The sequence below is a fragment of the Facivitalis istanbulensis genome, assembly GCF_040560405.1.
In the GTDB taxonomy this organism is placed as follows: Bacteria; Pseudomonadota; Alphaproteobacteria; order Sphingomonadales; family Sphingomonadaceae; genus Sphingomonas; species Sphingomonas istanbulensis.
This window is the reverse complement of the sequence record NZ_JAVSCQ010000026.1, coordinates 1-54072: the sequence shown is the minus strand read 5'-3', so window position 1 is coordinate 54072 and position 54072 is coordinate 1. Positions and strand designations below refer to the sequence as shown.

The 54072-nt window shown below is 67.6% G+C and carries 50 protein-coding genes, 1 tRNA gene and 1 riboswitch; of the genes, 25 read left to right on the top strand and 26 right to left on the bottom strand.

The window, feature by feature from the left end; translation table 11 throughout:
- Positions 1–356 precede the first annotated feature (356 nt).
- The 5 genes from RN629_RS14115 to lptG all read left to right on the top strand — a co-directional run bounded on the left by RN629_RS14115 (position 357) and on the right by lptG (position 4452).
- Positions 357–1241, top strand: a complete 885-nt coding sequence (locus RN629_RS14115) for a GGDEF domain-containing protein (protein WP_407035784.1) — start codon at positions 357–359, stop codon at positions 1239–1241.
- A 30-nt stretch (positions 1242–1271) separates the two neighbouring features.
- The gene (locus RN629_RS14110; RefSeq protein WP_407035783.1) at positions 1272–1640 is read left to right on the top strand and encodes a hypothetical protein; all 369 of its coding nucleotides are present in this window, start codon (positions 1272–1274) and stop codon (positions 1638–1640) included.
- Between the two features lie 110 nt (positions 1641–1750).
- Positions 1751–2110: a response regulator gene (locus tag RN629_RS14105; protein ID WP_407035782.1), complete on the top strand. Its 360-nt coding sequence runs from the start codon at positions 1751–1753 to the stop codon at positions 2108–2110.
- A gap of 48 nt (positions 2111–2158) precedes the next feature.
- Positions 2159–3358 carry an LPS export ABC transporter permease LptF gene (gene lptF / locus RN629_RS14100; RefSeq protein ID WP_407035781.1) on the top strand — a complete coding sequence of 400 codons (1200 nt, stop codon included), beginning with the start codon at positions 2159–2161 and terminating at the stop codon, positions 3356–3358.
- On the top strand, positions 3355–4452 hold the full coding sequence (gene lptG / locus RN629_RS14095; protein WP_407035780.1) for an LPS export ABC transporter permease LptG: 1098 nt from the start codon (positions 3355–3357) through the stop codon (positions 4450–4452). The genes lptF and lptG overlap by 4 nt, the downstream gene beginning before the upstream one ends.
- A gap of 191 nt (positions 4453–4643) precedes the next feature.
- Here the strand turns inward: lptG and clpX are convergent, their stop codons facing one another.
- The 3 genes from clpX to RN629_RS14080 form a co-directional block, all read right to left on the bottom strand.
- A complete protein-coding gene (gene clpX, locus RN629_RS14090; RefSeq protein ID WP_407035779.1) occupies positions 4644–5915 on the bottom strand; it encodes an ATP-dependent Clp protease ATP-binding subunit ClpX in 1272 nt (423 codons plus the stop codon).
- 110 nt (positions 5916–6025) lie between these two features.
- Complete coding sequence (gene clpP / locus RN629_RS14085) at positions 6026–6715, bottom strand: ATP-dependent Clp endopeptidase proteolytic subunit ClpP (protein ID WP_407035778.1); 690 nt, start codon at positions 6713–6715, stop codon at positions 6026–6028.
- 134 nt (positions 6716–6849) lie between these two features.
- A complete protein-coding gene (locus RN629_RS14080) occupies positions 6850–7791 on the bottom strand; it encodes a glycosyltransferase family 2 protein (protein ID WP_407035777.1) in 942 nt (313 codons plus the stop codon).
- Positions 7792–8000: 209 nt separating this feature from the next.
- On the opposite strand from RN629_RS14080, the gene RN629_RS14075 reads away from it, so the two are divergent.
- A complete protein-coding gene (locus tag RN629_RS14075; RefSeq protein WP_407035776.1) occupies positions 8001–9341 on the top strand; it encodes a hypothetical protein in 1341 nt (446 codons plus the stop codon).
- Positions 9342–9428: 87 nt separating this feature from the next.
- On the opposite strand, the gene tig is transcribed toward RN629_RS14075, so the two are convergent.
- Positions 9429–11057, bottom strand: coding sequence for a trigger factor (gene tig, locus RN629_RS14070; protein ID WP_407035775.1), 1629 nt, complete (start codon positions 11055–11057; stop codon positions 9429–9431).
- A 59-nt stretch (positions 11058–11116) separates the two neighbouring features.
- Positions 11117–11201: transfer RNA gene (locus tag RN629_RS14065), tRNA-Leu, on the bottom strand.
- Positions 11202–11319: 118 nt separating this feature from the next.
- Here RN629_RS14065 and RN629_RS14060 point away from each other — a divergent pair.
- Positions 11320–11478, top strand: a complete 159-nt coding sequence (locus RN629_RS14060; protein ID WP_407035774.1) for a hypothetical protein — start codon at positions 11320–11322, stop codon at positions 11476–11478.
- Between the two features lie 9 nt (positions 11479–11487).
- Complete coding sequence (locus RN629_RS14055; RefSeq protein WP_407035773.1) at positions 11488–11694, top strand: hypothetical protein; 207 nt, start codon at positions 11488–11490, stop codon at positions 11692–11694.
- A 47-nt stretch (positions 11695–11741) separates the two neighbouring features.
- Here the strand turns inward: RN629_RS14055 and RN629_RS14050 are convergent, their stop codons facing one another.
- The 5 genes from RN629_RS14050 to gatC all read right to left on the bottom strand — a co-directional run bounded on the left by RN629_RS14050 (position 11742) and on the right by gatC (position 16402).
- Complete coding sequence (locus RN629_RS14050; protein WP_407035772.1) at positions 11742–12611, bottom strand: hypothetical protein; 870 nt, start codon at positions 12609–12611, stop codon at positions 11742–11744.
- Positions 12612–12742: 131 nt separating this feature from the next.
- Positions 12743–14227, bottom strand: coding sequence for an Asp-tRNA(Asn)/Glu-tRNA(Gln) amidotransferase subunit GatB (gene gatB / locus RN629_RS14045; RefSeq protein WP_407035771.1), 1485 nt, complete (start codon positions 14225–14227; stop codon positions 12743–12745).
- Positions 14224–14640, bottom strand: a complete 417-nt coding sequence (locus tag RN629_RS14040) for a hypothetical protein (RefSeq protein ID WP_407035770.1) — start codon at positions 14638–14640, stop codon at positions 14224–14226. Before RN629_RS14040 ends, gatB begins: the two co-directional genes overlap by 4 nt.
- Positions 14634–16115 carry an Asp-tRNA(Asn)/Glu-tRNA(Gln) amidotransferase subunit GatA gene (gene gatA / locus RN629_RS14035; protein ID WP_407035769.1) on the bottom strand — a complete coding sequence of 494 codons (1482 nt, stop codon included), beginning with the start codon at positions 16113–16115 and terminating at the stop codon, positions 14634–14636. The genes RN629_RS14040 and gatA overlap by 7 nt, the downstream gene beginning before the upstream one ends.
- On the bottom strand, positions 16115–16402 hold the full coding sequence (gene gatC, locus RN629_RS14030) for an Asp-tRNA(Asn)/Glu-tRNA(Gln) amidotransferase subunit GatC (protein WP_407035768.1): 288 nt from the start codon (positions 16400–16402) through the stop codon (positions 16115–16117). Before gatC ends, gatA begins: the two co-directional genes overlap by 1 nt.
- 149 nt (positions 16403–16551) lie before the next feature.
- Between gatC and RN629_RS14025 the strand changes: the two genes are divergently transcribed.
- The 5 genes from RN629_RS14025 (at position 16552) to RN629_RS14005 (ending at position 22049) form a co-directional block, all read left to right on the top strand.
- Positions 16552–17658: a DUF3089 domain-containing protein gene (locus tag RN629_RS14025; RefSeq protein ID WP_407035767.1), complete on the top strand. Its 1107-nt coding sequence runs from the start codon at positions 16552–16554 to the stop codon at positions 17656–17658.
- Entirely contained in the window at positions 17655–18119 is a 465-nt protein-coding gene (gene ruvX / locus RN629_RS14020) for a Holliday junction resolvase RuvX (protein ID WP_407035766.1), read from the top strand. Before RN629_RS14025 ends, ruvX begins: the two co-directional genes overlap by 4 nt.
- Before the next feature lie 207 nt (positions 18120–18326).
- The gene (locus tag RN629_RS14015; protein WP_407035765.1) at positions 18327–19805 is read left to right on the top strand and encodes a hypothetical protein; all 1479 of its coding nucleotides are present in this window, start codon (positions 18327–18329) and stop codon (positions 19803–19805) included.
- A gap of 46 nt (positions 19806–19851) precedes the next feature.
- A complete protein-coding gene (locus tag RN629_RS14010; protein ID WP_407035764.1) occupies positions 19852–20835 on the top strand; it encodes an aspartate carbamoyltransferase catalytic subunit in 984 nt (327 codons plus the stop codon).
- Positions 20832–22049 (top strand): dihydroorotase, encoded by a 1218-nt coding sequence (locus RN629_RS14005; protein ID WP_407035763.1) that lies wholly within the window; start codon positions 20832–20834, stop codon positions 22047–22049. The genes RN629_RS14010 and RN629_RS14005 overlap by 4 nt, the downstream gene beginning before the upstream one ends.
- 116 nt (positions 22050–22165) lie before the next feature.
- Here RN629_RS14005 and RN629_RS14000 read toward each other — a convergent pair whose 3' ends face one another.
- Positions 22166–23911 carry a DEAD/DEAH box helicase gene (locus RN629_RS14000; RefSeq protein ID WP_407035762.1) on the bottom strand — a complete coding sequence of 582 codons (1746 nt, stop codon included), beginning with the start codon at positions 23909–23911 and terminating at the stop codon, positions 22166–22168.
- A gap of 218 nt (positions 23912–24129) precedes the next feature.
- On the opposite strand from RN629_RS14000, the gene RN629_RS13995 reads away from it, so the two are divergent.
- Both RN629_RS13995 and RN629_RS13990 read left to right on the top strand, forming a co-directional pair.
- On the top strand, positions 24130–24594 hold the full coding sequence (locus RN629_RS13995; RefSeq protein WP_407035761.1) for a GreA/GreB family elongation factor: 465 nt from the start codon (positions 24130–24132) through the stop codon (positions 24592–24594).
- Positions 24595–24637: 43 nt separating this feature from the next.
- Positions 24638–25825 carry a BaiN/RdsA family NAD(P)/FAD-dependent oxidoreductase gene (locus RN629_RS13990; RefSeq protein WP_407035760.1) on the top strand — a complete coding sequence of 396 codons (1188 nt, stop codon included), beginning with the start codon at positions 24638–24640 and terminating at the stop codon, positions 25823–25825.
- A 7-nt stretch (positions 25826–25832) separates the two neighbouring features.
- Here RN629_RS13990 and RN629_RS13985 read toward each other — a convergent pair whose 3' ends face one another.
- The gene (locus RN629_RS13985) at positions 25833–27152 is read right to left on the bottom strand and encodes an SPOR domain-containing protein (protein WP_407035759.1); all 1320 of its coding nucleotides are present in this window, start codon (positions 27150–27152) and stop codon (positions 25833–25835) included.
- Positions 27153–27370: 218 nt separating this feature from the next.
- Here RN629_RS13985 and RN629_RS13980 point away from each other — a divergent pair, with 218 nt between their 5' ends.
- The gene (locus RN629_RS13980; RefSeq protein ID WP_407035758.1) at positions 27371–28426 is read left to right on the top strand and encodes an SPOR domain-containing protein; all 1056 of its coding nucleotides are present in this window, start codon (positions 27371–27373) and stop codon (positions 28424–28426) included.
- Positions 28427–28463: 37 nt separating this feature from the next.
- Here RN629_RS13980 and RN629_RS13975 read toward each other — a convergent pair whose 3' ends face one another.
- Positions 28464–29681 carry a polyhydroxyalkanoate depolymerase gene (locus RN629_RS13975; RefSeq protein WP_407035757.1) on the bottom strand — a complete coding sequence of 406 codons (1218 nt, stop codon included), beginning with the start codon at positions 29679–29681 and terminating at the stop codon, positions 28464–28466.
- 246 nt (positions 29682–29927) lie between these two features.
- Between RN629_RS13975 and RN629_RS13970 the strand changes: the two genes are divergently transcribed.
- A complete protein-coding gene (locus RN629_RS13970) occupies positions 29928–31721 on the top strand; it encodes an ABC transporter transmembrane domain-containing protein (protein ID WP_407035756.1) in 1794 nt (597 codons plus the stop codon).
- 281 nt (positions 31722–32002) lie between these two features.
- Positions 32003–33931, top strand: coding sequence for a beta-N-acetylhexosaminidase family protein (locus RN629_RS13965; protein ID WP_407035787.1), 1929 nt, complete (start codon positions 32003–32005; stop codon positions 33929–33931).
- Here RN629_RS13965 and RN629_RS13960 read toward each other — a convergent pair.
- On the bottom strand, positions 33915–36599 hold the full coding sequence (locus tag RN629_RS13960; RefSeq protein ID WP_407035755.1) for a family 20 glycosylhydrolase: 2685 nt from the start codon (positions 36597–36599) through the stop codon (positions 33915–33917). The two genes, RN629_RS13965 and RN629_RS13960, sit on opposite strands and share 17 nt — an antisense overlap.
- A gap of 23 nt (positions 36600–36622) precedes the next feature.
- Here RN629_RS13960 and rnr point away from each other — a divergent pair, with 23 nt between their 5' ends.
- Positions 36623–38821, top strand: a complete 2199-nt coding sequence (gene rnr / locus RN629_RS13955; protein WP_407035754.1) for a ribonuclease R — start codon at positions 36623–36625, stop codon at positions 38819–38821.
- 269 nt (positions 38822–39090) lie between these two features.
- Here the strand turns inward: rnr and proS are convergent, their stop codons facing one another.
- The gene (gene proS / locus RN629_RS13950) at positions 39091–40623 is read right to left on the bottom strand and encodes a proline--tRNA ligase (RefSeq protein WP_407035753.1); all 1533 of its coding nucleotides are present in this window, start codon (positions 40621–40623) and stop codon (positions 39091–39093) included.
- Positions 40624–40714: 91 nt separating this feature from the next.
- Between proS and RN629_RS13945 the strand changes: the two genes are divergently transcribed.
- Positions 40715–41611: a DMT family transporter gene (locus RN629_RS13945; RefSeq protein WP_407035752.1), complete on the top strand. Its 897-nt coding sequence runs from the start codon at positions 40715–40717 to the stop codon at positions 41609–41611.
- On the opposite strand, the gene bluB is transcribed toward RN629_RS13945, so the two are convergent.
- Positions 41608–42231 carry a 5,6-dimethylbenzimidazole synthase gene (bluB, locus tag RN629_RS13940; protein WP_407035751.1) on the bottom strand — a complete coding sequence of 208 codons (624 nt, stop codon included), beginning with the start codon at positions 42229–42231 and terminating at the stop codon, positions 41608–41610. The two genes, RN629_RS13945 and bluB, sit on opposite strands and share 4 nt — an antisense overlap.
- Positions 42232–42329: 98 nt before the next feature.
- Here bluB and RN629_RS13935 point away from each other — a divergent pair, with 98 nt between their 5' ends.
- Positions 42330–42587 (top strand): SemiSWEET family transporter, encoded by a 258-nt coding sequence (locus RN629_RS13935; RefSeq protein ID WP_455189837.1) that lies wholly within the window; start codon positions 42330–42332, stop codon positions 42585–42587.
- Positions 42588–42684: 97 nt separating this feature from the next.
- On the opposite strand, the gene gcvPB is transcribed toward RN629_RS13935, so the two are convergent.
- From gcvPB to RN629_RS13910, 5 genes are all read right to left on the bottom strand, one after another.
- A complete protein-coding gene (gcvPB, locus tag RN629_RS13930; protein WP_407035750.1) occupies positions 42685–44241 on the bottom strand; it encodes an aminomethyl-transferring glycine dehydrogenase subunit GcvPB in 1557 nt (518 codons plus the stop codon).
- A complete protein-coding gene (gene gcvPA, locus RN629_RS13925) occupies positions 44238–45596 on the bottom strand; it encodes an aminomethyl-transferring glycine dehydrogenase subunit GcvPA (RefSeq protein ID WP_407035749.1) in 1359 nt (452 codons plus the stop codon). Before gcvPA ends, gcvPB begins: the two co-directional genes overlap by 4 nt.
- 208 nt (positions 45597–45804) lie before the next feature.
- Positions 45805–46176 carry a glycine cleavage system protein GcvH gene (gcvH, locus tag RN629_RS13920; protein WP_407035748.1) on the bottom strand — a complete coding sequence of 124 codons (372 nt, stop codon included), beginning with the start codon at positions 46174–46176 and terminating at the stop codon, positions 45805–45807.
- A 2-nt stretch (positions 46177–46178) separates the two neighbouring features.
- The gene (gene gcvT, locus RN629_RS13915; protein ID WP_407035747.1) at positions 46179–47354 is read right to left on the bottom strand and encodes a glycine cleavage system aminomethyltransferase GcvT; all 1176 of its coding nucleotides are present in this window, start codon (positions 47352–47354) and stop codon (positions 46179–46181) included.
- A 165-nt stretch (positions 47355–47519) separates the two neighbouring features.
- Positions 47520–47628: riboswitch (glycine riboswitch) on the bottom strand.
- Positions 47629–47880: 252 nt separating this feature from the next.
- On the bottom strand, positions 47881–48519 hold the full coding sequence (locus tag RN629_RS13910) for a hypothetical protein (RefSeq protein ID WP_407035746.1): 639 nt from the start codon (positions 48517–48519) through the stop codon (positions 47881–47883).
- A 101-nt stretch (positions 48520–48620) separates the two neighbouring features.
- Between RN629_RS13910 and ispH the strand changes: the two genes are divergently transcribed.
- The 3 genes from ispH to rnhA are packed head-to-tail and all read left to right on the top strand — an operon-like array spanning position 48621 to position 50972.
- Entirely contained in the window at positions 48621–49577 is a 957-nt protein-coding gene (ispH, locus tag RN629_RS13905; protein WP_407035745.1) for a 4-hydroxy-3-methylbut-2-enyl diphosphate reductase, read from the top strand.
- A gap of 4 nt (positions 49578–49581) precedes the next feature.
- Entirely contained in the window at positions 49582–50535 is a 954-nt protein-coding gene (gene thrB, locus RN629_RS13900) for a homoserine kinase (RefSeq protein WP_407035744.1), read from the top strand.
- Positions 50532–50972, top strand: coding sequence for a ribonuclease HI (gene rnhA / locus RN629_RS13895; protein ID WP_407035743.1), 441 nt, complete (start codon positions 50532–50534; stop codon positions 50970–50972). Before thrB ends, rnhA begins: the two co-directional genes overlap by 4 nt.
- 59 nt (positions 50973–51031) lie before the next feature.
- On the opposite strand, the gene RN629_RS13890 is transcribed toward rnhA, so the two are convergent.
- The 3 genes from RN629_RS13890 to folE are packed head-to-tail and all read right to left on the bottom strand — an operon-like array spanning position 51032 to position 52751.
- Complete coding sequence (locus RN629_RS13890; RefSeq protein WP_407035742.1) at positions 51032–51385, bottom strand: dihydroneopterin aldolase; 354 nt, start codon at positions 51383–51385, stop codon at positions 51032–51034.
- Complete coding sequence (locus tag RN629_RS13885) at positions 51382–52125, bottom strand: SDR family oxidoreductase (RefSeq protein WP_407035785.1); 744 nt, start codon at positions 52123–52125, stop codon at positions 51382–51384. Before RN629_RS13885 ends, RN629_RS13890 begins: the two co-directional genes overlap by 4 nt.
- Positions 52125–52751 carry a GTP cyclohydrolase I FolE gene (gene folE / locus RN629_RS13880; RefSeq protein ID WP_407035741.1) on the bottom strand — a complete coding sequence of 209 codons (627 nt, stop codon included), beginning with the start codon at positions 52749–52751 and terminating at the stop codon, positions 52125–52127. Before folE ends, RN629_RS13885 begins: the two co-directional genes overlap by 1 nt.
- A 178-nt stretch (positions 52752–52929) precedes the next feature.
- Here folE and RN629_RS13875 point away from each other — a divergent pair, with 178 nt between their 5' ends.
- Complete coding sequence (locus RN629_RS13875) at positions 52930–53373, top strand: hypothetical protein (RefSeq protein WP_407035740.1); 444 nt, start codon at positions 52930–52932, stop codon at positions 53371–53373.
- Between the two features lie 63 nt (positions 53374–53436).
- On the opposite strand, the gene RN629_RS13870 is transcribed toward RN629_RS13875, so the two are convergent.
- Both RN629_RS13870 and RN629_RS13865 read right to left on the bottom strand, forming a co-directional pair.
- Positions 53437–53697, bottom strand: coding sequence for an SWIB/MDM2 domain-containing protein (locus RN629_RS13870; RefSeq protein WP_007405135.1), 261 nt, complete (start codon positions 53695–53697; stop codon positions 53437–53439).
- 56 nt (positions 53698–53753) lie between these two features.
- Positions 53754–53954, bottom strand: a complete 201-nt coding sequence (locus RN629_RS13865) for a hypervirulence associated TUDOR domain-containing protein (protein WP_407035739.1) — start codon at positions 53952–53954, stop codon at positions 53754–53756.
- Positions 53955–54072 lie beyond the last annotated feature (118 nt).

Genomic DNA, 54072 nt, shown 5'->3' with positions numbered 1-54072 from the left:
GGCTTGATCCACCCGACTTCGGCCGTTTGCGCGACGACAGACACCGCTCGGGGCGAAAAACGCTTGCCCAGCGAGCAAAATCAGGCGATCTTGAAGTCAAGCGGCAGGCCACTTGGGGAATGTCGGTGTAAGACGAGCTTCAGCGACCGGGCAGCGGACACGCATGTCCAAGGCCCTTGGCCCAAAGGTGTTCGCGCCTGACTTACATCAGGTTTCCAATGGCCGGTTGCTGCCGGCTGCACGCTTCCGATTTGGTGGCGTGCAGTCGGCTGTCCGATCGGCGTCGCCGGCGAGTGTGGATGGAGCTTTGCGGTAGGGGTAGGAAGCGCGTGAACAGTCATCTCCCTGTCGGTCGATTGGCCGAACGTCTGGAATCCCTGCCGCGCGAACATGCCTGGTTCGCGATCCTCGTTGCCGTCACCGCCCTTTCATGGGCGAACCACGCCTATCCCGGCGCTGGCCTGGCTCCGCTCTACATTCCGATCATATGCGCCGCCGCATGGGCGCTGGGCGAACGTGCTGCGTATTTTGTTGCTTTGCTTACCGCGATCCTCGCCATCGTTCCGCATCTGGACGATGGCGGGGTCTCGGCCTCGCTGGTGGTCCGAACGAGCGTGCGGGTCGCGACCTATCTGTTTGTCGCCGCAACGATCGTGAGTTTCCGCCGATCGTTTGACCGCCAACGGCATCTCGCGCTGCGCGACCGCAAGACCGGCGCGCTGAATGGTGAGACGTTCAACGAACGGTTTTCAGAGGCGCTTACCGTTGCCAGCAGGGCCAGCGAGACGCTGTTGCTGGCGATCTTCGATCTTGACGATTTCAAGGGCGTCAACAGTGCCCACGGCCATGCCGCCGGCGACGCCGTGCTACGGACCTTCGCACGCGGCGCGGCGGGCAGCATCAGGCGCGAGGATGCTTTCGGGCGGATCGGTGGCGACGAGTTCGCGGTGTTGCTCCGCGTGCATCCAGCGGACGCGGGCGAGATGTTCGCGCGCACGCTCCATTCGCGTGTGTCGGCCGTGCTGGCGGCGGGCGAGCATCCGGTGACGTGCAGCATGGGCGCGCTAGTCATTCCGCCGCACGTCCCGCGCGATCCGGCTGCGCTCATGCACGCGGCCGATCAGGCGATGTTCGTGGCGAAGCGGGCCGGCAAGAACGCCTGTGAAATCACTTGGGCGGACCAGCCCCAGCACGACGGGCGCGAGCGGGCGAGCGGCCCGCTTCGCGAGCAGCCTGCATGACGGACAAGACCGCCCTGCGCGGTCGCGTTGATGGCCGAGGCGCTCGATTTGCTCGACCGCGCCGGAGAGGATGCCGCCGCGATCTATCTTCAACAGGCGCATGACATTGCCGCGCGCCTGACTGCCTTGCGCGCCGATGATGCTGCCGATCCCGATCGGCGCGCGCAGGAGCGGGCGACGTCGCTCGATCCCGCGCTGGTGAAGGCGATCGGCGGGGCGCTGGCGGTTGTGAGCGCGCTTCTGGAAAAGAGCGGCGTCGCGACCACGGACGATTTCGCGCAGGCGCTGGGCATCTATGCCACGGTCAGCAAGAACGAGAATGAGGACGAGGGCCTGGCCCTCGCCTATTGGGCCGCAACCTTGCGCGATGTGGCGGAGTATCGAAGGGACAAAGGGTAGCGGATCGGCGTGAAACAGGGATTTCCATCGGCGTCTGTGGGGGAATGACGATGGAAAGAGGGCGGAGCGCGCGACCCCGGCTCCGCCCTCACACCAACAAGGAGACGCGCATGGAGAGCAGTGTCACGGTGCTGGTTGTCGAGGACGAACCGCTTGTGCGGATGATGGCGGCCGAAATCTTCGCAGATGCGGGCTACTGCGTTTGCGAGGCGGGCGACGCGCTGGGCGCGCTGTCGATCCTCGAAACCCGCAACGACATTCGCGCGGTCCTCACCGATATTGAAATGCCGGGGAACATGAACGGCGTCGCCCTGGCCGCCGCGATCCGCGAGCAATGGCCGGAGATCGCCATTCTTGTCAGCTCGGGCCGGGTGTTCCCCAGCGAGGCGGCTTTGCCGCAGGGTGTCGGCTTCCTCGCGAAGCCCTGGCGGATCGACGAGGTTGTGAACAGGGTGGCGGAATTACTGTAATTGCCGCGCGTCCTGAACGGGAGAAAATCGGATGACGGGGAATGTCGCATGAAATCCATCGATCGCTACATGGCCCGACTGATAGCGTTGCCGCTCTTCGCGACGCTCATCATCGCGGCCATGCTGCTGGTACTCGATCGTATCCGCCGCCTGTTCGAATTCGTCGCGACCGAAGGGGGACCGATCAGTGTCGTGTGGCGGATGCTCGCCAATCTCCTGCCCGAATATCTCGGCCTCGGCATCCCGATCGGGCTCATGCTGGGCATCCTGCTCGCCTTCCGCCGGCTGGCCACCTCGTCCGAGCTGGACGTGATGCGCGGCGTCGGGATGAGCTATACGAGGCTGTTGCGCGTCCCCTACATGTTCGCGATCGTGCTGGCCGCGCTGAACCTGGCCATCGTCGGCTATGTCCAGCCGATCGCCCGTTATTATTATGAAGGGCTGCGCTACGAGCTGCGCACGGGCGCGCTGGGCGCGTCGATCAAGGTGGGCGAGTTCACCCACCTGGGCGACCGGATGACGCTGCGCATCGAGGAAAGCCGCGACAATGGCCGCGACCTGTCGGGCATCTTCGTCCATGCCAACACGTCCAAGGGCGACTGGATCGGCGTGACGGCGGAGCATGGGCGCTTCCTGGCGACCGACGATCCCAACGTCATCATCTTCCGCCTGACCAACGGCACGCTGATCCACAACCGGCCCGAATTCCGCGTGCCGCGCGTGCTGACCTTCTCCAGCCACGACCTGCCGATCGACCTGCCCAAGTTCGACAATTTCCGCCGACGCGGCGGCCGCGACCTGGAGTTCACGCTGCCCGAACTCGCCCGCCAGGGGAAGGAGGCGAGCAGCGCGGAGGCGCGCGCAGGCAGCCGTGCCGAATTCCATTTCCGCCTGGTCGAGGTGGTGACGATGTTCCTGTTGCCGTTGCTGGCGGTGTCGCTGGGCATCCCGCCCAAGCGATCGACCTCGGCACTGGGCGTGTTCCTGTCGATCGTGATGCTCGTCACCTATCACAAGGTGAACCAATATGCCGCCGATATCGGGGCGCTCGGCCGGGTCGATCCGCTGATCGCGCTATGGGGGCCGTTCGTGGTCTTCGCGGGGCTGGTCTTCTGGATGTATTATGTCACCGCCTATGTGCCCGGCGGACAACCGATCGGCGCATTGGAGCGCGGCGTGGCCAAGCTCGTCAAGGCGATCGGCCGCTGGCTGCCCGGCCGTCGCCGGAAGAAGGCGTTCCCCGCATGAGCCTGTCGAGCATTTTCCCGTCCCGGACCATCGCCATCTACATGGCCAAGATGTTCCTGGTCCGCACCTTCGCGATCCTGTTCGCGCTGGTGCTGGTGTTGCAGGCGCTCGACATTCTGAGCGAGTCGGGCGCGATCCTGGCCGCGCCGGGCAATGGCGAGGCGCAGGTGTGGCGCTACGTCTCGCTGCGCGCGCCGCAGATCATCGCCTTCATCCTGCCCTTCTCGGTGCTGCTGGGCACCATCCTGACCTTCTTCACGATGAACCAGAATTCGGAGGTCATCGCATTGAAAGCCGCCGGGCTGTCGGCACATCAGGTGCTCGCCCCGCTGCTTGTCGCGAGCGCGGGCGTCGCGATCCTGAGCTTTACGTTCAACGACCGCATCGTCCCGCGCGCCACCGCCACGCTGGCCGCGTGGCAAAAGGTGGACTATGGTCCCCTGCCCATCGACAGCGGCGACCGATCCAATGTCTGGATCCGCGACGGCGACGACCTGATCTCGGTCGACCTGATCCAGGGACGCGGCGCGAAGACCCAGTTGGGCGGCGTGACGCTCTATGACCGGGTTGGCGGCAGCCTGCGCGCGATCATCCGCGCGCCGCGTGGACAGCGCGACGGCGACGGCTGGCGAATCGGCCCTGCGACCCGGTTCGAGGTCGGCCCCGGCACGCTGACCAGCATTCCATCCCTGCAAATCGCGCATGGCGTGACACCCGAGCAACTAACGCTCTCCAGCGTCAGTGCCGACGGCCTGTCCTTTGGCGCGCTGTCGACCGCGATCGACGATCTGCGGGACGCCGGCCGGCCGACCAAGTCGCTGGAAGGTGCGCTGTGGCACAAGCTGTCCGCGCCGCTCTCGGCAGTGCTGATGCCGCTGCTGGGCGCGGTGGCGGCGTTCGGCATCGCCCGTTCGGGCAAGCTGTTCGTCCGTGCGGTGATCGGCATGGCGCTGGGCTTCGCCTATTTCGTGGCGGACAATTTCTCGCTCGCGATGGGCGATCTGGGCGCCTATCCGCCCTTCCTCGCCGCCTGGGCGCCGATCCTGCTATTCTTCCTGATCGGCGAAGCGGTACTGTTCAGGACCGAGGAATAGGGGGGCGCGCTTTCTCCGCCCCTCGGCGTCCACTATCATCCCGACGCCATGACGGCCCTCCCGGCGATCCACGCCCAAAAAGGGCGGGGAGTCTCCGGCGGCCCATCGCACATCGCCCCACCGCAAACGACGGCCATGAAAAAGGGGCCGGTTTCCCGACCCCTTTTTCATAGTTCCGGCGATGCGGCGGGTTACGCTGCCGCGCCGTCCTTCTTCTTGCTCTTCTCGGCATAGACGCGGATCGGTTCCTTGCGGCCTTCGACCACGTCCTTGTCGATCATCACTTCGTCGACGCCATCCATGCCGGGCAGGTCGAACATGGTGTCGAGCAGAATGCCCTCCAGGATCGAGCGAAGCCCGCGCGCGCCGGTCTTGCGCTCGATCGCCTTCTTGGCGACCGTGGTCAGCGCATCGTCGGTGAAGTCGAGTTCGACATTCTCCATCTCGAACAGCTTCTGATACTGTTTGACCAGCGCGTTCTTCGGCTCGGACAGGATCTTGACCAGCGCCGAGATGTCGAGGTCTTCCAGCGTCGCGATGACCGGCAAACGACCGACAAATTCGGGAATCAGGCCGAATTTGAGCAGATCCTCCGGCTCGGTCTGGCGCAGATACTCGCCGGTCCGCTTTTCCTCGGGCGCCGCGACATAGGCACCGAAGCCGATCGACTTGCCCTGCAGGCGGTCGCCGATGATCTTTTCCAGACCCGCAAACGCGCCGCCGCAGATGAACAGGATGTTCGTCGTATCGACTTGCAGGAATTCCTGCTGCGGATGCTTGCGGCCACCCTGCGGCGGAACGCTGGCGGTCGTGCCTTCCATCAACTTGAGCAGTGCTTGCTGAACGCCCTCGCCCGACACGTCGCGGGTGATCGAGGGATTCTCGGCCTTGCGGCTGATCTTGTCGATCTCATCGATATAGACGATGCCGCGCTGCGCCCGCTCGACATTGTAATCCGAGGCCTGGAGCAGCTTCAGGATGATGTTCTCGACATCCTCGCCGACATAGCCCGCCTCGGTCAGCGTCGTCGCGTCCGCCATGGTGAACGGCACGTCGAGGATGCGCGCCAGCGTCTGCGCCAGCAGTGTCTTGCCGCAGCCGGTCGGCCCGACGAGCAGGATGTTCGACTTGGCCAGCTCGACATCGGCACCCTTCGCGCCGTGGTTCAGCCGCTTGTAATGGTTGTGCACCGCGACCGATAGGACACGCTTGGCCTGCTTCTGCCCGATGACATAATCGTCGAGCACGTTGCAGATTTCCTGCGGCGTCGGCACGCCACCGTCCTTCTTGGACACCAGGGCGGACTTGGTCTCCTCACGGATGATGTCGTTGCACAGCTCCACGCACTCGTCGCAAATGAAGACGGTCGGCCCCGCGATCAGCTTGCGCACCTCGTGCTGCGACTTGCCGCAGAACGAGCAATAGAGGGTGCTTTTCGAGTTGCCACCGCTCACCTTGTCCATCAATCACCTCTCGCACCCGATACCGGTGCGCTACCGTTGCCGGGGTGCGCATCGTACCGCACCCCGTTAAAGTCACAATCGAAATAAACCGTTCACGCTGAACGACCGTCTTATGCGGCGGCCGATGCGTCGTCGGTCGGAACCGGACGCTTGTCGAACACCTGATCGATCAGGCCGAATTCCTTGGCTTCCTCGGCGCTCATGAACTTGTCCCGGTCCATCGCGCGCTCGATTTCCTCGAGCGGCTTGCCGGTATATTTGGCGTACAGCGTGTTCAGGAAATGCCGCATCCGCAGGATTTCGCGCGCCTGGATCTCGATATCGGCCGCCATGCCCTGCGCCCCGCCCGAGGGCTGGTGGATCATGATGCGGCTGTTGGTGGTCGCGACGCGCATGCCCGGCTCACCCGCCGACAACAGGAAGCTGCCCATCGAGGCGGCCTGGCCGATGCACAGCGTGCCGACGCGCGGACGGATATACTGCATCGTGTCATGGATCGCCATGCCCGCCGTGACGACACCGCCCGGCGAGTTGATGTACATGTAGATGTCCTTCTTCGGATTCTCCGACTCAAGGAACAACAGCTGTGCGCAGATCAGCGAGGCCATGCCGTCCTCGACACCGCCGGTGACGAAGATGATGCGCTCGCGCAGCAGGCGGCTGAAAATATCGAACGACCGTTCGCCGCGGTTCGACTGTTCGATGACGATCGGAACCAGACCGGCCTGCGTCTGCCGGAACCCGACGCCGGCCTGTGCCAGCGGGCTCGCGAAATCGCCGGTCTCGAACGGATTGTGCATGGAAATCTCTCTTATGCCCAGAAGAGCCCCTATGTCGCGTGATGCCCGCGCATATTCAAGCCCCGGCGACGGACGCATTGACAGGGGCCCGCCTTCTTTCGCGCCCCGCGCCGGGCCGAGGCCGCCGATCGAAACTAAAGCGTCGGGTTCATCGGCGCGGGCTGGCTGAGATAGGCGAGCCGCCGCACCTCCTGCCGCCCGCGCACGACCGTATCCAGGATCAGGCCGGTGAACAGGTTGAGCGCGGCCAGCAGCATCAGCCCGGTCGACAAAAGGGCCGTCGGGAAACGCGGCACCTGATGCGTGTCGATATAGGTCAGGATGAGCGGCACCGACAACAGCACCGCCACCACCGCCAGCAGCGCCGCGATGGCACCGAAGAACCACATGGGCCGCTCGATCCGATAGAGCTTGATGATCGTGCGCAGGATGCGCCAGCCGTCCGAATAGGTGCTGAGCTTCGAGGCCGATCCCTCGGGCCGCGCATAATAGGGCGTCGCGATCTCCGCGCAGGGCATCTTGAGCTCGAGCGCATGGACGCTGATCTCGGTCTCGATCTCGAAACCGACGGACAGCACCGGGAAGCTCTTGACGAAACGGCGGGAAAAAACGCGATATCCCGACAGGATGTCGGAAAAGCTGCGCCCGAAAAGCTGGGCCAGCATGCCGGTCAACAGGGCGTTGCCGAAACGATGCCCACGGCGATAGGCCAGTTCGGCCTCGCTCACCCGCTGGCCGACCACCATGTCCAGCTGTTCCTCGACCATTCGCCGGACCAGATCGGGGGCCGACGCCGCGTCGTACGTCGCATCGCCATCGGCCATGACATAGATATCGGCATCGACATCGGCGAACATCCGCCGCACGACCGCCCCCTTGCCCTGGATCCGCTCCGACCGCACGATCGCGCCGGCCGCACGGGCGACGGCGATCGTCTCGTCCTTGCTGTTATTGTCGTAGACATAGATGGTTGCCGAGGGCAGCGCGGCCCGGAACCCTGCAATGGTCTGCGCGATCGCCGCGTCTTCGTTATAGCAGGGCAGCAGCACCGCGATCTTGGTATCAGTCCAGCCCATGCGTCCCCGCGCCCATGACGCTCAAAAAAGGAGGCCGGGGTTAAGCCGATTTTTCACACCCGTGCAATAGCGTCCACCCCCTGGCGACATTCCGGGATGAGGCGGGACGCCAAGGATATTTGGCAATGACGGACAGAGGCCGAGGCGTGACGGCAGGACATATTGACCGCGGCCCACGATGGCGGGTCGCGGCACGGACCATCCCGATCATGCTGATCGCGGTCGCCTGCCTCAGCTGGGTCGCAATCGCCAACGGCTTCCCCCTCGTCTTCTCGGACACGGGCACCTACCTCGCCACGGCACTGCAATTCCGGTATCCGCTCGACCGACCGCCGGTCTATGGTCTGGCGATCTTGCTGCCGGTTCGACTGGCGGGGCCATGGGGCATCGTCGCGGTCCAGGCGATCGGCAGCGTCCTGCTGCTGCATCCGGCGTTGACGATCGGGCGCGGCCCCCTCCGGCCCACCCTCTGGCTGGCGGCGTGCATCCTGCTGGCGATCGGCAGCAGCCTGCCCTGGCTGGTCGGTCAGATCATGCCCGACCTGGCCACCGGCTTCCTGCCGCTGGTCATCTTCGCGCTGATGGCCCGGCCCGGCGCGGCGATGCCGCGATGGCATCGCCTTGGCCTGACGGGGATCCTCGCCCTGCTGATCGGCGTCCATCTGAGCCATATCCCGCTCAGCGTCGGGTTGCTGGCCCTCACGATCGGCGGCCTCTGCCTGACAGGCGTACCCATACGCCAGGCGATACGCCGCGCCGTCGCCCCGGCCGCCGCCATCGCCCTTTCGGTGCTCGGGCTCAGCAGCATGAACCTGATCGCCGAGGATGAATTCAAGCCCTCGCTATCGTCGGACATGTTCATCCTGGCGCGCCTGCTCGACGGCCATGTCGCCCAGCCGGTCCTCGCCCGGCTGTGTGCGACCCAGCCGCTGGTCCATTGCGCCATCCGCCCGCTGGTCGACGACCCGCGAAGCGAGAAGCCGGGCCAGGCCTATCTCTGGGATCCGCGCTCGCCGCTGCTGACGCCCGCGCTGAGCAAGGACCGGGCGCGCACCGTCGCCGAGCAGAAACGCATCATTCACGCGGTCCTGCGCGAAGACCCGATGGGGGTGCTGGCGCTGGGCGGACGGGGCTTTGTCGCGCAACTGACCACCGTGCGAACCGGCGTGTTGCCGCCCTATGGCCCGGAAATGAATATCAGCCATGTCCTGGCGACCAGCCTCCCCACCGAGATGCCGGCCTTTCGCCATGGGCTCCAGCAGCGTGATGCCTTGAATCGGCTGAAGATCTTTCCCGACGTCGCGATCGCCGGGACGATCGCGGCGCTGTTGCCGGTGATGGCGCTATGGGCCGCGCGGCGGCGGCGATGGCCTCTTCTCGGCCTCATGGCGCTGGTGGCAGCGACCCTGTTGCTCAATGCGGCAGTAACCGGAGCGCTGTCAGGACCGGACGACCGTTACCAGAGTCGCGTCCTGTGGCTGCTGCCGCTCGTGGCCATCCGATTCCTGCTCGAATGGCGATCGGCGCAAAAGGCGGCATCCCGCCCATAGTCAGAAAGGGGCGGCCGCTCGCGCGACCGCCCCTTTCATGTCCGTTCGGGCAAATCCGGTCCATTTCAACGGACCGGATATCGCGCCTTACTCGGTCGGCGCGGCCTTCTTCGCGCGCGGCTTCTTCGCCGGCGCTTCCTCGGTCGCCTCGGCCGCCGTTTCACCGTCCGCAGCCACGGCCTTCTTCGCGCGCGGCTTCTTGGCCGGGGCAGCCTCATCAGCACCGGCCTCGTCTTCGGTCGACGCGACCTTCTTCGCGCGGGTCGCCTTCGGCTTCGGCGCTTCCTCTGCCGTCACCTCGGTCTGATCCGCCCCGTCATGATCGTGGTCATGGCCATGGTCGTGATCATGGTCATGATTGTGGATATGCGTGCCGGTCGCGAAACCGTCCTCGCTCTCGATCGCGGCTTCGAGTTCCTCACGCGTGGTCTCGCGATCGGTGATCTCGGCCTTCTCGAACAGGAAGTCGACGACCTTGTCCTCATAGAGCGGCGCGCGCAGCTGGGCGGCGGCCATCGGCTCCTGCTGGATATACTGGATGAAGCGCTGGCGATCTTCCGGGCCGTATTGCTGCGCGGCCTGCGCGATCAGGCGGTTCATTTCCTGTGCGCTGACATCCACGCCATTGGCCTGGCCGATTTCCGAAAGCAGCAGGCCCAGGCGGACGCGGCGCTCGGCGATCTTCTGATAATCGTCGCGCTCCTTCTCCATCTCGGCCTTGGCGGCCTCGGGGTCTTCCTCATGGGTCGCTTCATGTTCGAGCTGCGCCCAGATCTGCGAGAATTCGGCCTCGACCATCGACGGCGGCACTTCGAAGTCATGACCGTCGGCCAGCTGGTCGAGCAGCTTGCGCTTCATATAGGTGCGGGTCAGGCCGTTATGCTCCTGCTCGATCTGCCCCTTGATCAGGCCGCGCAGCTGCTCAAGGCTCTCGAGACCCAGATTCTTGGCCATCTCGTCATCGACCTTGGCCTCGCCCGCGGTCTTCACCGACTTGATGGTCAGGTCGAAGGTGGCCGGCTGGCCAGCCAGGTTCTTGGCGGGATAATCCTCGGGGAAGGTAACCGAGATCTGCTTCTCCTCACCGGCCTTCACGCCGACGAGCTGCTCCTCGAAGCCCGGGATCAGGCGACCGCCGCCGATCTCGACGGCCATGTCCTCGCCCGAGCCGCCCTCGAAGGCGACGCCATCGGCGGTCTTGCCGACGAAGTCCACGGTGACCTGGTCGCCCTGCTCGGCGGCCTTGTCGGCCGCATCGTCCCAGCGCTTCTGCTGGTCGGCGAACTTCTGGAGCTGCTCGTCCACCGCCTCGTCGGCGACCGGCACCGTCAGGCGATCGAGCTTCAGCGCATCGATCGCGGGGGCCGGCACCTGCGGCAGCACTTCCAGCGTGACGGTCAGCTTGGCATCCTGACCCGGCTCATAGCCTTCGGCCAGTTCGACCTGCGGCTGCATGGCGGGGCGCAGGCCCTGCTCGGCGATCAGCGACTGCACGCCTTCCTGCAACGCGGTGTTCAGCGCGTCCTGCAACAGCGCGGGGCCGTGCATCTTGCGAACCAGATTCGCGGGCACCTTGCCGGGACGGAAGCCGGGCAGCTTCATCTGCGGAGCGATCCGCTTCAGCTCGGCATCGACCTTGGTTTCGATGTCCTGGGCAGTGATGGTGAGCGTGTAGGCGCGCTTCAGCCCCTCGTTCAGCGTCTCGACAGTCTGCATCTAAAGGCCTTCAATCTGGAGAAATTCCGTGTGGCTGTCGCCCCGTTGTGACCGGGGACTGGTGCGGGCGAAGGGACTCGAACCCCCACATCTTACGATACTGGAACCTAAATCCAGCGCGTCTACCAGTTCCGCCACGCCCGCACGAGGACACCGCCGATGGGCGCGCGTCTATATCACCATGGGCGTCGGGGGCAAGGGACAACAGGCAACATCGGCGTTCGCCATGCGTTTATCCCCTTCACCCCACAGGAGAGCGACGATGGCGACCCAGCCCCCGCCCGAGAGTCCACAGCCGACCCAGCCCGCGCAACCCGACGCGCCGCCGCCCGAAATCATGCCGCCCGCCCCCGATATCGACCAGCCCGCACCGGGCGTCGGTCCGGGCGATCCCGGTACGCAACAACCCCCGCAGATTTGAGGAACTGTCATGGCCAGCCATCCCGAACATCATCCCGACAGCCCGCCGCGCGACGATGAGCGCAGCGATATCGAACAGGCGGTCGAGGCGCGATCCGATGCGGTCAAGCGCGGCGAAGGCGGCGAAGAGCCAGTGACCTTCACCAGCTCCGGCGAGCATGACGGCGTCGGCGGCACCGGCGGCGTGGTGCGCAACCAGGATCTCGACGCGCAATAGCCACCGAAAGGACCGCCCCGGCGCGTCACTCACCGCCGGCCCCCCCCTCATTGCCCGATCGAGAAGTCGAACACCTTGGTCATCGTGTTCTTGTCGAACATGCCCGGCCCGCCGCCCGCGCTGATCGAATAGAGGAAGCCATATTCGCCCGGTTCCAACGGCATGTTTGGGGATACGCGGAACACCCCGTTCGCGACGCGATCATAGGTGAAGGCGATACGATCCTTGTCCATTACCCCGGACTTGGCCCCGCCAATGCTGAAGCTGCCCACCCGCGCCTCGCGATGATCCTTCTTCACATCGAAGCGTACCAGGCTGAATTCATTCGGCGACGTGATCGTCGCATTCGGCCCCGTCAGCCACGATCCGCCATTGGCCCCGCTCGACAGGCTGGCATTGGCCTCATCGAAATAGAAATAGAATTCGGGCTTGGCCTTGGCCGAACGGATGCGGGCATGGTCGTTCGGGATGACTGACTTCATCTTGATCGATGCGATCCCGCCGGTCAGCGCATAGCCCAGCATCCCGCCGGTCTTGGTCTGGTTGGCGGTCGTCGGGTCGAGCCGCTGCATCTTCGGCTCCGCGCCCTCGTCGGCGAGCAGGTAGATGCCCGCGGGATGCGGCACCCGCCAGTCGGGCGAATCCGCCGACAGGCTGGCCTTGGCCGATACGCCGCCCTCCTGCGACGCGGACAGCATCGCCGCGATGACCGGCGACGGGACGCCCTGCTTCTTGAGCGCGATCAACTGGTCCGTGCCCAGATCGAAGCGATTCGGCGACGCCTTGATCTTGGCGATATCCGCTTCTTCGCCAAGCCCGGCCTGAACGAGCGTCACAACCGTCTGATTGTTCAAGACTTCGGCCGCAACAGGCGCCGCCACGCACAGCATGGCCGCCGCCAGCATCCCCCATTTCATATCGATTCCCCCGTGCGAACATGATGTTCGACGGCAATATGTCTATGACGTCGAACAACAGTTCGACAGAGGATTTTTGCGAAAGCTGGTCGCCATGCCCCGCCCAACACTGCGGAGCATGGCGAAGGGCCTTAGTTGCCCGCCAGCGCCTTCTTCAGCAGGTCGTTGACCACCGCCGGATTGGCCTTGCCGCCCATCGCCTTCATCGTCTGGCCGACGAAGAAGCCGAACAGCGCCTCCTTGCCCCCGCGATACTGGCCGAGCTGGTTGGGGTTCTTCGCCAGAACCTCGGCGATCACCGCCTCGATCGCGCCGGTGTCGCTGGTCTGCTTGAGTCCGCGTTCCTCGACGATCTTCGACGGACCGTCGCCGGTATCCAGCATGATCTCGAACACCTGCTTGGACAGGCTCCCCGACAACGTGCCGTCGGCGACCAGCGCCAGCAACTCGGCCGCCTGCGCGGGCGAGACCGGGCTTTCGGTGATGTCCTTGCCCAGCCGGTTGAGCGCGCCGTACAACTCGGCCGCCACCCAGTTGGCGGCCTGTGCAGGCTTGGCCTGCGAACCCTCCAGCGCCTCCAGCAGGCCGTCGAACCAGCGCGCCGTCTCGACCTCGGCGGTCAGCACGTCGGCATTATAGGCGCTCAGGCCCAGCGCCTCGTAACGGCGGCGCTTGGCGTCGGGCAGTTCGGGCAGGCTGGCCCGGCATTCCTCGACGAACGCATCGGTCAGTTCCAGCGGCAGCAGGTCGGGATCGGGGAAATAGCGGTAATCATGCGCATCTTCCTTCGACCGCATCGAACGGGTGGTGCCGCTCTCGACGTTGAAGAGACGGGTTTCCTGGACGATCCGGCCGCCGCCCTCGATCACCTCGACCTGGCGTTTCGCTTCATATTCGATCGCCGCCATGACGAAGCGGACCGAGTTGACATTCTTCGTCTCGGTGCGCGTGCCGAACTCCTCGCCGGGCTTGCGGACCGACACGTTGACGTCGGCGCGCATCGAGCCTTCTTCCATATTGCCGTCGCACGACCCGACATAGCGGAGGATCGCGCGCAGCTTGCGCAGATAGGCCCCCGCTTCGGCGGGGGAGCGCATGTCGGGGCGGCTGACGATCTCCATCAGCGCGACGCCCGAGCGGTTCAGGTCGACATAGGACCGCTTGGGATGCTGATCGTGCATCAGCTTGCCCGCATCCTGCTCGACATGGATGCGCTCGACCCCGATCGCCTTGGTCGGGCCGTCGGGGTTCTTCTCGTCCAGGCTGACCTCGATCACGCCCTCGCCCACCAGCGGGTGGTAGAGCTGGCTGATCTGATACCCCTGCGGCAGATCGGCGTAGAAATAATTCTTCCGGTCGAAGCGCGACCACTTATTGATCTGCGCATCGATCGCCATGCCGGTGCGCACCGCCTGACGGATACACTCCATGTTTGGCACCGGCAGCATTCCCGGCATCGCGGCGTCGACCAGCGACACCTGGGTGTTGGGCTCCGCGCCGAAGGCGGTCGCGGCGCCGGAGAACAGCTTGGCGTTGGAAGTGACCTGGGCATGGACTTCCAGGCCGATTACGACCTCCCATTCGCCGGTCGCGCCCTGGATGCGGTATTCGCTCATGTTCGATCTCGATGATGAAGATAGTTGATCGCCGTCAGGACGGCGTTGCTGCCCAGCAGCGCGACGATCCAGCAGGCGGACAGGATGCGCAGGATCGCGGTTTCGAAGCCGAGATTCCGCGCCTCCATCAATCCGACATAGGCCGCGATCGCGGCGAGCATCAGGAACCCGATGCCCAGCCGCACCTCGCCGCGCAGGATCACGCTGTTGCCCACGCACAGGCACAGGATGAACCCCGCCACGCCGAGGAAGAACCGCGCCAACGCGTGATGGTCGAAGGGGTGGTTGTCGATATTGCTCAACGACACGCCGACATAGGCGCTCAGGATCGCCCCGAACGCGACGTTCAGGGCACCCTGCGCCTCCCGCAACACGGCGATGTTGCGGGTCGCGAAGACGCGGTCGCTTACCACCAGGCCTCGGGCCGGGCGGTAAAGCCCGCCCGCTGCTCGATGGCGAGCCCGGCGTTCAACACGCCCTGTTCGTCCAGCGGCTTGCCGATGACCTGGAGGCCGAGCGGCAGCCCGTCCTTGTCCAGCCCGCCCGGCACCGACATGGCGGGCAGCCCCGCGAGCGAGGCGGGCACCGTGAACACGTCGTTGAGGTACATGGCCAGCGGGTCGGCCTGCTTCTCACCCAGCGAGAACGCCGCCGAGGGCGCGGTCGGGGTGAGCAGCACATCGCATTGCTCGAAGGCCCGCTCGAAATCGCGGGCGATCAGGGTGCGGACCTTCTGCGCCTGGGTGTAATAGGCATCGTAGAAGCCCGCCGACAGGACATAGGTGCCGATCAGGATGCGGCGCTTCACCTCGTCACCGAACCCGGCGGCGCGGGTCGCAGCGTACATATCCTGCAACCCCGCCCCTTCGGGCAGGTCGCGCAGGCCATAGCGCACGCCGTCATAACGGGCGAGGTTGGACGACGCCTCGGCCGGCGCGATGATGTAATAAGCCGGCAGCGCGTACCGGGTATGCGGCAGCGAGACCTCGACGATCTCCGCCCCCGCATCGCGCAGCCAGTCGATGCCCTGCTGCCACAGCGCCTCGATCTCGGCGGGCATGCCGTCGACGCGATATTCCTTGGGCACGCCGACCTTCTTGCCCTTCAGGTTCGCCGACAGCGCGGCTTCCCAGTTGGGCACGTCGAGCTTGAGCGAGGTCGCGTCCTTGACATCGAAGCCCGCCATCGCCTCCAGCATGATCGCGCAGTCGCGGACATCACGCGCCATCGGCCCCGCCTGGTCGAGCGAGGAGGCGAAGGCGATCGTGCCCCAGCGCGAGCAGCGGCCATAGGTCGGCTTGATGCCCGAGATGCCGGTGAAGGCGGCGGGCTGGCGGATCGAGCCGCCCGTATCGGTGCCCGTCGCGCCGGGAGCCAGCCCCGCCGATACCGCCGTCGACGATCCGCCCGACGAGCCACCGGGGGCCAGCGCCGCCGTGTCGTTGGGACGCCGCCAGGGCGAGATGACGTTGCCGAACGCGCTGGTCTCGTTGGACGATCCCATGGCGAACTGGTCGAGGTTCAGCTTGCCCAGCATCCCCGCGCCCGCATTCCACAGATTCTGCGACACCGTCGATTCATAGGGCGGCACGAAGCCTTCGAGGATCTTGCTGGCCGCCGTAGTCGCGACGCCCTTTGTCGCGAACAGGTCCTTCATGCCGATCGGCACGCCGGCGAGCGGCTTGAGCGTCTCGCCCGCCGCCCGCGCGGCGTCGGCCGCATCGGCGGCGGCGATCGCGTGCTCGGGGGTTTCGACCAGAAAGGCGTTGAGCGCACGGGCGCCCGCGACCTTGGCGTTGAAGGCCTCGGCGACGTCGCGCGCCTTGAACTGGCCATCGCGCACGCCGTCGCGAATGGCGGCGATGCCGAGCGTGGTCAGGTCGGTCATTATTCGATCACTTTCGGCACCGTGAAGAAGCCGTGTTCGGCTTCGGGCGCATTCTGCATGAGGAGGTCGCGGATGCCGCCATCATTGACGACGTCGTCGCGCAGGCGAAGCTGGTTCGGGATCACCGCGGTCATCGGCTCGACACCTTGCGTGTCGACCTCGCCCAGTTGCTCGATCCAGCCCAGGATGTTGCCGAGTTCGGGGGCGAGACGCGTCGCGTCCTCCTCGGTGATCGCGATGCGGGCCAGGCTCGCGATCTTCTTCACGGTTGCGGTATCTACGGACATGGATTTGCGGCTAGCATCGCCGCGCCGCTTCGCGCAACGTTTTTGCCGTCAGCCTGGTCCGTCGGCGATTGCAACCGGGGCACGCCCCATCGCAGGAACAGCAGTTGCGGTGCGAGCATTTATGCTGCAATGCACAATGGAGTGACGACTTGGCGCGCAAATTCCTGTATGTCGTGGCGGCGATCATCGTGCTGAGCATCGCGGCCACCTTCGCCTATCGCCTGTTCGGCAACCAGCTGCTGCGCTGGTCCACGGTGCCCAGCGAATCGTTCCGGGCACAGGCGGCGCCTCCGGCCGAACTCTACAAGCGCCGCATCATGTGGCTGGCGCGGCCCGACATCCCGGACAATCCCGCGCTCTGGACCCCGGCCGGCTACGCGCCGGGCCAGCCCGACACCGGCGCGGCGGTGTTCTTCATCCACCCGACCTCCTATATCAACAAGGCGCACTGGAACGCGCCGATCGACGATCCGGAGACCAATGGCCGGGCCGAACTGTTCCTGCGCGGACAGGCCAGCGCGTTCAACGCGGCGGGCGACATCTGGGCGCCACGCTATCGCCAGGCCACCTTCGGCGCCTTCCTGACCAGCGCACAGGATGCCGAGCGGGCGCTCGATCTGGCCTATCGCGACGTCGATGCGGCCTTCACCGCCTTTTTGGCGCAGGTGTCGCCGAAGCGGCCGCTGATTTTGGCGGGGCACAGCCAGGGCGCGCTCCACCTGTCGCGCCTGTTGACCGACCGCGTCGCCAAGGACCCCGCGCTCCGGCGGCGGATCGTCGCGGCCTATGTCGTCGGCTGGCCGGTGTCGATGACCGCCGATCTGCCCGCCATGGGCCTGCCCGCCTGCGAACGCGCCGACCAGACCGGCTGCATCCTCAGCTGGCAGAGCTTCGGCGAGCCGGCCGATCCGTCGCTGATCCTCGACGTGTTCGACCAGACCAGCGGCTATACCGGCGCGCCCCGCAAGGACAGCGCGATGCTGTGCACCAATCCGCTGACCGGCACGCCCGGCGCGGCGGCGCCGGCCACCGCCAATCTGGGCACGCTCTATCCCGCCGCCGACCTGAAGAGCGCCACCATCGCCGCCGGGCGCGTGCCCGCCAGATGCGAGGGGCGCGGCATCCTGACCATCGGCGAAGGCCCCGCCGTCGGCCCCTATGTGCTGCCGGGCAACAATTACCACGTCTATGACTATAGCCTGTTCTGGGCGAATATCCGCGCCGATGCGGAGCGCCGCTTGAAAGCCTTTCGATGACCCTGATCACCACCGACCGTCTTGCGTTTCGTGCCGCCCTGCCCTCGGGCGGGCGGCTGATCGGACTGGACGTCGGCACCAAGACGGTCGGCACCGCGCTGTGCGATGCCGGATGGAGCTTTGCCAGCCCCGCCACGCTGATCCGCCGGACCAAGTTCACCAAGGACAAGGAGCAACTGGTCGCGATGATCACGGCGCAGGGCGTCGAGGGGCTGGTCATCGGCCTGCCGCTCAACCTCGACGGCAGTGAAAGCCCGCGCTCGCAATCGACCCGCGCCTTTGCCCGCAACTGCGCCGATCTGGGGCCGATCCTGCTATGGGACGAACGCTGGTCGACCGTCGCGGTCGAACGGACGATGATCGAACAGGATATGAGCCGGGCCAAGCGCGCCGAGCGGATCGACAATCTCGCCGCCGCGCATATCCTGCAAGCCGCGATCGACGCGCTGGTCATGGCCTGACGCCTCCGGGGCGCGGGCTATGATCCGGGACGCGGGCGGCGTGCCGAATCGGGACGCGACGCGAGTCACGATTCGGCGGCGCGGGCTCTTGTTGCGGAACGGGCGCTGCGGCAAACCATGCGCCGTATGACACCGGCCCCGTCCCCGGCCCAGCGACCGGCCCTGGCCCTGCGGCCATGGTCCCGCCCTGCCTTCTGGACGGGCGCGATGCTTGTCATCGTGCTGCTGACCCTGATGACCGCGATGGTCTGCGCGATGCGGTTCCGTGGGCCATGGTATGACGAATTCTATACCCTCTATGTCACGCGGCCCGGCATTCCGCTGAGCCTGTCGATCCACCATTGGCTCGCGGACAATCATCCGCCGCTCTTCTACGCTCTGGTCCGCGCGACCGCCTGGCTGGGAGACGCTGTCGAGGCGCGCCGCGCGGTCAATCTGATGCTGTTCAGCGGCGCGGGCGTGCAGATCGCATGGCGGCTGCGCCCCGCCCCGCTGCGGCGGATCGGCTGGGTCTATGCCATCGCGATTGCCGGAGCATGGCCGGCAATCCAACGCGCCGCCGAGTTGCGCTCCAACTATCTGGCCTTCGCATCCGCCGCCGTGGCAGTGGCGGCGCTGGTCGCCTTCGACCAGTATCGCGCGCGCCGTCCCCGCCTGGCATGGGCGATGATGGCGCTGGCGCTGCTGGTCGCGTTCAACGTCCATCTGGCGGCGAGCATCATGATGGGCGGCGTGGTCGGCGCGGCGATCCTGCGCCGGCTCCTGGCCCGCGACCGCCGCGCGGCGGCGAGCCTCATCAGCGCCGCAATGCTGGCCGCCCTGCCGATGCTCGGCCATCTGGCCCTGTCCTTCACGCGGATCGAGGCGAATACGCGCCAATTCTGGATTCAGGGCGGCGTGAACAGCGCCCGCTGGGCGATCGAAACCGAAGTCTTCCACAACCTGACCGGCAATATCCCGGTGACGCTGGCCGCCATGATCGGCACCGTCCTGCTCGCGCGGGCGGCGTGGCGCGGGCGGCGTTTGCCCCCGGAGGCCGATATGGCGCTCACGCTGCTGCTGGGATGGGCGATGGGCTGCGCGCTGCTGGTGGCGCTTCATCTCTGGCGCCCGTTCATCATCGATCGCTATCTGGTCGCGCTGCATCCCCCACTCGCCATGGTCCTGGCGCTGGGGGCGACCGCGCTGCTCGACCGGCTGCGCGGTCGTGTCGCCCTGTTGCTGTATCTCGCCATGACGGTCGCCGCGCTTGCGACGATCCGCGACCAGTTCGCGCGGACGATCATCCTGCCGAGCTGGTACGATACCGGACGGGCGATCGCGACGATTCGGGGCCGATGCCCCGCCACGCGCGTGCAGGTCGACCTGGCGGGCAACCGCGCGGTGCTGGACAGCCCGCCGGCGGACAATGCCCGCGTCATGCCCTTCGCCTATGCGATGGTCGCCCGGCGGATGGGTTTTCCGCTGGCGTCGCCCGCCGACCACAGCATGGACCGCCATTGCCCAACCCTGTTCTGGACCGAGCATGTCGCGGGCGAATCGGTCACGGCGGATGGCCTGGCGGCCCCGCTGCGCGCCGCCGGTTTCCCAATCGGCCCCGTCCGCCTGCTCCGGCTCGGCGACGGCCATGTCCTGATGGCCTGGCCGCAAGACCCATCGACACCCCTGACCCGCCCGCATCGCTAACGCGGCCCTTGCCGAAGCGCGTCACGGCCGCTACCCGGCGGCTTTAATGCACATCTCGGATCATCGCCCCGGCACGCTCATTCAGGGTGGCGCCGTTTTTCCGCACCGGCATCTGACCGGAATCGACGGCCTTCAACCGCATGAGATCATGTTCCTGCTCAACGAGGCGGAACATTGGCTCGATCGCGGCGCGACCGATACACCGGATATCCGGCTGGCGGGCCTCACCCAGATCAACGCCTTCTTCGAGAATTCGACGCGAACGCTTCTGTCCTTCGAGATCGCGGGCAAGCGGCTGGGGGCGGACGTGGTCAACATGCATGCGGCCCAGTCGAGCGTGAAGAAGGGCGAGACGCTGATCGATACGGCGATGACGCTGAATGCGATGCGCGCAGACGTGATCGTGATCCGCCATATGGCGAGCGGCGCGGTTCGCCTGATCGCCGACAAGGTCGACTGCCCGGTGCTGAACGCGGGCGACGGGTGGCATGAGCACCCGACCCAGGCGCTGCTCGACATGCTGACCATCCGCCGCCGCAAGGGCAGCGTCGCCGGACAGAAGGTCGTGATCTGCGGCGACATCCTGCACAGCCGGGTGGCGCGCTCCGACATTCTCGCGCTCACCGCCCTGGCCGCCGAAGTGCGGGTCTGCGCGCCCTCCACCCTGATGCCGAAGGGCATGGATCGCATGTTCGTCACCCCTTTCACCGATTTCGACGAAGCGATCGAAGGCGCCGATGTCGTCATGATGCTGCGCGTCCAGAATGAACGGATGGCGGGGGGCTATATCCCGTCCACCCGCGAATACCGGATGCGCTATGGCCTGACCGCCGAACGGCTGAAACGCGCCAAACCCGATGCGCTGGTCATGCACCCCGGCCCGATGAACCGGGGCGTCGAGATCGACTCCGAGGTCGCCGACGGGCCGCAATCGGCGATCACCGAGCAGGTGGCGATGGGCGTCGCGGTCCGCATGGCCTGCCTGGACGTGCTGACCCGCCGGGCGCGCAAGCTGGAGGGCTGGGCATGAGCATTACCGCCTTCACCAACGCCACGCTGGTCTGCCCGGTCGGCGGCGAGATCAGGGGCGAGACGCTGCTGGTCGAGGATGGCGTCATCACCGGCTTCGGCGACGCACCCCAGGGCGCGACCGTCATCGACTGCGGTGGCAAGATGCTGGCCCCCGGCATTGTCGACCTGGGCGTGTTCAAGGTCGACAATGAAGCGGCCCGCGCCGGCGGGATCGTGCGCATCGGCCTGATGCCCGACCAGTCGCCGGTGCTGGACGATCCGGGCGTGGTGCAACGCGCCGCGCTGATCGGGCGGCCCGACCTGTGGATCCATCCGATCGCGGCGGCGACCCACGCGCTGGCCGGGACCGACCTGGCCGAAATGGCCGTCTGCGCCTCGGCCGGTGCGCGGGCGGTGGGGACCGGGCGGGGCTGGATCGCCGATTCGGGGGTCATGCACCGCGTGCTGGCCTATGCCGCCGACCTTGGCCTGACCGTCATCACCCATGCCGAGGATGGCGGATTGACCGCCGATGCGGTCGCGACCGAGGGCGAGACGGCGAGTCGCCTGGGCCTGTCCTCCGCCCCCGCCATCGCCGAGTCGCTCGCCATCGCGCGCGACCTGATGCTGGCCGAGGAGACCGGCGCGAAGCTGCATATCCGCCAGGTGACGACGGCGGCGGGCTTCGACCTGATCCGCGCGGCCAAGCGGCGCGGGGTCAAGGTGACGTGCGGGATCACCCCGGCGCACCTGCACCTGTCCGACATCGCGATCACCGACTTCCGCACCTTCGCCCGCCTCTCGCCGCCGTTGCGCGACGAAAGCGACCGGCAGGCGGCGCTAGCGGCGGTGGCGGACGGGACGATCGATGTGATCGGATCGGGCCACGACCCGCACGGACCCGAGGCCAAGCGCCTGCCTTTCGTCGACGCCGCGCCGGGCATGGCGGGGGCCGAGACGCTGTTGCCGCTGGCGCTGATGCTGGTCCGCGACGCGCGGATCACCCTGCCCCGGCTCTTCGCGTTGCTGGCCGCCCATCCGGCGCAGGTGCTGGGCCTCGACACCGGCACATTGGAACCCGGCAAGCCCGCCGACCTGATGCTGTTCGATGCCGAGATTCCATGGATGGTGTCGGGCGAGACCTTGGCGTCGGCGGGGAATACGCCGTTCGACGGCTTCCCGGTCCAGGGCCGCGCGCTGCGGCTGTGGAAGGCGGGGCGGGAGATACGCTGACCCCGCCATTGCCCGGCTTTCGCGATTCGACTCCTCCGCCAACCTGGGCGCCGGTCTGTACCGGGTGACGGACAGAAAAAACCCTCCCCAAGACGGCTTGGGGAGGGTTTTTCGTCTTAGCCGCGACGGTTGCCGCGGGGTGCGCCGCCCTGGGTCGGGCGGGGCGCGTAGCGGCGCGGGCCGCCCGGACCACCGGCGGGACGACCACCACCCGGGCGACCGCCGCCCGGCCCGCCACGACGCGGGCCGCCATGGCCCGAACCGCCGGCGGGCGGGCCATCGGCCTGCTCGATCGCGATATCGTCCTCTGCCTGTTCCGCCTCGGTCCGCTTGAGCGCGGCGACGAAGCGCGATGCCAGCGCGGTCGGCACCTCGAACAGCGTCTCGGTCGGCTGGATGCGGATCGCGCCGATCTCGTTACGGGTGATGTGTCCGCGACGGCAGATCAGCGGCAGCAGCCAGCGCGGATCGGCATTCTGGCGGCGACCGACATTCATGCGGAACCAGACGGTGTCGTCAAAGCCCTCCCGACGCTCGCGCGGCGGCGGTGCGTCGCCCTCGACCAGTTCTTCGGCCTGGGGCAGCGCGGCGCGGTGTGCGCGGACCAGCGCGGCGGCGATGTCCTCGGCCGACTTTTCGGCGAGCAGGCGGGTGGCCAGTTCGCGGTCGGCGTCATCCACCTCGACGGGAGCCAGCAGCGCGGTCAGCAGGCGCTCGCGATCCTGCTCGCGAATTTCCTCCAGCGTCGGCGCCCGGCGCCATTCGGCGTCGATCCGCGCACCGCGCAGCATCCCCTCGACCCGGCGACGGCGGGGATAGGGGACGATCAGGATCGCGGTGCCCTTGCGGCCCGCGCGTCCGGTACGACCCGAACGGTGCTGCAACGCCTCGGCATCGCGGGGGATTTCGACATGGATGACCAGCGTCAGGCCGGGCAGGTCGATGCCGCGCGCGGCGACGTCGGTCGCGACGCAGACACGCGCGCGGCCGTCGCGCAGCGCCTGCAACGCATGGTTGCGCTCATTCTGCGAATGCTCGCCCGACAGCGCCACCGCCGAAAAGCCGCGATCGACCAGGCTGGCGTGCAGATGGCGGACATTGTCGCGGGTGGCGCAGAACAGGATCGCGACTTCCGCCTCGTGCAGGCGCAGCAGGTTGACCACCGCCGCCTCGATATCGGCGGGCGCGACCGTCACCGCCTGATAGGCGATGTCGGCATGGCCCTTGTCCTCGCTGATCGTCTCGATCCGCTTGGCATTGGTCTGATAGCGCTTGGCGAGCTGCACGATCGGGCGCGGCATCGTCGCCGAGAACAGCAACGTGCGGCGCTCCGACGGGGTGCCGTCGAGAATCTGCTCCAGATCTTCGCGGAAGCCCATGTCGAGCATCTCGTCCGCCTCGTCGAGGACGACGAACTTGAGCGAGGAGAGGTCAAGCGCGCCGCGCTCCAGATGGTCGCGCAGACGGCCCGGCGTGCCGACGACGATATGCGCGCCATGGCTCAGCGCCCGACGCTCGCGCGAGGCGTCCATGCCGCCGACACAGGTTGCGATGCGCGCGCGCGCCCCGGCATAGAGCCATTCCAGCTCACGGCTGACCTGCAACGCCAGTTCGCGGGTCGGCGCGATGACCAGCGCCATCGGCGCCCCGGCCTGGGGCAGATGCTCGCCGCCCTGAAGCAGTTCATGCGCCATGGCGAGGCCGAAGGCGACGGTCTTGCCCGAACCCGTCTGGGCGGACACGATCAGGTCGCGGCCTTGTGCGTCCTCCTGAATGACGGCGGCCTGGACGGGGGTCGGCGCGGCATAGCCACGCGCGGAAAGGGCAGCCGACAGGACCGGCGGCAAGGCAGAAAAAGGCATGGGGACTCCAACAGAAAAAGGAGCGCGTACCGCCGAACCAAGGGACCCATCCCACTCGGTTGGCGGATACACCCATGCGGCACGGGTGATTGTTAGCGTTCCGTGAAAGCGAGGCCCTATACACGGTTCCGCGCGAAACTCAACCGGCGATCCGGCGCTTGCGGTGAAGCGTTGCGCCGGTCATGGAGCCTCCCCATGCCCCACCGCGTTGATCCCCGATGAGTGTCGCCTTTCGCCGCGAATCCGATGAGGAACATCTCGAACCCAAATTCGAGCTGCCGATCCCGCCCGGCCCCAATTGGGTCACGCCGCGCGGGGCTGAGCTAACGCGCGCCAAGGTGGCGGAGGTCGAGGCGGCGCTGGCCGCCGCCGCCGAGGAGGATGAACGCACCCGGCTCCAGCGCGAGTTGCGCTATTGGAACACCCGCGCCGCCACCGCCGAACCCGCCCCCGCACCGGCGGAGGACGAGGTCGGGATCGGCAGCGTGGTGACGATCCGGCTCCACGGACAGACCAGGACGCTGACCATCGTCGGTCATGACGAAGCCGATCCGGCGCAGGATCGCATCGCCTATGCCGCGCCGCTCGCCCGCGCACTGATCGGCGCGATGGCGGGCGAGGCGGTGGCGTTTGGCGGCAAGGCGGATGCGGTGGAGATCCTGGACGTCGCCAACCCCGCCTGACTGTCCCCTATCCTCCTCAGCCGATCGCCCCTAAAGCCCCGCCATGCAAATCTATGACGCGATCATCCTCGGCGCGGGCGCGGCGGGGCTCATGGCGGCGGCGACCGCCGGCCAGCGGGGGCGGCGCGTGCTGGTCGTCGATCATGCCGAGGCGGCGGGCAAGAAAATCCTGATCTCGGGCGGCGGCCGGTGCAACTTCACCAATATCGGCACGGCGCCCGAACGCTTCCTGTCGGCCAACCCGCATTTCGCCAAGTCCGCGCTGGGCCGCTACACCCCCGCCGACTTCCTCGCGCTGGTCGAGGCGCATGGCATCGCCTGGCATGAAAAGACGCTGGGGCAGTTGTTCTGCGACGGATCGGCGCGACAGATCGTCGCGATGCTGCTCGACGAATGCGACAAGGCCGCGCGCGCGGGCGGCGCAGTGGAGATCGCGCTGAACACCCCGGTCGCGCGGGTCGAGCATGACGGCACCGCATTCCGTATCGCCAGCGGCGCGCGAACCGCCACCACGCCCCGGTTGATCGTCGCGACCGGCGGCCCCAGCATCCCGAAAATGGGCGCGACCGGCTATGCCTATGATCTCGCCCGCCAGTTCGGGTTGAAGGTGGTGGAGCCGCGCCCCGCACTGGTGCCGCTGACATTGGGCGGCGAGGAGACGCTGTTCCGCTCGCTGTCGGGCGTCGCGTCGGAGGTCATCGCGCGCGCGGGCAAGACCCGGTTTCGCGAGGCGGCGCTCTTCACCCATCGCGGGCTGTCGGGCCCGGCAATCCTGCAAGTGTCATCCTATTGGCGGCATGGCGAGGCGATCGGCATCGACTTCACCCCCGATGCCGCGGCCGACTGGCTGATCGCCGCCAAGCACGCGCAACCGCGCCAGTCGCCCCGCCGCGCGCTGGGCCAGCATCTGCCCGACCGGCTGGCCGAAACGCTGGCCGAGCGACTGGCGCTGCCGCCAGAGCTGGGCGCGGCGACCGACAAGGCGCTGACCGCCGCCGCCGCCCGCCTGTCCGACTGGCCGTTCCACCCCAATGGCAGCGAAGGCTATGCCAAGGCCGAGGTCACGGTCGGCGGCGTTTCCACCGCGGGCCTGTCGTCGCGCACTATGGAGGCCCGGACGGTGCCGGGACTGCATTTCGTCGGCGAGGCGGTGGACGTCACCGGCTGGCTGGGTGGCTATAACTTCCAATGGGCCTGGGCGAGCGGCCGCGCGGCGGGCGAAGCCGTCTGACCGGCGATTACAGCGAGGCCATGCCGATCCCCGGCCGCGCCCAGCGCGCCATCCGGTCATCCGCCTGCTGTCGCACGAAACAGGCCCCGCCCTCGCCGCGATAGCGACCGCACAGCGCATCCGCCTCCGCCCGGCTGAGCCCGCCGATCGACAGGCGATGCAGCGTGCCTTCGGGCCGATGGACCACCCCGCTCAACGGCACATGCTCGGCCAGACCCGCCAATTGCCGGGTCAGCTGGGCCCAGGCTTTCTGGGCATTGGCCTCCTGGCCAAAGGCCCCGATCTGCACATTCCAATCGCCATGCGCGCGACGCGGCTGGCGCGCTTCGGCCCGGCGCAACAGCGCGGGAGCCGAGACGGGGGCGGCGGCGAACTGCGTCAGGCTGGGGGCCGGACCGGTCGCCATCGGTGCGGCCGCGGGCTGAAGGGGCTCAACCAGCGCCTGAACCACGGGCTTTGACGCGGCGAAGACCGGCGCGGGCGGCGGGGCGGCCGACTCGGCCATGGCGGGCGCGGCGGCGGGTTCGGACTGCGGCAGGGCGCGCGCCATGTCGGCGACCACCACGGCCGAGGGCGCGGCATTGATCGCCAGCGTGATCGGCTGCCCGGTATCGACCGCCGGCCGCACGCCCAGCAACGCCGCGACCTGTTCGGCGGGATTACCGACGCGGACGAAATCGGCCCATTGCTGCATCCGCGCCTCGACATCGGCGGGCGCCATATCGGCCGAGGCGGCCATGCGCGCCATGTCCCACTGGCCGCTGAGCGCCAGCGCCAGCGCCAGATTCTGCCGGGTCTTGGCCGTCGCGCCCTGTTCGCGCGCGGCGGCGGTCAGGATATGCACCGCCTCGCCGGATGCGCCGCCTAGCGCCAGCGCCAGGCCGCGATCGGCGGCGGGAATGCTCGCGGCATGCGCATCGAGCAATGTCCGGGCCCCCGCGCCATCCCCGCCCGCGATCATCGCGAGCGCCAGGTTCAGCGCGCTGCGCCCGTCATTCGGGTCGAGTTGCAGCGCATCGGCGAAAGCCTGTCGCGCCGAGGCGAAGCGCCCCGCCTGCAGATAGCTCTGCCCCAGAAGCTGGCGATAGGCCGCATTATGCGGTTCCGCCGCGACCAGCCGCTCGGCCAGCGCCGTGGCCCCTTCGCCGTCGCGCTGCGCCAGGATGCGACGAGTCCGGTCGGCCAGCGCGGCGGTGGCGCGGGACTCGCCGGCCGACACGTCGTTCAGCCGTGCGGTGCGATGGTTGCTCGTCGAACAGCCCGACAGTCCGCCGGCAACGATCATCGCCGCCAGGCTGCTGCCGACTAGAGTGCGGATCGCGGTCATCGACATCACCCATTCTTCTGGTTGCGAAAGGATGGCCATGCGCCGGTCGCGCGAAATCCTGTGGTCGCGCCGGGCCTGATCGTCCCCCAAATTCCACGCGATCATGCCCCCGCCGGTCATAACGAAGCGTTAAGCGTGGCGGGGTCACATGGTGCGACTTTACCCCCGCCCGCCAGCGGGGCATGGTCGGCCCGGAAATCATGAGGGAAAGAACCACGATGCGCCGCTTCGCCACCGCCGGTGCCGCCCTGATCGCGGTCGTCGCCAGCCTGACCGCCATGCCCGCATCCGCCGACGTCAAGGCCGGGGTGGATGCCTGGGCCCGGGGCGATTTCCGCCAGGCGGTGGAGGAATGGCGCGGCCCCGCCGTCGCGGGCGATGCCGATGCGCAGTTCAATCTGGGTCAGGCCTATAAGCTGGGCCGCGGCGTGCCCGTCGATCCCACGCTTGCCGAAAGCTGGTTCCGCAAGGCCGCCGCGCAGGGCCATGTCCAGGCCGCCGACAATTACGGCCTCGCCCTCTTCCAGGCGGGAAAGAAGACCGAGGCCTTGCCATGGCTGGAGAAATCGGTCGCGCATGGCGAACCGCGCGCGCAACTGGTGCTGGGCACCATGTTGTTCAACGGCGACGGCGTGCCGCGCGACAATCCGCGCGCCTATGCGCTGATGACGCTGGCGTCCGAATCGGGCCTGAAATCGGCTTCGGAAACGCTGACGCAGATGGACCAGTATGTGACGCCCGCCGAACGCGCGCGCGGCGTCGCGATGGCGCAGCAGATGAAGGTGCGGCTGACCAGCATGGCCGCGACACCCGGCAACGCACCGGTGGCGACGCGGCCGCCCGCCACCGTCAAGCCGGTGCCCCTGCCGCCCTCGACCCCGGCAAGGCCCGGCTATGGCGCGAGCTATGCCACGCCCGGTGCCCGGACCGACACCGCGCAGACCGATGCGACGCCCCAGCTCTCACCCAGGACGGCCGCGCCAAAAACGGCCGTGCCGCGCCCCGCCGCCGCCAGGCCCGAACGCCCGGTGGCCAAGCACCCGGCGCAAGGCGCGAACACTGGCCCCTGGCGGATTCAGCTCGGCGCGTTCCGCGATCGCGGCAATGCCGAAGCGCTTTGGGCGAAGGTTCGCGGGCGACTGGGCGGCGCCCGCCCTGCCTTCGTCGCGGCGGGCGGCGTGACACGGCTCCAGGCGGGCGGCTATGCCAACCGCACCGAGGCCGAGGCCGCCTGCCGCCGCTCGGGCCAATCCTGCGTCGTCGTCGCACCGTAAAGGCGACGCCCCGGAAGGAGGCGCGCGCCGCGCGCCTTCAGGCGTTGGCGGCGATCCATTCCTCCACCACCGGGGCGATCCGGTTGCGCCATTTGGAGCCGTTGAAGATGCCGTAATGGCCGACATTCTCGGCCATGTAATAACGCTTCTTCGACTCGGGCAGGCTGGTGGCCAGGGTCAGCGCGGCGCGGGTCTGCCCCAGGCCGGAGATATCGTCGCGCTCGCCCTCGATCGCCAGGATGGCGATATCGGTGATCGCAGCCGGATCGACCGGCTTGCCCCGGTGCCGCATCTCGCCCTTGGGCAGGGCATGACTCTGGAACACCAGCTCGACCGTCTGGAGGTAGAATTCGGCGGTCATGTCGCACACCGCGCGATATTCGTCATAGAAGCGCTTGGTCGCGTCCGCCTCTTCGTCGTCGCCCTGGACCAGATGCTTGAACATCTCCCAGTGCGAGATCATGTGGTTGCCCAGATTCATCGACATGAACCCGGCCAGTTGCAGGAAGCCCGGATAGACCCGCCGCCCCGCGCCGGGATAGGTCATCGGCACGGTCGCGATCGCATTCTGCTCGAACCAGGCATGGGGCCGTTCGGTCGCCAGCAGGTTGACCGCCGTCGGCGCCTCGCGCGTGTCGACCGGCCCGCCCATCAGCGTCAGCGTGCGTGGGGTGCAGGGATGCTTGTCCGCGCTCATCACGCACGCCGCGACATAGCAGGGGACCGAGGGCTGGCACACCGCCAGCATATGCGCGCCCGGGCCGATCGCCTCCAGAAAGGCGATGACATAGTCGACATAATCGTCGAAATCGAACCGCCCGTCGGACAAGGGCACCAGCTTCGCATCGCGCCAGTCGGTGATATACACCTCGCAGCTCGGCAGCATCCGCTCCACCGTGCCGCGCAGCAGCGTGGCATAATGGCCCGACATCGGCGCGACGATCAGCAGCTTAGGGCTGTCCTCCACCCCTTCGCGGCGGAAACGCTTGAGCTGGCCGAAGGGCTTGCGCAGCACGATCTCCTCGTGAACTGCCACGTCGCGGTCGCCGATCCGGGTCTTGGTCAGACCGAAGGCAGGCTTGCCGCGGGGGGCGGAGGCATGGGCGAACACCTCCAGCGCGGACCCCATGATCGCGCCGCCGCCCAGATAGGCGAAGGGGTTGGCCGGATTCTGCAACAGCCCGGCCCCGAAATTGGCGAGGGCGCTGGCCCCGGCCAGCATCGAGCGTTGCATCTCATAGGCGTCGTAGAGCATCGTCCATTCCCCTGCGCGCACCTGACCCAGGGCGCGATCATAGCATGCGATCTAGCACGAAATGCTTGGGGCAAGATGACCAGAATATGGCCATCGCGACATTTTACGCGCCCACGCCCCTACCCTTGGCCCGCATGGGAGCCGGTCATCGCCCCGTCGCCGATGCGCGAATGCGCCCGAACGATGCGCAGGCCATGTCGGTTGGCGTTGAGCCCATGCCTGCGCGCTGCTAGGCCCCCGCGGATCATGGTCAAGTCCGCCGCCGCTCCCAAGCCCGCCGTCCCGCCCAGCCGCCGCCTGAGCAACCTCAAGATGGTCTGGCGCTTCACCCTGCGCTATCCGGGGCATCTGGCGGCGGCCGCGCTGTCGCTGCTCGTCGCGGCGAGTTCCACCCTGTTCATCCCGCGCACCTTTCAGAAGGTGATCGACCATGGCTTCGGGCATGCCGCCAATACCGGCGACATCGCCCCCTATTTCCAGGGCCTGCTGGCCGTGGTGCTGGCGCTGGCCCTGGCCACCGCGTTCCGATTCTACTTCGTATCGTGGCTGGGCGAGCGCACCGTGGCGGATATCCGCATCGCGGTGCAGGCCAATCTGCTGCGCCTGGCCCCCCGCTATTTCGAGGAGAATCGTCCCTCCGAGATCGCCAGCCGGCTGACCGCCGATACCGCGATCATCGAGCAGGTGGTCGGCTCCACCGTCTCGATCGCGTTGCGCAACATCGTGATCGGGATCGGCGGCACCATCTATCTCTTCGCGCTGTCGCCCAAGCTCACCCTGTCGCTGCTGGTGTGCATTCCGCTGGTCGTGCTGCCCATCGTGCTGCTGGGCAAGAAGGTGCGCGGCTATTCGCGCGACAGCCAGGACCGGCTCGCCGATATCGGCGCGATCGCGGTCGAGACGCTGGGCGCGATGAAGGTCGTGCAGGCCTTTGGCCAGGAGCGTCGCGAGGGCGAACGGTTCGAGGCCGCGGTGAGCAACGGCTTCGCCACCTCGCGCCGCCGCTTCCTGCTGCGCGCGATCATGACCGCGACGGTGATCGGGCTGTTCTTCGGGGGGCTGACGCTGCTGCTGTGGGAAGCGGTGGCGGACGTCGCCAGCGGGCGGCTCTCGGGCGGATCACTGACCGCGTTCGTCGTGACCGGGATGCTGGTCGCGGGCTCGTTCCAGGCGCTGACCGAGGTATGGGGCGATATCCTGCGCGCGTCGGGCGCGGCGCAGCGCCTGTCCGAACTGCTCGCCGAACAGCCCGAGATCGCGCCGCCGCCGGCCCCCGCCGTGCTGCCCGTCATCGCGATCGGCGCGCTGCGGTTCGAGGATGTGGTGTTCCACTATCCCACCCGGCCCGAAGTCGCCGCGCTCAACGGCTTTTCGCTCGACATCCGACCGGGCGAGACGGTGGCGGTGGTCGGCCCCTCAGGGGCGGGCAAGTCGACCCTGTTCCAGTTGGCCGAGCGCTTCTACGATCCACAGGCGGGCAGGGTTTCGCTGGACGGGGTCGATCTGCGCGATGCCGACCCGGCGGCGATCCGCAGCCGGATCGCGATGGTCCCGCAGGAAACGGTGATCTTCGGCGCCTCGGCGCGCGACAATCTGCGCTATGGCCGCTGGGAGGCGAGCGACGACGAACTCTGGGCCGCCGCCGAGGCCGCCAATGCGGGCGATTTCCTGCGCGCCCTGCCACAGGGGCTCGACACGTTCCTGGGCGAGGGCGGCGCGCGGCTGTCGGGCGGGCAGCGGCAGCGGATCACCATCGCGCGCGCGCTGCTGCGTGATGCGCCGATCCTGCTGCTGGACGAAGCCACCAGCGCGCTCGACGCCGAGAGCGAGCAGTTGGTCCAGCAGGCGCTGGAGCGGCTGATGACCAATCGCACCACCCTGGTCATCGCCCATCGCCTCGCCACCGTGCGCGCCGCCGAACGGATCGTGGTGATGGACGGCGGGCGCATCGTCGAACAGGGGCGTCATGCGGACCTGATCGCGCAGGGCGGCCTCTATGCCCGGCTGGCGAGCCTGCAGTTCCACGACGTGGTAGGATGAGGCCGGTTTAATACCACATTTACCGGCGTCGCTCCGGCCGATTCCCTTTGCATGCAACTTCGCTCAGCAAACCTCGGACAGCGAGACCGGGCGGCGTGGCGATACCGATCCGCGCCGCCGCCTCAAGGCTCCCAGCACTCGCCGAACCCCTTAACCCGCTGAATACCCGACCTTTCCTATGACGCGCAAAGCCGCTTGCCCCTGACCGCCCTCTCCCCTAGGCTCCGACAATACCATTTGAATACCGGAGAGACAGGATGAGGCGGCGGGCAATCAGGGCAATGGGCGGCGTGCTTCCGATCCTTGGCGCGGCGATGCTGGTGACGCCAGCCGCCATGGCCGAGCCGGTGACGCGCCCCATGCTCTATCCCGCTCCCACCGCGCTGACGCTGGGACAGGGCGCAATCCCGCTGGGGCGTTCGGTGGCGCTGATCGTCGCCCCCGAGACCGAGGCGGGAACGGTCGCGCTGGTCCGCGCGATCCTGACCGACGCGGGCGTGACCGAGATCGTCCAGGCCGGGCGCCTGCCCGCCCGCTTCGATCGTCCCCATATCATGCTGGGCTCCGACCGCGCGGCGATCGTGCGCGACGCCCTGTCGCGCAGCCATGCGCAGGCGGACGACAAGGCCGAGGGCTATACGCTGGCGGCGACCGCCGCGGGATCGGGCGGCCTCATCACGCTGGCCGGGCATGATGCCGATGGCCTGTTCCACGCGGTCCAGACCCTGCGCCAGCTTGCCCGCCGCGGCGCGATCCCCGCGCTCATCATCCGCGATCACCCCGCCATGCCGGTGCGCGGCACGATCGAGGGTTTTTACGGCGCGCCCTGGTCGATGACCGATCGTACCCGGCACCTCGACTTCCTGGCGACGGTGAAGGCCAACACCTATGTCTACAGCCCGAAGGACGACCCCTTCGCGCGGGACAGGTGGCGCGATCCCTATCCCGCCGCCACCCTCTCCGCGCTGGGCATGCTGGCCGAGGCGGCGCGGCGCAACCATGTCAATTTCGTCTATGCGATCTCGCCCGGCCCCTCGATCTGCTTCTCCGACCCGGCGGACGAGCAGGCGCTGCTGCGCAAATTCGCCGCGCTGCGCGGGATCGGCGTTCACAGCTTCTATGTCGCGCTGGACGATATCGAATATCAGAAGTGGAATTGCGACGCCGACAAGGCCGCCTTCGGTCCGTCGGGCGCGGAAGCGGCGGGGATCGCCCAGTCGAAGCTGCTGAACGCGGTGCAGGCGGATCTTATCCGCCAGGACCCGGCCTCACGCCCGCTGATCATGGTGCCGACCGAATATTATGACGCGAAGGAGAGCCCCTATAAGGCGGCGCTGCGCAAGGCGCTCGATCCGCGCATCATCGTGCAATGGACCGGCACCGATGTCGTCCCCCCCGCCATCTCCATCCCCGATGCGCAGGCCGCCGCCAAGGCGTTCGGGCGCAAGACGCTGCTCTGGGACAATTATCCGGTCAATGACTATGCCAGTTCGGCCGGGCGGTTGCTGGTGGCGCCCTATGTCCGGCGCGAAAGCGGGCTGTCGGGCGAGCTGACCGGCATCCTGTCCAACCCGATGAACCAGGAAGCACCCAGTCGCGTCGCAGTGGCGGGCATCGCGTCCTTCGCCTGGAACGATAAGGAGTATGACGCGCAGCGCATCTGGTATGCCGCGACGCGCGATCTGGCGGGCGGGGATGCACAGGCGGCGGCGGCGCTGCTCACGCTGTTCGATACCCAGCATCTCGCCCCGACCTTTGGCAGCCAGCCCTGGCAGGAACAGGCCCCCCGGTTGCGGGCGCTGCTGACCGGGGTACGCGAGGCGCTGGCCGAGGGCGATGCGGGCGCGCGGGCGCGGGCACTGGCCGATCTGCGGGCGCAGGCGGACGAACTGGCGGGCGCGTCGGACATGATCCGCGCTGGCGTGGCCGATCCGGGCTTTGTCGCGCAGACCCAGCCCTGGCTCGACGCGCTCCAGCTTTGGGGCCGGGCGCTTCAGATGACCACCGCCGGGCTGGAGGCCGCCGATCGCGAAAGCCCGGCCGCAACCCGGTATTTCGCCGAAGCGAAGGCCCTCGCGGCCAAGGCCGCCGCCGTCCAGACCATTCCCGGCGCGACGCGTTTCGGCGGGTCGGTGAAGATCGCCGACGGCGTGCTGGACCGCTTCATCGACGACGCGCCCGGCCTAATCGCGGTTACGGCGAAACCGTAACCGTCCGGCTGGCGCGGCGGCCATCGGGGGTACGGGTCCGCAGGTCCACCGCCCCCGACACCGCGACCGGCTCGTCATAGCGCCGCCATGAGGTGGTGCCGGTACGATATTCGATCGGCGTGCCGGGGAATTCGGCATTCGCCTCCAGCCGGCCGCCGGTGATCCGCGCGCCCGGCGGGGCAAGGCGATAGGTGACGCCCGCCCGGTCGAGCAGCCGCATCTGCACCCCCATCCGCCCCGCGAAATCGCGCCAGCCGGTCAGCAACCTCGCCCGATCGACGCGCGGGTCGCCGGGATCATAGCTGGCACCCGCGACATAGGTGGGCTCCCAATCCGGCTTGCTCCACGCGCGCTCGGCCAGCGCCAGCAGCCGGGGGAAGAGCATATAGACGACCTGGCTGTCGCGGCGGACCGTCTCGCTCCACAATTGCGCCTGTATCCCCGCGATCGCCCGACCCGGCTGAAGCGGCACGGTGTCGGCAATGGCCTTGGGCTGGGCGAGGATATTGGGGATCAGCGCGGCATTGGCGGCCAGATTGCCCGGCATGAAGCCGAACACCTGGAAACTGTCCACCCCGCGCGACGCCCAGTCATAGCCGGTCTCGTCCGGATCGGCGGCATAGGGCATGTCGAAATAGCCGAGATCGGGGATCGACAATACCGTCTTCCACCCGAGATTGGCCTGGCCATGCGCCTCCGCCACGCCGCCGGCGTGCAGGTTGCTCCAGATATTGGTCTGGACCCTGGGCGGCATCCTCGCCGGGTCGGTATGGCCCAACCCATCGCTCCACCCCGCGACCGCGATCCCGCGCCGGGCGAGGTCGGCGGCGATCCGCTCGATGAAGTAGGCCCCGAGCTGTCCGGGTTGCAGCCCGGTCCTCGCCATCATGACCTTGCACGCCGGCGACTCCCGCCACGCCCCCGCCGTCTCGTCCGCGCCGATATGGTAGGTGGTCAGCGGCACTCCCGCCGCCTTGTGAAGCGCCGCGATCGAATCGATCACCGTGTCGATGAAGCGATAGGTGCTGTCGAGACAGACGTTCAGCGTGTTGTCGTCATAATGCTGCACGCTGGAATAACGGGTGGTGTCGGCCGGCTCGACCAGCCGATAGCGCTCGGCCCCCGTACGGTCGCCCCTGGCCATCAGCCGCTGATAACGGACCTCCATCGCCCGGATCGCCGCGCGCGAATGGCCGGGCATGTCGAAGGACGGGATGACCGCGATCTGCCGCGCGGCGGCGGCGCGCAGGATGTCGCGATAGTCGGCAGCGGTCAGATAACCGTTGGTCGCCGCCTCCCTCGCCGGATCCGCGCCCAGTTGCGGCGACAGGCAGGTCCGTTCGGACAGGTCGGCGCAGCGATACGCCCCAACCCCGGTCAGTTCGGACAGTCCCGCAATCTGCAACCGCCAGCCTTCATCGTCGCCCAGATGCAGGTGCAGCGTGTTGAGCTTGTACGCCGCCATCTGCTCGATGAGCTTCAGGATTTCCGCCTTGCTATGGAAGTTGCGCGCCAGATCGATGTGCAGCCCGCGAAAGCCATAGCGCGGCGCATCCTCGACGATGAGCGGGCGCAGGCGGGGCCCTTCCGCCGCCATCTGCTGCGCCAGCGAGCGCAACGCATAGGACGCGCCTGCCGCATCCGCTGCGGTGACCGACACGCCCGTCGCGTCGACCGCCAGCCGATAGCCCTCGGGCCGCAGCGTGGCATCGCGCCGCACGGTCAAGGCCACCCGCCCCTTCCCCACCGGCCCCGCCCCCACCGGCAACGCCGCCAGCGCAGGCACAAGCGCGGCGCGCGGCATGTCGCCGACCAGCCGCCATCCACCCGACAGGTCGAGCGCCGCCCCGCCGGGCCGCGTCGCCCTGGCCGGGCGCGGCAGGATCGCGACATCGACCGGCGTGGCCGTCCCGCGCGCGGCATAGAGGTCGAAGGCGCGCTCGGGCGTGCGCCACAGCGTCCGGTCGTCGGGCGCGCCGCGGGCGAGCGCCGCCTCATCGGTCATCGGCGCGACGAAGGGCAGCGTCTCCAGCCCCGTCGCGGCATCGGTCCCGGTGCGGGTCGCGCCGATGACGCGCGGGGCCAGGCCGGGCGCGACAAGCAGCGCGTTGGGCATCATGTGGTTGCGCGAGAAGAAGGCGCCCAGCCCGGTCAGCTTCACATGATAGACCTGCCCGGGCCGAAGCGTCCTGCCGGGCTTCAGCGTCAGGACATTGAGGTCGCCGTTGATCGTGCGATTGTCGAATTGGTCGCTGTCGATCCGCAGCACCGGGTTGACCAGACTGTAGCGGATTTCGACCGGCAGCGCGGGGGCATCGTCAGGGACGCGGATCGCGATATCCGCCTCGAAACAGCGCGGGATGCCCGCCGGACAGGCGGCCGGGCGATTGGTGAGGATGGTGTAGCGATAGCCCAGACTCGCCGCCAGCCGGTCCAGATCGGCCTGCCCCTGCGCCAGCGGTGCCGCCGCCAGGATCGCGGTCGAAGCCCATAATGCCATCATCTCGAACCCGTTCCGCCACGCCTTCCTGGTATTATATTGGACCATGATCAGGCCATGGGCGCAATCCTCGGCGGTGAACGGGCCACATGATGGCTCCCATCGCTTCACGACAGCCCCCGGCCCCGTGTCGGGCCGGGCCAGCTCGTGCGGGGGTGACGCCGCCACCGCGACCGCCTATCTCCTCCGTCATGAAAAAGCCCAAGCCGGGTCTGCCGACCCGTGAGCAAATCCTCTCCTTCATCGAACAGTCGGACCAGCCGGCGGGCAAGCGCGAAATCGCGCGCGCCTTTGGCCTCTCCGCGCAGGAGAAGATCGGGCTCAAGGCCCTGCTCAAGGACATGGCGGACGAAGGCCTGATCGACAGCGCCCCCGGCCGTGCCTTTCACAAGATGGGCGGGCTGCCCAAGGTGACGGTGCTGCGCATCGTCGATGTCGATGATGGCGGCAATGTCTGGGCCGAACCCGAGCGGTGGGAAGCAGAGGGTGCGCCGATCCCGCGCGTCCGGGTGCGCGAGCGCAAGCGCGGTTCGCTTGGCATCGGCCAGCGGGTGCTGGCGCGGACCGAGGAAGCGGGCGGCGGCTGGATCGCGCATGTCATGAAGACGATCGCCCCCGCCGCCGAACAGATACTGGGCGTGCTGCGCGAGGAGGCGGGCCGGTTCTGGCTGACCAGCGTCGACAAGAAGGAACGGCGCGAATGGATGGTGTCCGACGCCGGCGACGCGCAACCGGGCGATCTGGTGCTCGCCGAAAAAGCGGGCCGCCCGCCGCGCCTCACCGCGCGCGTGACCGAGCGGCTGGGCGATCCCTTCGCGCCGCGCAGCTTCTCGCTGATCGCGATCCACAAATTCGAAATTCCCGACCGGTTCCAGCCCGAAACGCTGGAGGAGGCCGAGCGGATCGCGCGCCAGCCGCTGGGTGACGACCGCGAGGACCTGCGCCACCTGCCCATCGTCGCGATCGACCCGGTCGATGCGCGCGACCATGACGATGCGGTCTGGGCCGCGCCCGACGACGATCCCGCCAATCCCGAGGGCTGGCGCGCCATCGTCGCGATTGCGGATGTCAGCTTCTATGTCCGCCCCGGCTCTGCGATCGACAAGGATGCGCGGCGGCGGGGCAATTCGGTCTATTTCCCCGACCGGGTGGTGCCGATGCTCCCCGAGATCCTGTCGGCGGATGTATGTTCGCTGAAAGAAGGCGAGGATCGCGCCGCGCTCGCCTGTCATTTGCAGGTGACGAAGGACGGCAAGCTCAAGGGTTTTCGCTTCACCCGCGCGGTTGTGCGGCTGGCGGCGAACATCGCCTATGAGGACGCCCAAGCCGCGATCGACGGCGAGCTGCCGCATCCGCTGACCGAGACGGCGCTGCGCCCGCTCTGGAATTGCTGGGCCGCGCTGGCAAAGGCACGGGACGCGCGCGAGCCGCTCGACCTCGACCTGCCCGAGCGGCGGGTCGTACTGGACGAAAGGGGCCGCATCCTGTCGGTCGCGCCGCGCGCGCGGCTGGATGCACACCGGCTGATCGAGGATTATATGATCGCGGCCAATGTCGCCGCCGCCAAGGCGCTGGAGGCGAAGAAGGCCCCCGTCATGTACCGCGTGCACGAGGCGCCCAACCGCACCAAGCTGGTCGCGCTGAAAGACTATCTCGAAACCTTCGACATCCCCTTCGCTATGGGACAGGTGATCCGTCCGGCGACGTTCAACCGGATCATCGACACGATCGGCGACGCCGATTTCCGGCCGCAGGTGATGGAGCAGATCCTGCGTTCACAGACCCAGGCCTATTATGCGCCGGTCAATCAGGGGCATTTCGGGCTGTCGCTCGGCTCCTATGCCCATTTCACCTCGCCGATCCGGCGCTATGCCGACCTCGTCGTCCACCGCGCGCTGGTCGGCGCGTACAAGCTGGGCGATGGCGGGCTGCTGCCCGAGGGCGACGAGATGGAGCGGCTGGGCACGTCGATCAGCCAATTTGAGCGCCGCGCGATGGAGGCGGAGCGCGAGACGATCGACCGCTATGTCGCAGCGTACCTGTCCGAGCATGTCGGGCAGGTGGTCGAGACGCGGATCACCGGCGTCACCAATTTCGGCTTCTTCGCCACCGTCGACGGCGTGGGCGGCGACGGGCTGATGCCGATCCGCGACCTGGGCGGCGACTATTTCCATTACGACGAAGCGTCGCAGCAGTTGCTGGGCGAGAAGAGCCGCGAAATCTACAGGCTGGGCCAGCGCCTGCCGCTGCGGCTGGCCGAGGCGAACCCGGTGTCGGGGGCGCTGCGCTTCGAACTGCCCGACGGCAAAGGGGCGAAACCCGAACCGCGCCGGGTGCTGAAACGGCGCGGGCGGCCTGCGAATATCCGGCATAACGGCAAGCGGCGGTAACGGCGCTTACCTAGACCACCGAGGCGGACGCCCATTTCGGCGAAGGTTATCGGTACTTTCGCCGGGCCTATCCGCACTGCACCACCCCGTTGCCTTCGCCATGCCTACGCAGCTTCACCACCCCGGCGAAGGCCGGGGTCCAGTTGCCATGGCCTGTCGAAGGCGCGGTACGATCGCCTGAACGGCGCGCCACCTGCGGCTTCGGGACTGGACCCCGGCCTTCGCCGGGGTGATGCAGGAGAGGCGGGCGGCCTAAAGTCGAGCGGCCCTCAGTAAGCCCGGCCGATCAGCACCCGCTCCACCGCCGGACGGCCGGTGAACAGGCACGGACCGTCATCGCACCCCGTCTGCCCCATCGGCGCGTTGCGGATGGTCAGCTTCAGGCCCTTCAGCTTCTCGACGACCTGCTCCAGCTCGTCGCCGGTTGGGCGGGCCCAGCGGACATCGACCCAGCCCGGGTTCTTGCGATCTTCCGCGAAATGCGCCTCGACCGCGGTCCAGTCGTCGACCGGCACGATCTGCGCCTTCAACCGCTCGGTCGACTGGCGGTGGAGTTCGCCCTGGATGTCGGCCAGCAGCGCCTCGACGCCCGAGACGAAATCGCCGCGTGGGCACACGGTCGAATCGAGCTTGCCGTCCTCGCGGTACAGCCGGTCGCGGCGGATGACCGAGACGTTGCCGCCCGCCATGTCGCGTCCGCCGACCTCGATCACCACCGGCGCACCCTTCTTGATCCAGCTCCAGCGCTTGGTCGCGGCCTTTTGCGCGCGCGCATCGACCATCGCGCGGACCGGCTCGCCCAGCGCCGACCCACCCACCAGTTCCTTTTGCAGGTCGCGGCAATAGGCGAGCAGCGCCTCGTCCTCGGGCTGGTCGCGCAGCATCGGCACGATCACCACCTGCCACGGCGCGACCTTGGGCGGCACGCGCATCCCGTCATCGTCGCCGTGCACCATAATCATGCCGCCGATCATCCGGGTCGACACGCCCCAGCTCGTCGTCTGCGCATAGTCCAGCCCGCCCTCGGCATTCTGAAAGCGGATATTCTGCGCCTTGGCGAAATTGTCGCCCAGGAAATGGCTGGTGCCGGCCTGCAGCGCCTTGCCGTCCTGCATCATCGCCTCGATCGAATAGGTCGCGACGGCACCGGGGAAGCGCTCATTCTCGGGCTTCTCGCCCGCGATGACGTGGAGCGCGAGGCAATCCTCGGCGAACGTCCGATAGACTTCCAGCATCTGGAGCGTCTCGCCCCGCGCCTCCTCGACCGTGGCATGGGCGGTATGCCCCTCCTGCCACAGGAATTCGGCGGTGCGCAGGAACATGCGGGTGCGCATTTCCCAGCGGACGACGTTCGCCCACTGGTTGATGAGCACCGGCAGGTCGCGCCACGACTGGACCCAGCGCGCAAAGGCGGTGCCGATCACCGTCTCCGAGGTCGGCCGCACGACCAAAGGCTCTTCCAGCTTGGCCTCGGGATCGGGCACCAGCCCGCCCTTGCCGTCGGCGATCAGCCGGTGGTGCGTGACGACCGCCATTTCCTTGGCGAAGCCGTCGACATGCTCGGCCTCTTTCTCAAAATAGCTGAGCGGGATGAAGAGCGGGAAATAGCAATTCTCATGCCCCGTCGCCTTGATCCGATCGTCGAGCAGCCGCTGGATACGCTCCCAAATGCCGTATCCCCAGGGGCGGATGACCATGCAGCCACGGACGCCCGATTCCTCGGCCAGATCGCCCTCGGCGATGACGGACTGATACCAGGCGGAGAAATCCGCGTCGCGGGTGACGGACAGAGCGTGCTTCATCACCGCCCGATAGCGGCAAAGACCCGTCTTCGCCAAGAGGGCGGCGCGTTCGGGGTTTCTTCGCGCGGTGGCGCGGGCTAGGGAGCGGCGCATGACCGGCGACCGCGTGCTCAAAGGCATCGGCCTGCGCCTGATCGCCATCTTCTTCCTGTCGACCATGTCGGCGCTCATCAAGCTGGCCGAAACGCGCGGGGCGACGCTGTTCGAAACCATGTTCTGGCGACAGGCCTGCGCGCTTCCCGTCGTGCTGGGTTTCGTCATCGCGGGACCGGGGCTGAAGTCGCTGCGCACGTCGCGGTTCAAGGGGCATCTGGCACGCTCGATGGTCGGGCTGGTCGGCATGGTCTTCACCTTCGGCGCGGTGCTGCTGCTGCCGCTTGCGGAGGCCACAACCTTCCAGTTCACCGTGCCGATCTTCGCGACCCTGCTCGGCGCGCTGGTGCTGGGCGAGCGGACCGGCATCCAGCGGTGGAGCGCGGTGCTGATCGGCTTCATCGGCGTGCTGATCGTCGTGCGGCCGGGGGCGAACGAGATGTCGCTGCTCGGGGCCGCCGTCGGACTGCTGGCGGCGCTGTTCGTGGCGATCGTCGCCATCCTGCTGCGCCAGTTGCGCGACGAGCCGGCGGGCACCACGGTCTTCTATTTCTCGACGCTCACCCTGCCCTTCATCGCCATCCCGTACTGCGTCCACATCCAGGCGCACGACCCACTCACCTGGGCGATCCTGATCGCGATCGGGCTGGTCGGCGGCTTCGGCCAGATCGCGCTGACCGGCGCATCCCGGCTGGCCCCGGTCGCGGCGGTGGTGCCGATGGACTATTCGGGGCTGATCTGGGCGACCCTTTATGGCTGGCTGATCTTCGGCGTCCTGCCCGCCTCGACCACCTGGATGGGCGCGCCGATCATCATCGCCAGCGGGCTGTTCATCGTCTGGCGCGAGCAACGGCTCGGCAAGCAGCAGACGATGACGACCGCGCCGGAGGATTAACGCAACCCCCACCGGGTCGGCGCATTCTCCTGCCAGCCGCTGCGGTGAAGCAACGGCGTGTCGTCATCCCATTCGGCATGGCCGAGGCACAGATAGGCGGTGAACGCCCAGTCCTTCGGCACCGCGAACAGGCGCTCCATCTCGGCGGGGTTCAGGATCGACACCATCCCCATCCCCAGATTGGCCGCCCGCGCCGCCAGCCACAGGGTATGGATCGCCATCGCGGTCGACTGGCGCAGCGTTTCCGGCATGGTTCGACGGCCCAGGCCATGGCCCTCCGCCGGATCGATATGAGTGAAGACCGCGAGTTGCACCGGCGCGGCATCGAGTCCGGCGAGTTTCAGCGCCCGGTATGCGGTGCCCTGTTCGTCGGCATAGCCCGACGCTGCCTCTGCATCGCATCGCCGGAAATCGGCGCGGACGGCGGCGCGCAAAGCGGCATCCTCGACCCGGATCACCCGCCATGGTCGCGCATTGCCGACCGAAGGGGCAAGCGCCATCGCCTCGGCCAGCTTGGCCAGCACCGCCTCATCGACCGGATCGGTACGGAAATGCCGGACATCCCGCCGCCAGCGCAGGATCGCCTCCAGCGTCGCGGCCTGGGTTTCGTCAAAGCGCATCGCCATCCCTTCCCCGCCCCGGAGCATCCTGCCGCGCTGATGCGTTGAGCAGCGGCACTTCAATCGATTTAACCATCATGCAAGGAGATCGGACCCCCGTGAGCGAACGGAAATTGATGCTGCTCGGCTGGATCGCGACCGCGACGGCCGTGGCCATGTACCTGTCCTATATCGACCAGATCCAACTCAACCTCGCAGGGCAGAAGGGATCGACGATCCAGCCGCTGGCGACGATGGTGAATTGCGCGCTCTGGGTGGCCTATGGCCTGCTGCGCGAAAAGCGCGACTGGCCGATCGTGTTCGCCAATGCGCCGGGGGTGATCCTGGGCGGAATCTCGCTGGTGACGGCGCTTTGACCCCATAAGACGGACCACCCCGGCGCAGACCGGGGTGGTACAGGAATTGGCGGACATGCCCCGCGCCATCCCGTCGGACAGCGCGGAGGATATCCCATCAGGCCGCCTTGTCCTTCCACACCAGCACGGGCTTGCGCGCCGCCAGCGTCTCGTCGAGGCGCGCGCGCGGCGCGAAGTGCGGGGCGGTCTTGAGCGCCGGATCGCCCGCCTTGGCGCGTTCCGCCACCGAACGCAGCGCGCCGATGAACTGGTCGAGCGCGACCTTCGATTCGGTCTCGGTCGGCTCGATCAGCATCGCGCCGTGGACGACCAGCGGGAAATACATGGTCATCGGGTGGAAGCCTTCGTCGATCAGCGCCTTGGCGACGTCGATCGTCGAGAAGCCCTCGGCTAGATTCTCGTCCGAGAAGATGGCTTCGTGCATGCACGGCCCGCTTGCCGCGAACGGCGCGTCGAGCGTGTTCTCCAGCGACCGCAGGACATAATTGGCGTTGAGCACCGCATCCTCGGCGACCTGGCGCAGCCCGTCCGCGCCGTGGCTGAGGATATAGGTCAGCGCGCGGGTGAACATGCCCATCTGGCCGTGGAAGGCGACCATGCGGCCGAAGCTGTCGGCGTGATGATCCTCGGCATTCTCCTCCTCGACCAGCCGGAAGCCCTCGCCCGTCTTCTCGACGAAGGGCAGCGGCGCGAAGGGGGTCAGCGCCTCGGAAAACACCACCGGCCCCGAACCCGGCCCGCCGCCGCCATGCGGGGTCGAGAAGGTCTTGTGCAGGTTGATGTGCATCGCATCGACGCCCAGATCGCCCGGCCGCACGCGGCCGACGATGGCGTTGAAGTTCGCGCCGTCGCAATAGACATAGCCGCCGGCGGCATGGACCGCGTCGGAAATGTCCTTCAGGTCGCGCTCGAACAGGCCGCAGGTGTTGGGGTTGGTGATCATCACCCCCGCCACGTCCGGTCCCAGCCGCGCCTTGAGCGCCGCGGTGTCGACACGCCCCTCGTCGGTCGCCGGGATATTCTCGACCGAGAAGCCCGCGAACGCCGCCGTCGCCGGGTTGGTGCCATGCGCCGATTCGGGCACCAGGATGACCTTGCGGTCCCCCTCGCCGCGCTTGGCCAGCGCCGCCTTGATCGCAAGGATACCGCACAGTTCGCCATGCGCGCCCGCCTTGGGGCTCATCGCGACCGAGGCCATGCCGGTCAGCGTGACCAGCCAGTGCGCGAGCTGATGGATCACCTCCAGCGCGCCCTGCACCGTGTCGATCGGCTGGAGCGGATGCACGTCGCTGAACCCGCCCAGCCGCGCCATCTTCTCGTTCAAGCGCGGATTGTGCTTCATCGTGCACGAACCAAGCGGGAACAGCCCCAGGTCGATCGCATAGTTCTGCCGCGACAGACGGGTGTAATGGCGCACCGCTTCCGGCTCCGACAGGCCGGGCAGCCCGATCGGGTTCTTGCGGGAGAGTTCGCCCAGCCGCGAACCCGCGACATCGCCCTCGGCGAAGTCGACGCCGGTGGTCTCAAAGTCGCCGATCTCGAAGATCAGCGCCTCTTCCAGCATCAGCGCGCGGTTGCCGGTGAAGGTCGCAGGGATTGACGCTTCGTTGGCTTCGGGGCTGGTGGGCTTCCAGCCGCTCTGGTTGATCGTCATGCCAGCACCTCCTCAAGCGCTTGGGCAAGCGTCTCGATATCCTCCGCCGTCACCGTTTCGGTGACCGCCACCACCAGTCCGTTCGCGAGCGCGTCTTCGCCCGGATAGAGCCGCCCGAGCGACACACCCGCCAGCACGCCGCGCTCGGCGAGCGTCCGCACAACCGGCCGCGCTTCGCGACCCAGATCGAGCGTGAACTCGTTGAAGAAGGTTTCGTTGACCAGCTTCACGCCGGGCACCTTCGCCAGACGATCCGCCGCGCGGCAGGCCTGCGCGTGGTTGATCCCCGCCATCCGGCGCAGCCCCGCTTCGCCCAGCAGCGTCATGTGGATCGAGAAGGCCAGCGCGCACAGCCCCGAATTGGTGCAGATGTTCGACGTCGCCTTTTCGCGACGGATATGCTGCTCGCGGGTCGAGAGCGTCAGCACGAAGCCGCGCTTGCCGTCCGCGTCCACCGTCTCGCCACAAAAGCGGCCCGGCATCTGACGGATATATTTGTCCTTGCAGCCCATCAGGCCGACATAAGGCCCACCGAACTGCAACCCGACGCCCAGCGACTGGCCCTCGCCGACGACGATGTCGGCGTCCATCTCACCCGGCGAACGGATCGCCCCCAGCGCGACCGGCTCGGTCACGACCGCGACCAGCAGCGCCTTGTGGGCGTGGCATGCCTCGGCCAGCGGGGTCAGGTCGGCGATGCGGCCGAGGATATCCGGGTACTGGACGACGACGCAGCTCGTGTCGCCGTCGATCGCCGCGATCAACTGGTCGATATCGGTGTCGGCGGTCAGGACGGGCGCCGCCGTTTCCAGCGTGTCGCCGGTATATTTCGCCATGGTCTTCGCGACCGAGACGTAATGCGGATGCAGGCCCGACGACAGGATCGCCTTGGACTTTTTGGTGATGCGCCGCGCCATGCCGATCGCTTCCCAGCAGGCGGTCGAGCCGTCATACATCGAGGCGTTGGCGACATCGGTGCCGAGCAGACGCGCGACCTGCGTCTGGAACTCGAACAGCATCTGGAGCGTGCCCTGCGCGATTTCCGGCTGATAGGGCGTATAGGCGGTCAGGAACTCGCCGCGCTGGATGATGTGGTCGACGGAGGCGGGGACATGATGCCGATACGCGCCGCAGCCCAGGAAGAACGGCACGTCGCCCGCCACCATGTTCTTGCGGGCGAGCGCGGTCATGTGCCGCTCGACCGCCAGTTCGGAGGCATGGTCGGGCAGCCCCGCGATCGGGCCGGACAGGCGGGCGGATTCGGGCACGTCGACGAACAGGTCGTCGACCGAGGCCGCGCCGATGACCGAGAGCATCTCGGCACGGTCGGAAGCGGTAAGGGGCAGGTAGCGCATCGGAATCCTTCTCTCCCCTCCCCTTCAGGGAATCGTTGCGAAAGTCGGCACGCCATCCCGGCAAAGGCCGGGATCCAGTTGGGGTGACACCGGCCGACCACTCCTATCGTTCCGCAACTGGGCCCCGGCCTCCGCCGGGGTGGTGCGCGTAGGGAGTGGAAGGTGGACTTCTGCAACAATCCCCTGCAAGCACAGGGGCTGGATGTGTTTAGAGCTTGGCGACGAACGCGGCGTAGGCGGTTTCGTCCATCAGGCCGTCCAGCTCCGAGGCGTCGGACAGGGTGAGCTTGAAGAACCAGCCCTCGCCCTCGGGATCGGTGTTGACCAGACCCGGCTCGTCGGCCAGCTGGGCATTGCCCTCGACCACGGTGCCCGACACGGGCGCGTAGACGTCCGACGCGGCCTTGACCGACTCGACCACGGCGGCCTCGTCGCCCTTGTTCAGCGCGCGGCCTTCCTCGGGCACGTCGACGAACACGATGTCGCCGAGCGCACCCTGCGCGTAATCGCTGATGCCGACGGTGCCGACATCACCGTCGACGTCGATCCACTCATGGTCCTCGGTGAAATAGCGGCTCATGGTCACTTGGCTCCTGAACGAACGTAACGATGGGGGACGAAGGGCATTGCCGTGACGGTGGCGTCATGGGTCTTGCCGCGCTGAAGCAGTTTGACGGCGGTGCCGGGGGCGGCCAGCTCGGCCGGCACATAGGCCATGGCGATCGGCGCGCCCATCGACGGGGCAAAGCCGCCGCTGGTCACGCGCCCGATGACCGAGCCGTCCCCGGCGACCACCGACGCGCCCTCGCGCACCGGCTGGCGGCCCGCGACGGTCAGGCCGACGCGCTTGACGGCGGGACCGTTCTCCCGCTCGGCCAGGATGCGCTCGGCACCGAGGAAGTCCGCCGCCTCGCGACGCTTTTTCGCAAGCGCGAAGCCCAGATCGGCCATCACCGGCGTCGTCTCGGGGTCGAGGTCATGGCCGTAAAGCGGCAGCCCCGCCTCCAGACGCAGCGAATCGCGCGCGCCCAGACCGATCGGCTTTACCTCAGCCTGTTCGCAGAGCAGGTCAGCGAAGGCAGCGACATGCTCGGCCGGGATCGAGATTTCATACCCGTCCTCGCCGGTATAGCCCGAGCGGCTGATCCACAGCGGCACGTCGTTCCACGCGAAATCGGCGGCGGTCATGAACACCAGCGCCTCGACCCCCGGCACGATCCGCGCCAGCGCATCCACCGCCTTGGGCCCCTGGAGCGCCAGCAATGCCTGATCGTCGAGCAGGTTCAGCGTCGCATCATCGGGAATGACGTCGAGCAGATAGGCGATATCGTCATACTTGGTCGCGCCGTTGACGACCATGTACAGTTCCTCGGCACCGTCCAGCGTGCGCTTCGTCACCATCAGATCGTCGAGGATGCCGCCCTCTTCGCTCAGCAGCAGCGAATAGCGGTTCTTGCGATCGCCAAGGCCGGCAATGTCGCCCGGCAGGACCTTTTCCAGCGCGGTGATGACGGGGCCGAGGCCGTTTTCTCCGGTGAAGACCACCTGCCCCATATGGCTGACGTCGAACAGCCCGGCCGACTCGCGGGTCCAGAGATGCTCGGCCATGATGCCCTCATACTGGACGGGCATTTCGTATCCGGCGAACGGCACCATCCGCCCGCCGCGCGCACGATGCCATGCGTCCAGCGGCAGCGTCTGGATGATCTCCTGCCCCTCGGGGGCGTCTTCTACATTCAGGTCGGTTGCGTCACTCACGGGGCCGGTCTCCGTCAAAGGGTGTCGGCTAGGGACGTGCGTGTCCTTACCCGATCCGATCCCCCTCTGTCACGGAACCTGAGAGCTTTCGCCGGGCTATCCGGCTTACCCCTTCGGTGGCACCGCACGGGGTCTGCCCGTCGGCGCGCTTTCCAGAGTGTCGATGGCGATCGCGCGGTCCCATTTGCCTGAGAGATTCCGGGGTGGTTGCTCCTTCGGCGGCCGGGCCATGACGGTCTGAAAGACCAACCCGGCGCTCTCCCGCGCGCGCCTATGCCGGATATGTCCGACATCGACGCCGCGCCCTCTGCCGGGCGGGTGGGCGCAAGTCAATCGGGGAACGGTGCGCTATCGCCGCAAATATTGTGGATAGCGTCGTAAATCTTCCTTCCCCGACAGGGGAAGCCGGCAGCCCGCAAGGTGGGCGAATGGGCGTCACCGGCAATGGCGCATCCCCTCCGCCAACCGCGAGAACGCCCCCCGGCTTCGCCGCCCCCCTCGCCGTGCAAAGGAGGAATGCGGGACGTTACCGGGTGGCGTTATACTTCAGCTGCGCCTCGGTCAGCTGGAACCCGACCAGCGCCTCGAAACTGGCGCTCGCCACCGCCTGGCGGACATCGGGCTGGCTCAGCGGATCGACGGCGGCATCCTCGTCACCCGCCTTGCGCCGATGGGTCAGCTTGTCGCGGACCTCCGCGGGCAGGGTCGCGGCCGAACGCGCAATGGTGGTCGTGGCTTCGCCCGCCACCTGCCCGCGCGCCTGGCCCGCATCGAAATGGACATTCACCCGGCCGATCCGCTTGGCGACGACATTGGTGCCGCCGCGCACGATCGCGATATAGTAAGGCAGGACCAGGTCGCGCGCGCCGGTCGCGTCGGTACGCCGCGCCTCGACATTGAAGTTCACCGTCGTCGCGATATCGGGCCCTGCATCGGCGCAGGTCGAGCGGACGCCGGTGATGTTCGCCACGACGTCGATCGCATTCTCATCGGTCGCGCCCGGCGTCTTGAACAGGGTGATGTCGCCCGTCCCCGCCGTGACGCCCACCACGGGGCAGGCCGAGCGGATGGCGGTGATGCCGCCCGTGGCGTCGATCTCGCCGGTGCGCGCGCAGCCCCCCAGGACGAGCGCAAGGGCGACGGGAACGAGGAGCGGTGCTTTCACAGGTCGAAACGCCTATTCTGGATGCCGAAGCAGGATGCCGGTTTGGCGCCAGCATAGGAAGCGGGTTGGACGCGCGCAAGCAATGGCGTAGAGCCAGCCGAATGACCGACCGCCCCAAGCCGCCCCTCGACCTGCTGATCGCCGCCCCGCGCGGCTTTTGCGCCGGGGTGGACCGTGCCATCCGCATCGTCGAACTCGCGCTCGAAAAGCATGGTGCGCCGGTCTATGTCCGGCACGAGATCGTCCATAACAAATTCGTCGTCGACAGCCTGAAGGCCAAGGGCGCGGTCTTTGTCGAGGAACTGGACGAGGTGCCGCCCGATGCGCATGTCGTCTTCTCGGCGCATGGCGTGCCCAAGTCGGTCCCCGCCGATGCCCAAAATCGCGGGCTCGACTATCTCGACGCCACCTGCCCGCTGGTATCCAAGGTCCATCGCCAGGCCGAACGGCTGGTCGAGATGGGCCGTCACATCATCTTCATCGGCCATGCGGGCCATCCCGAGGTGATCGGCACGTTCGGACAGGTGCCCGAAGGCGCGATGTCGCTGGTCGAGACGCTGGCGGATGTCGATGGCCTTTCCCCCGCCGATCCCGACAATCTGGCGTTCCTGACCCAGACGACGCTGTCGGTCGACGATACCGCCGCCGTCGTCGCCGCGCTCCAGCGCCGTTTCCCGACGATCGAGGGGCCGCGCGGCGAGGATATCTGCTACGCCACCTCCAACCGCCAGGCCGCCGTCAAGGCGATCGCCGCCACCTGCGACGCGGTGCTGGTGATCGGCGCGCCCAACTCCTCCAACTCGCTGCGGCTGGTCGAAGTCGCCGAACGCGCGGGCAAGCGCGCGCTGCTGATCCAGCGCGCCGCGGATCTCGACTGGGCGTTCCTCGACGGGGTCCGGACGCTGGGCCTCACCGCGGGGGCCTCCGCGCCCGAATTGCTGGTGCGCGAACTGGTCGATCGCCTGTCCGAACGCTTCATTGTCACCGAGCGCGAGGAAGAGACGACGCGCGAGACCATCGCGTTCAAGCTGCCGCGCGGGCTGGAAACGGCTGCCTGATCCGATGGCCGTCTATACGCAGGTTTCGGCCGAAGCGCTGTCGGCGTTTCTGGCACGCTATGACGCAGGGCAGCTGATCTCGGCCAAGGGCATCGCCGAAGGGGTCGAGAACAGCAATTACCTGGTCGACACCACCACCGCGCGCTTCATCCTGACCCTGTATGAAAAGCGGGTGGCAGCGGGCGACCTGCCCTTCTTCCTCGCGCTGCTCGACCATCTGGCGGCCAAGGGGCTGCCGGTGCCGCCCGCGATCAAGGACCGGCAGGGTGTCGAGATTCAGGAACTGGCGGGCCGCCCCGCCTGCCTGATACAGTTCCTGACCGGCGTATCGCTCTCGCACCCCAGCCCGGCGCAGGCGCTGGCGGCGGCGGATGCGATGGGCGCGATGCACCGCGCGGTCGCGGATTTCACGCTGAACCGCGCCAATTCCATGGGCCATACAAGCTGGCGTCCGCTGTTCACGCAATGTGGCCGCGACCTCGACCGGATCCAGCCCGGCCTGCATGATGCCATGGCGGAGGCGCTGGACGCGGTGCTCGACGGCTGGGAAGCCCAGCCGCTCGACAGTTGCGTCATCCATGCCGACCTGTTCCCCGACAATGTGCTGGTCCTGGGCGACCAGGTGACGGGGGTGATCGATTTCTATTTCGCCTGCACCGATTTCCGCATCTACGATCTCGCCGTCATGCATTCGGCCTGGAGCTTCGACGCGGCGGGCGAGGTCTATGATCCGGCGATCGGCGCGGCGCTGATCGACGGCTATGCGCGGCATTTCCCTCTGTCCGGGACCGAGCGCGCGGCCTTTGCCCGGCTGGCGATGGGGGCCTGTATCCGGTTCGCGCTGTCGCGGGCCTGGGACTGGTTGAACACGCCCGCCGACGCGATGGTGACGCGCAAGGACCCGCTGGCCTATTGGCGGCGCTACATCGCCTATCGCGACGGGAAGGCCGGACTGTGACCCCCGTCGAGATCGCCACCGACGGCGCGTGCAAGGGCAATCCCGGCCCCGGCGGCTGGGGCGCGCTGATCCGTTCGGGCACGCATGAAAAGGAATTGTCCGGCGGGGAGCCGCTGACCACCAACAACCGGATGGAGTTGATGGCGGCGATCGAGGCGCTGAACGCGCTCAAGCGCCCCTGTGCGGTGACGCTATCGACCGACAGCCGCTATGTGATGGACGGCCTGACCAAATGGATTCACGGCTGGAAACGCAATGGCTGGCGGACCGCCGACAAGAAGCCGGTGAAGAATGCCGAGCTGTGGCAGGCGCTGCTGGACGCGGCGGCACGGCACCAGATCGAGTGGAAATGGGTCAAGGGTCATGCCGGTCACCCGGACAATGAACGCGCCGACAGACTCGCGAGCGACGCGGCCGAAGCGGCACGGGGCGGATAGGACACCGCCTTCTCGACAGGGAAACGGGCCCCCGCGCTGAAAGCGCGCACGCCCCCCCCCTATCGCCGCCGTTCGATCGCGCAGCCGATCCGGGCGTCGGGATAGATGTCGGTCTTGGTCGATCGCACCTTCACGACCATCACCCGCGGATCGGACAGGCACAGCGCCGCGATCGCCTCGCACAGGCTTTCCTGCAAGGCGAAGCCGGGCCCCTCGGCCATGGCCAGGATCGAATCGCGCAGGAAGTCGTAATCCAGCACCTCCTCGATCCGGTCCGTTCCCGGCGCGGCGGGATAGGTGATCGTCATCGCGACCGACAACGTGATCGGCTGCGGTTCGGCCTCGTGCGGATAGATGCCCAGCCGCATCGCGACGTTCATCTCATCGAGCAGGATCGTATAGGTCGCGCTCATCCTCGTCCCTCGAACATCACATCGCCGTCGCGGCGACAGAAACGCTGGCCGCAATCGACATATAGCACCTGCCCGCGAATGCCCCGCGCGGTCAGCAGGAAGGACACCGCCTCCGCCACCGCCGCTGCCCCGATCGGTCGGCCGAGCAGGTTCTTGACCGAGGCCTCGGCGAATTCGGCATCGCTCTGGTCGCCGCTTTGCAAGGTGAGGCCGGGCGCGACCGCATTGACCGCGATCCGTGGGCCCAGCGCCTGCGCCAGCATCGTCCCCGCCCCCGCCAGCGCGAATTTGGCGCAGCTATAGGCGAAGAAATCGGGGTTGGGATTGGCCAGCTTCTGGTCGAGGATATCGACCACCGCGCCACCCGCCACATCCTCCTGCCGCGCCAGCGCGGCGGCCAGCAGCGCGGGGGCCACGGCGTTGATCGCATGGAGCCGCACCATCAGCGCCGGGTCCAGCGTGGGCGGGCGATCGAAGCGAAAGGCCGATGCGCTGTTGACCAGCCCGTCAATCGGCCCGCCCGCCGCCGCGCGCGCGCGGGCGAAGAGCGCGCCGATCCCCTCCGGATCGGCCAGGTCGCCCTGCACGATCGGCGCGTCCAGCTCGGCCGCCAGCGCCTCGGCCTCCGCGCGAGACCCATGATAATGCAGCACCGGCCGATGCCCGTCCGCCGCCAGTCGCCGCGCGATCGCCGCGCCCAGCCGCCTGGCCGCGCCGGTCACCAGCACGGTGCGCGTCATCACCCGCCCAGGCCCATCAACGACAGGACTTCCTTGCGGCTGCGCTCGTCGTCGCGAAACACCCCCATCATCCGGCTGGTCACCATCGAGACGCCGGGCGTACTCACCCCGCGCGAGGTCATGCAGCCATGCGTCGCCTCGATCACCACCCCGACGCCCAGTGGCTTGAGATTCTGCCAGATGCAGTCGGCGACCTCGGCGGTCAGCCGTTCCTGCACCTGCAGGCGCCGGGCAAAGCCATGCAGCACCCGTGCCAGCTTGGAGATGCCGACGACATGGTTGCGCGGCAGATAGGCGATATGCGCCCGGCCAATGATCGGCGCCATGTGGTGCTCGCAATGCGACTGGAAGGGGATGTCCTTCAGCAGCACGATCTCGTCATAGCCGCCCACTTCCTCGAACACGCGCGACAGATGCGCGGCGGGATCGTCGGCATAGCCCGCGCAATATTCCCGCCATGCCCGCGCGACGCGCTGGGGCGTGTCGATCAGCCCTTCGCGACCGGGATTGTCGCCCGCCCAGGCGATCAGCGTGCGGATGGCGGCCGCCACATCGTCGGGCACCACGATCTTGCCGTCTTCGCCGATCAGGTCGCCATCATCCGGGTCGCCATGGGCGCAGCTCATAACCAATCCTTTACACCAAAGCGCGTCCGATAGCGGATCGGTGGCCGGGGTGCAAAAGCGCGTGCGCCCGGAGCGCCCCACCCCCATCGGGACAAGGACGGCAGGTCGCGCGCCCCCTTTCCGGCGCGCGCGCACGGCGGTAAGCCGCTGGCATCGGTTTTGCTGGTCGGGAATGAAGATGCGTCGCCTCGCCTGTCTGCTCCTGCTCGCCCTCCCACTGACCGGCTGCGGCCAGGGCGGCGGCGCGGAGGACCGACTGGCGGATGCCGAGCTACAGGAACGCGCGCGACAGGAAAAGGCCGCCCGCGATATGGTTGCGCAGACCGAGGATCAGGTCCGCGTCAAAATGCTGGAGCAACGCGTGGCCGCGCTGGAGGCGCAGGTCGCGGCGATGGAGGGCGACCGCAAATTGCTGGATGCCCGGCTGGTCGAACAGCGTCTGACACAGATAGAGGCGCAAAGGGGCGCGAGCGAGGTCGCGCCGGCCGCGATACCGACCCCCAAGGCGGCGATACCGGCCCCGAGGGCGGCGGAAGCGGCCGGGGCGGGACAATCCCGACCCCGGCCCGCGCCATCCGCCACGCCGCCGGCGCGCAAGCCGCTGGTCCTGGACCTGCGCTGAACCCCTCGCGCGGGCGGCGATGGTCGCGCGCCCGGCCGCCATGGCCGGCGCGCGTGATGGGACTTACTTCTTCAGGTGCGCCGAGATGAACTTGTTCATCTCGAACATGGTGCACTTGTCCTTGCCGAACACCTTCTTCAGCTTGTCGTCGGCCAGGATTTCCCGCTTGTTTTCCGGGTTCTGCAGGTTGTTGGCCTTGATATAGTCCCACACCTTGCTGATGACCTGGCTGCGGGGCAGCTTCTCATTGCCGACGATCGCGCCCAGTTCCTCGGACGGCTGGACCGGGGCGTGGATGCCGGTGCCCGTGGTTGCGGTGGCCATGTTATTCCTTCCTATAATCCTTCAGCATCCCAGCCCGGTGGCGGGACGCGCGTGAATCACGCTTTCTTCAGCGCGACCGCCTTGTGCGCTGCCTTTCCGCCATTGTCACTCTCTACTATGTATTGCGGGTCATCCTTCGATGCGCGGACGGTGTGGCCCTTGATAGTCGTGTCGCGGGTCTGCTTCCTGACGATCCTGCCCTCGGCAATGCCGCCATGGCTGTTCCAGGTGACGCGATCATCCTTTTTAACCCACATTCTCCAAGTAAGTCGCTGATTTCGCTGTCGTAATCGTGATATTTCGCATATAAATCATGGCGTTGACGGCTGCGAGGGGCGCGTTTCATGGATCACCTGGAGGGTGCGGGCTTGGCGC

Excerpts from the sequence above, each read along its gene's own strand:
- rnr (WP_407035754.1), top strand. The coding sequence starts at position 36,623 with ATGAAAAAGCCCAAGCCGGGTCTGCCGACCCGTGAGCAAATCCTCTCC.
- folE (WP_407035741.1), bottom strand. The coding sequence starts at position 52,751 with ATGAGCTGCGCCCATGGCGACCCGGATGATGGCGACCTGATCGGCGAA.
- ruvX (WP_407035766.1), top strand. The coding sequence starts at position 17,655 with ATGACCCTGATCACCACCGACCGTCTTGCGTTTCGTGCCGCCCTGCCC.
- RN629_RS14000 (WP_407035762.1), bottom strand. The coding sequence starts at position 23,911 with ATGCCTTTTTCTGCCTTGCCGCCGGTCCTGTCGGCTGCCCTTTCCGCG.
- ispH (WP_407035745.1), top strand. The coding sequence starts at position 48,621 with ATGACCGACCGCCCCAAGCCGCCCCTCGACCTGCTGATCGCCGCCCCG.
- RN629_RS14060 (WP_407035774.1), top strand. The coding sequence starts at position 11,320 with ATGGCGACCCAGCCCCCGCCCGAGAGTCCACAGCCGACCCAGCCCGCG.
- RN629_RS14015 (WP_407035765.1), top strand. The coding sequence starts at position 18,327 with ATGCTTGTCATCGTGCTGCTGACCCTGATGACCGCGATGGTCTGCGCG.
- RN629_RS13865 (WP_407035739.1), bottom strand. The coding sequence starts at position 53,954 with ATGTGGGTTAAAAAGGATGATCGCGTCACCTGGAACAGCCATGGCGGC.
- RN629_RS13990 (WP_407035760.1), top strand. The coding sequence starts at position 24,638 with ATGCAAATCTATGACGCGATCATCCTCGGCGCGGGCGCGGCGGGGCTC.
- RN629_RS14105 (WP_407035782.1), top strand. The coding sequence starts at position 1,751 with ATGGAGAGCAGTGTCACGGTGCTGGTTGTCGAGGACGAACCGCTTGTG.
- clpP (WP_407035778.1), bottom strand. The coding sequence starts at position 6,715 with ATGCACAATCCGTTCGAGACCGGCGATTTCGCGAGCCCGCTGGCACAG.
- bluB (WP_407035751.1), bottom strand. The coding sequence starts at position 42,231 with ATGCGCTTTGACGAAACCCAGGCCGCGACGCTGGAGGCGATCCTGCGC.
- RN629_RS13995 (WP_407035761.1), top strand. The coding sequence starts at position 24,130 with ATGAGTGTCGCCTTTCGCCGCGAATCCGATGAGGAACATCTCGAACCC.
- RN629_RS13945 (WP_407035752.1), top strand. The coding sequence starts at position 40,715 with ATGACCGGCGACCGCGTGCTCAAAGGCATCGGCCTGCGCCTGATCGCC.
- RN629_RS14075 (WP_407035776.1), top strand. The coding sequence starts at position 8,001 with ATGCTGATCGCGGTCGCCTGCCTCAGCTGGGTCGCAATCGCCAACGGC.
- RN629_RS14080 (WP_407035777.1), bottom strand. The coding sequence starts at position 7,791 with ATGGGCTGGACTGATACCAAGATCGCGGTGCTGCTGCCCTGCTATAAC.
- RN629_RS14110 (WP_407035783.1), top strand. The coding sequence starts at position 1,272 with ATGGCCGAGGCGCTCGATTTGCTCGACCGCGCCGGAGAGGATGCCGCC.
- thrB (WP_407035744.1), top strand. The coding sequence starts at position 49,582 with ATGGCCGTCTATACGCAGGTTTCGGCCGAAGCGCTGTCGGCGTTTCTG.
- tig (WP_407035775.1), bottom strand. The coding sequence starts at position 11,057 with ATGCAGACTGTCGAGACGCTGAACGAGGGGCTGAAGCGCGCCTACACG.
- gatC (WP_407035768.1), bottom strand. The coding sequence starts at position 16,402 with ATGTCCGTAGATACCGCAACCGTGAAGAAGATCGCGAGCCTGGCCCGC.
- RN629_RS14005 (WP_407035763.1), top strand. The coding sequence starts at position 20,832 with ATGAGCATTACCGCCTTCACCAACGCCACGCTGGTCTGCCCGGTCGGC.
- RN629_RS13870 (WP_007405135.1), bottom strand. The coding sequence starts at position 53,697 with ATGGCCACCGCAACCACGGGCACCGGCATCCACGCCCCGGTCCAGCCG.
- proS (WP_407035753.1), bottom strand. The coding sequence starts at position 40,623 with ATGAAGCACGCTCTGTCCGTCACCCGCGACGCGGATTTCTCCGCCTGG.
- RN629_RS14010 (WP_407035764.1), top strand. The coding sequence starts at position 19,852 with ATGCACATCTCGGATCATCGCCCCGGCACGCTCATTCAGGGTGGCGCC.
- RN629_RS13980 (WP_407035758.1), top strand. The coding sequence starts at position 27,371 with ATGCGCCGCTTCGCCACCGCCGGTGCCGCCCTGATCGCGGTCGTCGCC.
- lptG (WP_407035780.1), top strand. The coding sequence starts at position 3,355 with ATGAGCCTGTCGAGCATTTTCCCGTCCCGGACCATCGCCATCTACATG.
- lptF (WP_407035781.1), top strand. The coding sequence starts at position 2,159 with ATGAAATCCATCGATCGCTACATGGCCCGACTGATAGCGTTGCCGCTC.
- RN629_RS13970 (WP_407035756.1), top strand. The coding sequence starts at position 29,928 with ATGGTCAAGTCCGCCGCCGCTCCCAAGCCCGCCGTCCCGCCCAGCCGC.
- RN629_RS14055 (WP_407035773.1), top strand. The coding sequence starts at position 11,488 with ATGGCCAGCCATCCCGAACATCATCCCGACAGCCCGCCGCGCGACGAT.
- RN629_RS14050 (WP_407035772.1), bottom strand. The coding sequence starts at position 12,611 with ATGAAATGGGGGATGCTGGCGGCGGCCATGCTGTGCGTGGCGGCGCCT.
- RN629_RS13890 (WP_407035742.1), bottom strand. The coding sequence starts at position 51,385 with ATGAGCGCGACCTATACGATCCTGCTCGATGAGATGAACGTCGCGATG.
- RN629_RS13885 (WP_407035785.1), bottom strand. The coding sequence starts at position 52,125 with ATGACGCGCACCGTGCTGGTGACCGGCGCGGCCAGGCGGCTGGGCGCG.
- RN629_RS13985 (WP_407035759.1), bottom strand. The coding sequence starts at position 27,152 with ATGACCGCGATCCGCACTCTAGTCGGCAGCAGCCTGGCGGCGATGATC.
- gatB (WP_407035771.1), bottom strand. The coding sequence starts at position 14,227 with ATGAGCGAATACCGCATCCAGGGCGCGACCGGCGAATGGGAGGTCGTA.
- clpX (WP_407035779.1), bottom strand. The coding sequence starts at position 5,915 with ATGGACAAGGTGAGCGGTGGCAACTCGAAAAGCACCCTCTATTGCTCG.
- RN629_RS13975 (WP_407035757.1), bottom strand. The coding sequence starts at position 29,681 with ATGCTCTACGACGCCTATGAGATGCAACGCTCGATGCTGGCCGGGGCC.
- RN629_RS13965 (WP_407035787.1), top strand. The coding sequence starts at position 32,003 with ATGGGCGGCGTGCTTCCGATCCTTGGCGCGGCGATGCTGGTGACGCCA.
- gcvPB (WP_407035750.1), bottom strand. The coding sequence starts at position 44,241 with ATGACGATCAACCAGAGCGGCTGGAAGCCCACCAGCCCCGAAGCCAAC.
- gatA (WP_407035769.1), bottom strand. The coding sequence starts at position 16,115 with ATGACCGACCTGACCACGCTCGGCATCGCCGCCATTCGCGACGGCGTG.
- gcvPA (WP_407035749.1), bottom strand. The coding sequence starts at position 45,596 with ATGCGCTACCTGCCCCTTACCGCTTCCGACCGTGCCGAGATGCTCTCG.
- gcvH (WP_407035748.1), bottom strand. The coding sequence starts at position 46,176 with ATGAGCCGCTATTTCACCGAGGACCATGAGTGGATCGACGTCGACGGT.
- RN629_RS13875 (WP_407035740.1), top strand. The coding sequence starts at position 52,930 with ATGCGTCGCCTCGCCTGTCTGCTCCTGCTCGCCCTCCCACTGACCGGC.